At 57.8% G+C, this 57,671-nt stretch carries 52 protein-coding genes and 1 pseudogene (1 of these 53 running past the window's edge); 30 read left to right on the plus strand and 23 right to left on the minus strand.

Annotation, left to right across the window (positions count from 1 at the left end; all coding sequences use genetic code 11):
• Positions 1 to 45 precede the first annotated feature (45 nt).
• Positions 46 to 462, minus strand: coding sequence for a MerR family transcriptional regulator (locus ACN0TA_RS16180; protein WP_417584828.1), 417 nt, complete (start codon positions 460 to 462; stop codon positions 46 to 48).
• 44 nt (positions 463 to 506) lie between these two features.
• Between ACN0TA_RS16180 and ACN0TA_RS16185 the strand changes: the two genes are divergently transcribed.
• Positions 507 to 2,675, plus strand: a complete 2,169-nt coding sequence (locus ACN0TA_RS16185; RefSeq protein WP_417584830.1) for a heavy metal translocating P-type ATPase — start codon at positions 507 to 509, stop codon at positions 2,673 to 2,675.
• Positions 2,676 to 2,765: 90 nt separating this feature from the next.
• On the opposite strand, the gene ACN0TA_RS16190 is transcribed toward ACN0TA_RS16185, so the two are convergent.
• Together ACN0TA_RS16190 and ACN0TA_RS16195 are read right to left on the minus strand one after the other, a co-directional pair.
• Positions 2,766 to 3,020 carry a hypothetical protein gene (locus ACN0TA_RS16190; protein ID WP_417584832.1) on the minus strand — a complete coding sequence of 85 codons (255 nt, stop codon included), beginning with the start codon at positions 3,018 to 3,020 and terminating at the stop codon, positions 2,766 to 2,768.
• Entirely contained in the window at positions 3,020 to 3,760 is a 741-nt protein-coding gene (locus ACN0TA_RS16195) for an SOS response-associated peptidase (protein ID WP_417584834.1), read from the minus strand. Before ACN0TA_RS16195 ends, ACN0TA_RS16190 begins: the two co-directional genes overlap by 1 nt.
• A gap of 111 nt (positions 3,761 to 3,871) precedes the next feature.
• On the opposite strand from ACN0TA_RS16195, the gene ACN0TA_RS16200 reads away from it, so the two are divergent.
• The gene (locus ACN0TA_RS16200) at positions 3,872 to 4,363 is read left to right on the plus strand and encodes a hypothetical protein (protein ID WP_417584836.1); all 492 of its coding nucleotides are present in this window, start codon (positions 3,872 to 3,874) and stop codon (positions 4,361 to 4,363) included.
• Positions 4,364 to 5,067: 704 nt separating this feature from the next.
• Here ACN0TA_RS16200 and ACN0TA_RS16205 read toward each other — a convergent pair.
• Together ACN0TA_RS16205 and phnF are read right to left on the minus strand one after the other, a co-directional pair.
• Complete coding sequence (locus ACN0TA_RS16205) at positions 5,068 to 5,829, minus strand: class I SAM-dependent methyltransferase (protein WP_417584838.1); 762 nt, start codon at positions 5,827 to 5,829, stop codon at positions 5,068 to 5,070.
• A 118-nt stretch (positions 5,830 to 5,947) separates the two neighbouring features.
• Entirely contained in the window at positions 5,948 to 6,637 is a 690-nt protein-coding gene (gene phnF, locus ACN0TA_RS16210) for a phosphonate metabolism transcriptional regulator PhnF (RefSeq protein WP_417584964.1), read from the minus strand.
• Between phnF and ACN0TA_RS16215 the strand changes: the two genes are divergently transcribed.
• The 6 genes from ACN0TA_RS16215 to phnN all read left to right on the plus strand — a co-directional run bounded on the left by ACN0TA_RS16215 (position 6,584) and on the right by phnN (position 10,316).
• The gene (locus ACN0TA_RS16215) at positions 6,584 to 6,718 is read left to right on the plus strand and encodes a hypothetical protein (protein WP_417584840.1); all 135 of its coding nucleotides are present in this window, start codon (positions 6,584 to 6,586) and stop codon (positions 6,716 to 6,718) included. The two genes, phnF and ACN0TA_RS16215, sit on opposite strands and share 54 nt — an antisense overlap.
• Before the next feature lie 32 nt (positions 6,719 to 6,750).
• A complete protein-coding gene (locus tag ACN0TA_RS16220; RefSeq protein ID WP_417584966.1) occupies positions 6,751 to 7,041 on the plus strand; it encodes a hypothetical protein in 291 nt (96 codons plus the stop codon).
• A 63-nt stretch (positions 7,042 to 7,104) separates the two neighbouring features.
• Entirely contained in the window at positions 7,105 to 7,947 is an 843-nt protein-coding gene (gene phnE, locus ACN0TA_RS16225) for a phosphonate ABC transporter, permease protein PhnE (RefSeq protein WP_417584842.1), read from the plus strand.
• A complete protein-coding gene (locus tag ACN0TA_RS16230; protein WP_417584844.1) occupies positions 7,947 to 8,642 on the plus strand; it encodes a DUF1045 domain-containing protein in 696 nt (231 codons plus the stop codon). Before phnE ends, ACN0TA_RS16230 begins: the two co-directional genes overlap by 1 nt.
• Entirely contained in the window at positions 8,639 to 9,775 is a 1,137-nt protein-coding gene (locus ACN0TA_RS16235) for an alpha-D-ribose 1-methylphosphonate 5-triphosphate diphosphatase (protein ID WP_417584847.1), read from the plus strand. Before ACN0TA_RS16230 ends, ACN0TA_RS16235 begins: the two co-directional genes overlap by 4 nt.
• Entirely contained in the window at positions 9,765 to 10,316 is a 552-nt protein-coding gene (gene phnN, locus ACN0TA_RS16240) for a phosphonate metabolism protein/1,5-bisphosphokinase (PRPP-forming) PhnN (protein ID WP_417584849.1), read from the plus strand. The genes ACN0TA_RS16235 and phnN overlap by 11 nt, the downstream gene beginning before the upstream one ends.
• A 12-nt stretch (positions 10,317 to 10,328) precedes the next feature.
• Here the strand turns inward: phnN and ACN0TA_RS16245 are convergent, their stop codons facing one another.
• The 7 genes from ACN0TA_RS16245 to ACN0TA_RS16275 form a co-directional block, all read right to left on the minus strand.
• Complete coding sequence (locus tag ACN0TA_RS16245) at positions 10,329 to 11,093, minus strand: SDR family oxidoreductase (RefSeq protein WP_417584851.1); 765 nt, start codon at positions 11,091 to 11,093, stop codon at positions 10,329 to 10,331.
• Between the two features lie 109 nt (positions 11,094 to 11,202).
• Complete coding sequence (locus tag ACN0TA_RS16250) at positions 11,203 to 12,933, minus strand: IlvD/Edd family dehydratase (protein ID WP_417584968.1); 1,731 nt, start codon at positions 12,931 to 12,933, stop codon at positions 11,203 to 11,205.
• 47 nt (positions 12,934 to 12,980) lie between these two features.
• Positions 12,981 to 13,910, minus strand: a complete 930-nt coding sequence (locus tag ACN0TA_RS16255) for a DMT family transporter (protein ID WP_417584853.1) — start codon at positions 13,908 to 13,910, stop codon at positions 12,981 to 12,983.
• Positions 13,911 to 15,122 carry a mandelate racemase/muconate lactonizing enzyme family protein gene (locus ACN0TA_RS16260; protein ID WP_417584855.1) on the minus strand — a complete coding sequence of 404 codons (1,212 nt, stop codon included), beginning with the start codon at positions 15,120 to 15,122 and terminating at the stop codon, positions 13,911 to 13,913.
• A gap of 73 nt (positions 15,123 to 15,195) precedes the next feature.
• Complete coding sequence (locus ACN0TA_RS16265) at positions 15,196 to 16,203, minus strand: DctP family TRAP transporter solute-binding subunit (protein ID WP_417584857.1); 1,008 nt, start codon at positions 16,201 to 16,203, stop codon at positions 15,196 to 15,198.
• A 38-nt stretch (positions 16,204 to 16,241) separates the two neighbouring features.
• Complete coding sequence (locus ACN0TA_RS16270) at positions 16,242 to 17,519, minus strand: TRAP transporter large permease subunit (RefSeq protein WP_417584859.1); 1,278 nt, start codon at positions 17,517 to 17,519, stop codon at positions 16,242 to 16,244.
• Complete coding sequence (locus tag ACN0TA_RS16275) at positions 17,516 to 18,049, minus strand: TRAP transporter small permease (RefSeq protein ID WP_417584861.1); 534 nt, start codon at positions 18,047 to 18,049, stop codon at positions 17,516 to 17,518. Before ACN0TA_RS16275 ends, ACN0TA_RS16270 begins: the two co-directional genes overlap by 4 nt.
• A gap of 210 nt (positions 18,050 to 18,259) precedes the next feature.
• On the opposite strand from ACN0TA_RS16275, the gene ACN0TA_RS16280 reads away from it, so the two are divergent.
• From ACN0TA_RS16280 to ACN0TA_RS16330, 11 genes and pseudogenes are all read left to right on the plus strand, one after another.
• Positions 18,260 to 19,291, plus strand: coding sequence for a LacI family DNA-binding transcriptional regulator (locus tag ACN0TA_RS16280; protein ID WP_417584863.1), 1,032 nt, complete (start codon positions 18,260 to 18,262; stop codon positions 19,289 to 19,291).
• 25 nt (positions 19,292 to 19,316) lie between these two features.
• A complete protein-coding gene (gene denD / locus ACN0TA_RS16285) occupies positions 19,317 to 20,306 on the plus strand; it encodes a D-erythronate dehydrogenase (RefSeq protein ID WP_417584865.1) in 990 nt (329 codons plus the stop codon).
• Entirely contained in the window at positions 20,303 to 21,049 is a 747-nt protein-coding gene (locus tag ACN0TA_RS16290) for an SDR family oxidoreductase (protein ID WP_417584867.1), read from the plus strand. The genes denD and ACN0TA_RS16290 overlap by 4 nt, the downstream gene beginning before the upstream one ends.
• Before the next feature lie 65 nt (positions 21,050 to 21,114).
• Complete coding sequence (locus ACN0TA_RS16295) at positions 21,115 to 22,242, plus strand: fumarylacetoacetate hydrolase family protein (RefSeq protein ID WP_417584869.1); 1,128 nt, start codon at positions 21,115 to 21,117, stop codon at positions 22,240 to 22,242.
• 152 nt (positions 22,243 to 22,394) lie between these two features.
• A complete protein-coding gene (locus ACN0TA_RS16300) occupies positions 22,395 to 23,420 on the plus strand; it encodes a LacI family DNA-binding transcriptional regulator (RefSeq protein WP_417584871.1) in 1,026 nt (341 codons plus the stop codon).
• A gap of 178 nt (positions 23,421 to 23,598) precedes the next feature.
• A complete protein-coding gene (locus tag ACN0TA_RS16305; RefSeq protein ID WP_417584873.1) occupies positions 23,599 to 24,270 on the plus strand; it encodes an amino acid ABC transporter permease in 672 nt (223 codons plus the stop codon).
• A 9-nt stretch (positions 24,271 to 24,279) separates the two neighbouring features.
• Complete coding sequence (locus tag ACN0TA_RS16310; protein WP_417584875.1) at positions 24,280 to 24,936, plus strand: amino acid ABC transporter permease; 657 nt, start codon at positions 24,280 to 24,282, stop codon at positions 24,934 to 24,936.
• A 33-nt stretch (positions 24,937 to 24,969) separates the two neighbouring features.
• On the plus strand, positions 24,970 to 25,770 hold the full coding sequence (locus ACN0TA_RS16315) for a transporter substrate-binding domain-containing protein (RefSeq protein WP_417584877.1): 801 nt from the start codon (positions 24,970 to 24,972) through the stop codon (positions 25,768 to 25,770).
• 23 nt (positions 25,771 to 25,793) lie between these two features.
• Positions 25,794 to 26,555, plus strand: a complete 762-nt coding sequence (locus ACN0TA_RS16320; RefSeq protein WP_417584879.1) for an amino acid ABC transporter ATP-binding protein — start codon at positions 25,794 to 25,796, stop codon at positions 26,553 to 26,555.
• A 52-nt stretch (positions 26,556 to 26,607) separates the two neighbouring features.
• Positions 26,608 to 27,549 carry a 2-hydroxyacid dehydrogenase gene (locus ACN0TA_RS16325; protein WP_417584881.1) on the plus strand — a complete coding sequence of 314 codons (942 nt, stop codon included), beginning with the start codon at positions 26,608 to 26,610 and terminating at the stop codon, positions 27,547 to 27,549.
• A 163-nt stretch (positions 27,550 to 27,712) separates the two neighbouring features.
• A pseudogene (locus tag ACN0TA_RS16330) lies at positions 27,713 to 27,844 on the plus strand (SDR family oxidoreductase); the annotation flags it as partial.
• A 15-nt stretch (positions 27,845 to 27,859) separates the two neighbouring features.
• Here the strand turns inward: ACN0TA_RS16330 and glmS are convergent.
• The gene (gene glmS, locus ACN0TA_RS16335; protein WP_417584883.1) at positions 27,860 to 29,686 is read right to left on the minus strand and encodes a glutamine--fructose-6-phosphate transaminase (isomerizing); all 1,827 of its coding nucleotides are present in this window, start codon (positions 29,684 to 29,686) and stop codon (positions 27,860 to 27,862) included.
• Between the two features lie 66 nt (positions 29,687 to 29,752).
• Between glmS and ACN0TA_RS16340 the strand changes: the two genes are divergently transcribed.
• Together ACN0TA_RS16340 and ACN0TA_RS16345 are read left to right on the plus strand one after the other, a co-directional pair.
• On the plus strand, positions 29,753 to 31,546 hold the full coding sequence (locus tag ACN0TA_RS16340) for a type I secretion system permease/ATPase (protein ID WP_417584885.1): 1,794 nt from the start codon (positions 29,753 to 29,755) through the stop codon (positions 31,544 to 31,546).
• On the plus strand, positions 31,543 to 32,859 hold the full coding sequence (locus ACN0TA_RS16345; protein WP_417584887.1) for an HlyD family type I secretion periplasmic adaptor subunit: 1,317 nt from the start codon (positions 31,543 to 31,545) through the stop codon (positions 32,857 to 32,859). The genes ACN0TA_RS16340 and ACN0TA_RS16345 overlap by 4 nt, the downstream gene beginning before the upstream one ends.
• Before the next feature lie 99 nt (positions 32,860 to 32,958).
• On the opposite strand, the gene ACN0TA_RS16350 is transcribed toward ACN0TA_RS16345, so the two are convergent.
• From ACN0TA_RS16350 to ACN0TA_RS16360, 3 genes are read right to left on the minus strand one after another with little or no spacing between them, the layout of a single operon-like run.
• The gene (locus tag ACN0TA_RS16350) at positions 32,959 to 39,132 is read right to left on the minus strand and encodes a M10 family metallopeptidase C-terminal domain-containing protein (RefSeq protein ID WP_417584889.1); all 6,174 of its coding nucleotides are present in this window, start codon (positions 39,130 to 39,132) and stop codon (positions 32,959 to 32,961) included.
• Positions 39,129 to 39,806, minus strand: coding sequence for a hypothetical protein (locus ACN0TA_RS16355; protein WP_417584891.1), 678 nt, complete (start codon positions 39,804 to 39,806; stop codon positions 39,129 to 39,131). The genes ACN0TA_RS16350 and ACN0TA_RS16355 overlap by 4 nt, the downstream gene beginning before the upstream one ends.
• The gene (locus ACN0TA_RS16360; protein WP_417584893.1) at positions 39,790 to 40,701 is read right to left on the minus strand and encodes an MJ1477/TM1410 family putative glycoside hydrolase; all 912 of its coding nucleotides are present in this window, start codon (positions 40,699 to 40,701) and stop codon (positions 39,790 to 39,792) included. Before ACN0TA_RS16360 ends, ACN0TA_RS16355 begins: the two co-directional genes overlap by 17 nt.
• A 175-nt stretch (positions 40,702 to 40,876) precedes the next feature.
• Between ACN0TA_RS16360 and ACN0TA_RS16365 the strand changes: the two genes are divergently transcribed.
• The 5 genes from ACN0TA_RS16365 (at position 40,877) to ACN0TA_RS16385 (ending at position 45,843) form a co-directional block, all read left to right on the plus strand.
• Positions 40,877 to 41,578: a hypothetical protein gene (locus ACN0TA_RS16365; protein WP_417584895.1), complete on the plus strand. Its 702-nt coding sequence runs from the start codon at positions 40,877 to 40,879 to the stop codon at positions 41,576 to 41,578.
• A 12-nt stretch (positions 41,579 to 41,590) separates the two neighbouring features.
• A complete protein-coding gene (gene pelF / locus ACN0TA_RS16370) occupies positions 41,591 to 43,120 on the plus strand; it encodes a GT4 family glycosyltransferase PelF (protein WP_417584897.1) in 1,530 nt (509 codons plus the stop codon).
• 3 nt (positions 43,121 to 43,123) lie between these two features.
• Complete coding sequence (pelG, locus tag ACN0TA_RS16375) at positions 43,124 to 44,518, plus strand: exopolysaccharide Pel transporter PelG (protein WP_417584899.1); 1,395 nt, start codon at positions 43,124 to 43,126, stop codon at positions 44,516 to 44,518.
• 37 nt (positions 44,519 to 44,555) lie between these two features.
• Positions 44,556 to 45,092, plus strand: a complete 537-nt coding sequence (locus tag ACN0TA_RS16380) for a hypothetical protein (protein ID WP_417584901.1) — start codon at positions 44,556 to 44,558, stop codon at positions 45,090 to 45,092.
• Between the two features lie 103 nt (positions 45,093 to 45,195).
• On the plus strand, positions 45,196 to 45,843 hold the full coding sequence (locus ACN0TA_RS16385; protein ID WP_417584903.1) for a helix-turn-helix domain-containing protein: 648 nt from the start codon (positions 45,196 to 45,198) through the stop codon (positions 45,841 to 45,843).
• Between the two features lie 122 nt (positions 45,844 to 45,965).
• Here ACN0TA_RS16385 and fixJ read toward each other — a convergent pair whose 3' ends face one another.
• The 5 genes from fixJ to ACN0TA_RS16410 form a co-directional block, all read right to left on the minus strand.
• Positions 45,966 to 46,598 carry a response regulator FixJ gene (gene fixJ, locus ACN0TA_RS16390; RefSeq protein ID WP_417584905.1) on the minus strand — a complete coding sequence of 211 codons (633 nt, stop codon included), beginning with the start codon at positions 46,596 to 46,598 and terminating at the stop codon, positions 45,966 to 45,968.
• Entirely contained in the window at positions 46,582 to 48,039 is a 1,458-nt protein-coding gene (locus tag ACN0TA_RS16395; RefSeq protein ID WP_417584907.1) for an ATP-binding protein, read from the minus strand. The genes fixJ and ACN0TA_RS16395 overlap by 17 nt, the downstream gene beginning before the upstream one ends.
• Before the next feature lie 204 nt (positions 48,040 to 48,243).
• Positions 48,244 to 48,651 (minus strand): DUF2177 family protein, encoded by a 408-nt coding sequence (locus ACN0TA_RS16400; RefSeq protein ID WP_417584909.1) that lies wholly within the window; start codon positions 48,649 to 48,651, stop codon positions 48,244 to 48,246.
• A gap of 8 nt (positions 48,652 to 48,659) precedes the next feature.
• Entirely contained in the window at positions 48,660 to 49,316 is a 657-nt protein-coding gene (locus tag ACN0TA_RS16405; RefSeq protein ID WP_417584911.1) for a ChrR family anti-sigma-E factor, read from the minus strand.
• On the minus strand, positions 49,313 to 49,888 hold the full coding sequence (locus tag ACN0TA_RS16410) for a sigma-70 family RNA polymerase sigma factor (RefSeq protein WP_417584970.1): 576 nt from the start codon (positions 49,886 to 49,888) through the stop codon (positions 49,313 to 49,315). The genes ACN0TA_RS16405 and ACN0TA_RS16410 overlap by 4 nt, the downstream gene beginning before the upstream one ends.
• 240 nt (positions 49,889 to 50,128) lie before the next feature.
• Here ACN0TA_RS16410 and ACN0TA_RS16415 point away from each other — a divergent pair, with 240 nt between their 5' ends.
• From ACN0TA_RS16415 to ACN0TA_RS16425, 3 genes are all read left to right on the plus strand, one after another.
• Complete coding sequence (locus tag ACN0TA_RS16415; RefSeq protein WP_417584913.1) at positions 50,129 to 51,484, plus strand: NAD(P)/FAD-dependent oxidoreductase; 1,356 nt, start codon at positions 50,129 to 50,131, stop codon at positions 51,482 to 51,484.
• Complete coding sequence (locus ACN0TA_RS16420) at positions 51,481 to 52,263, plus strand: DUF1365 domain-containing protein (protein ID WP_417584915.1); 783 nt, start codon at positions 51,481 to 51,483, stop codon at positions 52,261 to 52,263. The genes ACN0TA_RS16415 and ACN0TA_RS16420 overlap by 4 nt, the downstream gene beginning before the upstream one ends.
• A gap of 120 nt (positions 52,264 to 52,383) precedes the next feature.
• Positions 52,384 to 53,877 (plus strand): aldehyde dehydrogenase family protein, encoded by a 1,494-nt coding sequence (locus ACN0TA_RS16425; RefSeq protein ID WP_417584917.1) that lies wholly within the window; start codon positions 52,384 to 52,386, stop codon positions 53,875 to 53,877.
• A gap of 80 nt (positions 53,878 to 53,957) precedes the next feature.
• On the opposite strand, the gene ACN0TA_RS16430 is transcribed toward ACN0TA_RS16425, so the two are convergent.
• Positions 53,958 to 54,365 (minus strand): MerR family transcriptional regulator, encoded by a 408-nt coding sequence (locus ACN0TA_RS16430; RefSeq protein WP_417584919.1) that lies wholly within the window; start codon positions 54,363 to 54,365, stop codon positions 53,958 to 53,960.
• Positions 54,366 to 54,369: 4 nt separating this feature from the next.
• Positions 54,370 to 56,082, minus strand: a complete 1,713-nt coding sequence (locus ACN0TA_RS16435) for a long-chain-fatty-acid--CoA ligase (protein WP_417584921.1) — start codon at positions 56,080 to 56,082, stop codon at positions 54,370 to 54,372.
• A 440-nt stretch (positions 56,083 to 56,522) separates the two neighbouring features.
• On the opposite strand from ACN0TA_RS16435, the gene ACN0TA_RS16440 reads away from it, so the two are divergent.
• Positions 56,523 to 57,671, plus strand: partial view of an acyl-CoA dehydrogenase gene (locus ACN0TA_RS16440; RefSeq protein WP_417584923.1) — the 5' end (the start) only. 1,335 nt of this gene lie beyond the right edge of the window; only the first 1,149 of its 2,484 coding nucleotides appear in the window; it begins with the start codon at positions 56,523 to 56,525; its stop codon lies beyond the right edge, outside the window.

Here is a 57,671-nt window from a genome sequence, read left to right on the forward strand (position 1 = left end):
CAAAGCGGCACCGGCATAGATCAGTAGTTAGGAAAATTGGCATGATCAGTGCTCGGCGCTGCAGTGGCTGTGATCGGCCAGTGCCTCGACGATCCGGCAGTCGCAAATCCTGCCATGGCCGCATTCATTGACCATCCGGGACAGCTCGCTCTTGAGCGCCTTCAGGCTTGCGATGCGTCGGTCGATTTCCAACAGGTGGCTGCGCGCGATGCTGTCGACCTGATGGCAGGACGCTTGGGGTTCGGCGGTCATGGCGAGGAGCGTCCGGATGTCCTCGACCTCGAACCCCAGTTCGCGGGAATGCCGGATGAAGTTCAGCCGATCGGCTTCGGCTTTTCCGTAACGGCGCTGATTGCTTTCAGTTCGTGACGGTTCCGGCATCAGACCAATCTGTTCATAGAACCTGATCGTCGGCACCTTGACGCCGGTTCGCTTCGACAATTCGCCGATTGGGAAATTCATTCAAAATACCTCTTGAGGCTCTAGCGGCTAGAGGGATTAGCATCATGCCGACTCATAAGAAAGGGCCTGTCATGACCGAAGCCATCGTCACGAAGTTCCGCGTCGGCGGAATGGACTGCGCCAACTGTGCCAGCAAGGTTGAGAATGCTGTCTCGCGTCTGCCCGGCGTGACCGAGGTTGGGGCGTCCTATACCGCGCGGTCGATGATGGTGACCCACACCGGTGTCCCGGTCGCCGCCATCCGCAAGGCGGTGAAAGCAGTGGGCTACGCGGCGGCGCCTGCCGATGACCCGATGCAAACCCGAGCCGACCAAGCCGATGATCATTTCGAACTCGAGGACGGGCCGTGGTGGCGGACGCGAAAGGCCATGCTGACCCTGAGCTGCGGGTCGGCGCTGGCGGTTGCGTATCTGGTCGGACAGGTGTTTCCCGAAATCGGACATTGGGCGTTTCTTATGGCGCTGCTGGTCGGCCTGGTGCCGATCGGTCGTAGTGCCGTTTCCGGTGCTATGCATGGGACGCCGTTCTCGATCGAGACCTTGATGAGCATCGCCGCCATCGGCGCCGTTTTCATCGGTGCGACGGAGGAAGCCGCTACCGTAGTCCTTCTGTTTCTGGTCGGTGAGCTCCTCGAGGGTCTCGCCGCCGGCCGTGCCCGGGCGAGCATTCGCGGCCTGACCAACTTGGTGCCCAAAACCGCGCTGGTGGAGAGGAATGGGGAGACCGAAGAGGTCCAGGCCGACGCTCTGCGCATCGGAGATACTTTGATAGTCCGGCCCGGCGATCGCATTGCAGCGGACGGCGACATCTTGGACGGCAGCAGTTCTATCGACGAGGCGTCGGTTACCGGCGAGAGCGTGCCAAATGCCAAGGGGGTCGGGGCGGCGGTGTTCGCCGGAACGATCAACATCGATGCCGTGCTGCGTGTGAACATCACTGCCGCTGCAGCGGACAACACCATTGCCCGCGTCGTCAAGCTCGTCGAGGAGGCGCAGGAAAGCAAGGCGCCGACAGAAAGATTCATCAATCGCTTCTCCAAGGTGTATACGCCCGGCGTCTTGATTGTTGGTGCATTGGTGGCCATCGCGCCTCCCGTATTTTTCGGCGGCAATTGGAGCGAATGGATATACAAGGGATTGGCCGTACTTCTGATTGGCTGCCCGTGCGCCCTGGTGATATCCACCCCCGCGGCCATTGCTGCAGGCCTCTCGGCGGGTGCCCGGCGTGGCCTGCTTCTCAAAGGCGGAGCCGTGCTGGAGGGACTGCGGAACATCACTGCCGTCGCCTTCGACAAGACCGGCACATTGACGGCCGGCAAGCCTGTGGTCACAGACATCGTCGCGATCGGTCGATCCCAGACCCAGTTGTTGTCCATGGCGGCAGCACTGGAGAGCGGATCGTCCCACCCGCTGGCACTGGCTATTCTCGCCAAGGCGAAGGAGGCCAAGGCACCGGTGCCACCCGCCTTCGGCGCCAAGGCGCTGGCCGGGAAGGGCGTGTCCGGCAATGTAGGCGGCGTCGAGGTGCTATTGGCATCCCCCTTGGCGATTGCCGAGACGGTCGCGATTGCCAATGACCTAGCCACCCGCATCGAAACCTTCAACGACGAAGGCAAGACGGTTTCCGTCCTGCTGGCAAATAACCAGGTCATCGGCCTGATCGCCATCCGGGACGAGGCGCGCCTTGATGCAGTCGCCGGCCTGAAGGCACTGCGCGATGCCGGCATCGCGACAGTGATGCTGACCGGAGACAACCAGCGCACGGCATCGGTCATCGGCGCTGGGTTGGGCATCGAGGTAAAGGCAGAGCTGATGCCACAGGATAAGCAGCGGATCGTCCGTGAGATGCGGTCAGCGGGTCAGGTCGTGGCCAAGGTCGGCGACGGGATCAATGACGCGCCCGCCCTGGCTGCTGCCGACATCGGGATTGCCATGGGCGGTGGCACCGACGTGGCTCTGGAAACCGCCGATGCTGCCGTCCTCCATGGCCGGGTGTCCGATATCCCCGCCATGATAGACCTCTCCAAGGCAACCATGGGCAACATCAGGCAGAACATTATAATCGCCCTTGGGCTCAAGGCGGTGTTTCTGGTGACGACCATCGTCGGGATCACCGGACTTTGGCCCGCCATCCTGGCAGACACTGGCGCTACCGTGCTGGTCACGGCCAACGCCATGCGGTTGCTCGGATGGAGACCGAAGCAGTTGGCATGACAATCCGCTTGCCGCCCCCTGTAAGCAAACGCGGACTGACAGGAACCCACCCTGAAGCCGCCGTTTAACGTTGGTGAAATCTGACGACGATCAGTCGTCGTCAGGCGTTTCGAGTTTTGCCAACTCTGGGTCGAAGATCCCTGTCCGCGCCAAGGGATCTACTAGCGGCGGCGCAGTGCCGTCCAGTTGTGCGATCATCGCCTGGCAGGTCGCTTCGCCCTCATCGGCACATTCCGCCTCGCGCCGGCCAGCCGGGATGCGTTGGTACTCGGCCAACTTTCGGCGGTAATAGGTCAGCAGTGTGTCACGCTCTTTGGCCTTGGGGCCTGTGACCGGAATACGCATCACGCGACCTCGTCCAGCTTGGGGCCGACCCGCACGATCCGCAGGACACCATCAGGGAGCGGGCGCTGGAGCGCCTTGGCCTCCTCCCATGGGGCGGTCAGCCAGGTCTCGGCCTCCTCGGGCGTGGTGAGTATGACCGGCATGGCCTTGCCATGGATCGGTTCGACAATGTCATTGGGTTCGGTGGTCAGGAACGCGAAAAGGTCCGTCGTCACCACGCCTTCCTTGACCTTGCGAACCGACGTCCATTGCGGCGCCCAGATGCAGGCGAAAAAGGCGAGCGGGCGGCTGTCATCGAACGCAAACCAGATGTTGCCTCCGGCATCCTTGTTGAACTCGGAAAACGAGGTGAAGGGCACGACACAGCGAAACTCCGGCGCAAGCCATCGCTGCCAGTGCTTGCTGCTAATGTTTCGCACGTTGGTGACGCCACGATCCGGCTCTATTTCGAGCAGTGTTTTGAACTCCTCCTCGGAAAGTTCGCGTCCTTCCTTCTTTTGAATTTTCTCGGCGCGGGCCTTCGCCGCTTTGAATTGGACAAAGGAGCTAGTGGGCATGCCCCAGCGCACCTTGGTCAGTTCGCGCTCACCCTGGAAATTGCGGACGATTGGCGCGAGATTGTCAGGGAAGATCGCAGGCGCGGGCGGGAAATTTCCGACGGCCGCCTCATTCACCTTGAAGCCTTTGACGAGGTCGCGGATCGCCTGGATGTTGGTGGTCACTGAATAGAGGTTGCACATTTGCCGTTCTCCCTTTTCCCCATACCAACCGAAAATGTGAACGGGTGCAATCTTGTTCTTGTTTCGTTCTAAGTCTATGACTCGGTTCCTTGAGAGTCCATCGGGTGCGGCATGTTCAAGGAAACCGACAAGATCACACAATTCGGGCCACCGGTCCTGGTCATCAAATGCGAGGACTGCAAGCGGCACGGCGAAATGAAAATTCACAACGCCGTCCGCCGTTATGGATCCGACATCACAGTTGCGGAGTGGACGAAGCGGGTTGCCGAGGAGGGCGGATGCAAGCGTGTGGTCGAAGGGTATTGCCGGGCCTTCGTGTTTCAGGAGTCCGTAACGTGGTGGGCCAGCCTTTCTGATGCCCAGCACAACGGGTGGCGACCGATCCTGCGCTGTCTGCGGCGCCATTACGCTCTCAAGCGCGTCAATGCCTGCCCGCCCATCGAACTGGACCTGCGCAGCCTTTTGGCAACCCATGGGAGGGAGTGTCCTCTGTCGAAACTGGAACGATGGGCACGCTGCCCGCAATGCGGCTCCAGTGGTGCCACCATCCAATGGGCTCTGTCTGACGATGAGGTGGCTGAGTTCCGGTTCGGCGGAGCGTAGGGTAATGGCTTCCGATTCAAGGCCCACCACCAAGATATGATGCGGGAAATGGTTGAGCAGGGTAACGAAGAGACGCTAGATTTGATCTGGGGCGCAGCGAACATCGCGAAGTTTCTGAACCTCAATTCGACAAGGCAGGCATTCTGGTTTCTCGAAAACGGAAATATCCCGGCGCGCAAGGTTGGCAACCGATGGGTTGCCAGCCATAGGGTGCTAAAGGCCCACTTTGAAGGAATGAGCGCGAAGTAGGCAACCCAGAGAAGATGGAGTTGTTTCTGGTGCGGCTCGGTACGCAACTGCCGTAGTGCGGCACTTAAGAGCGAAGGCCTCGATATAGACGGGGTTAAAAATGTTCGGCTCTCTTCGGGCAGACAGTGCTCCGTGGTTCACCTGAACCACTTTGAAGGAACATATCTGGTACAAATGCGGATATTTGGGGTCCGTTACCTTGAGTAACCGTAGAAAAACAGATACTTTGGCGACGGACCCCAGTTTTCACACGGCAGGGGTCACTGGTTCAATCCCAGTTACACCCACCATTTTTCCATTACAGTTTTGGTTCGTCGGCTGATTCTCGGGCCGCGATTTTCGGTTCGGTGTCGTGTCGCAACCTGTGCACAGTACCATGGCTGTGCCAGGGCTCTGGTTCGGTGCCCCAACTCATGGGGGGCACCGAACTGGATGAAGATATGGCTTGGGTGCGCTCAGGCGGAAGCGCGGCGGGCTTCAATCGTTATAATCTCGGTATCCCTGGTGGGCGCAATTGCGTGCTGGTAACCGCCCGATACCACGAGGTCTGAGAAGCCGGCAGACTGGAGGGCAAGCGAGATCTCGGTGACGCCCCACCAGCGGAGTTTGAACAGGTCGAGTTCGCTCGCCACCAAATTTCCCTCCTGCCAGTGCTCATAGCGAAGATGCGACAATGTCGTTTGAGCGATGTAGTCGGTTTCCACCAGCTTGTCGGTGAGGGTCAACAGATCGCCCTCGTCAGTCGTCCAGCTTCGGACGGAGGCTGGTCCAAAAAAGCCGCCGATGGGATCGACATCAAGGATCAAACGTCCGCCAGGCCTGAGCTGCCCGTGGAACCGCTTCAAGGCTGCAAGTGCAGCGTTTGTGTCGGTTATGAGCTGGAATGAGCCTGCGGGAATGATGATGGCCGAATAGGATTTGTCGCTTTCGAAGTCCCCAAATGTCGCGCGGGTGAGGGGGGCAGAAATGTCGCGTTGACGACACGCCTCAGCGCAATAGTCGAGCATTTGTTGAGAGGCATCGTAGCCCTCGATCTCAAATCCGGCCTCCAGCAGTGGGACCAGGACGCGGCCGTTGCCGACAGCAGGCTCGAGGATGGGGCCTTGATCGCAAAGCTCAAGGCGTGAGCGATAATACTCTAGGTCGCCAAATGACCGCCCGATCGGCTTGTCCAGATTGTAGACCCAAGAAGCGAGTTTTGCGTAACGATTTTGCATTTCAAACCTTGGAAATCGAAATGGTTTTGCGCTTGTTTCAGCGATTACACATCCGGTCGTATCATCGGTTTTATGGTCTTCCAAGGGAGATTAAATTGCGGTTCGCCCAACGCGCTAATCAGGGCTTTGAAGCGAGGCCAGCGTGATTTATGCGCAACTCCATACGATCGGCAATGAATCGGGTTCGGATGGCCTGAATGGGGTAACCGGCGGCATCGACATCGATCGCGTTGCTGATCAGCACTATCGCGTCCGCAGCGCATCTGAGCAGCTCGATATCGTGCTGAGTGACGCGCTCTGCGGTGATCGCGGTCTCCAGACGCCGATAGTCAACAACGCCTTCTCGGCGCAGGGCTTGGGTTATCGATCCTGTCTCGGCATAGCCCTCGACAACCGCGGGAAACCGTTCGGCTGAAAAATACGATGTGGACCGTGATATCGGCATGCTTTCGACGACCGACAATGTCTGAAGTTTGTGCAGTGGTGCCCCAACCCTGCACGACAATTTGTCAGCCATGATGGCATCGGCGCGCACGTTGTCGGCCCGGATCAGGCGGCCCGACGGCTCAAGCCCTTGGGCCAGCATGTTCTCTGAGAACCGGGTGCGGGTGCCGATGGCATAGGCGACGGGGTCCGGCTGGGCGTTGATGAATGTGCCGCGTCCGCGTTCCGGCCGCAAAAGTCCCTCATCGGCGAGTGCCGCAATGGCGCGCCGGACAGTCTGGCGATTGACGCCGAAACGGGCTGCCAGATCGTGTTCGGCTGGCAGTTTGTCGCTAAAGATGCCTTCGCCAACCTGTATGCGAATGGCATCGGCAAGGACAACATCACAGTTCTGGTGTCACTGCATCAGGTCGAGTACGCGCGCCGCTACTGTCAGCGCCACTGATCCCGTCAGATCCGCTCGTCTGGCGCTCGGATCTGTCCGATGAGACCAAGGATGCGATTTCGATGTTCTTTCTGACCTATGGCACCGAAGAATCCGACGGTGACGTTGAGGCCGAACGCGAAATTCTTGCCGGACTGCAGTGGGCACCCTTCCGTGCATCGAGCAACGCACAGTTGCTGCCGATCCGGATCATGGATTTGACCCGCTCCATTGCCGAGATCGAATCCGATGAGGGCCTGTCCGATGACGAGCGCACAGCTCGGATCGCAGAACTCAGCGCTCAGATCGATCAGTACGAAGCTGAAATGAGCGCCTCGAACTAATCAGATCGGTGGCGGACGCGCACCGTCGGCCACCTTTCCTCATCTCAAGTTTGGATGCCCGACATGATGGATGACACAGCAATCGCCTCCAACACCCGGAGCTCGGAGCAATCGGGCATCAATGCCCAGGCTGTCTTGGCCGCTGGCGGGCAGGGACGTTTGAAACGGTTTCTGTTCCTCATCGCAATCGCATTCATCCTGGCCTGGAGCTGGGATGCTGCCGGCATGGGGCGCTGGACGTTTCTGTTCAGCGGGTCTGGAAACATGGCCGAGTATGCTTCAGGATTCATGCGACCCGATTTCAGTGACTGGGCCTATTACCTTCAGCAGATGGTGGTGACGATCCAGATCGCCATCTGGGGCACCTTCCTTGCTGTTCTGTTTGCCATCCCGCTGGGCATCATGTCAGCGCATAACATGGTGCCCTGGTGGATTCTCCAGCCTGTCCGTCGCCTGATGGACCTGTTTCGCGCGATCCACGAAATCGTCTTTGCCGTGTTGTTCGTGGTTGCTGTCGGACTGGGGCCGTTTGCCGGGGTGATGGCCCTTTTCGTTCATACCACGGGTGTCCTCGCCAAACTGTTTTCCGAAGCCGTGGAGGCCAGCGATCCGCGACCCGTAGAAGCTATTCGTACGACTGGCGCTTCGCGCATCCAGCAGATCATTTTCGGTGTGATCCCGCAGGTGCTGCCGTTGTGGATTTCCTATGCGCTCTATCGGCTGGAATCCAATGTGAGGTCGGCCACCGTGCTTGGCATCATTGGCGCTGGCGGCATCGGTCAGGTGCTGTTTGAATCCGTACGCGGATTTTACTATCCGGAATCCGCCGCTATCCTGCTCATCGTCGTGCTGACTGTCACAATGATCGACTTCGTCTCGCAATTCCTTCGTAAGCTGGCGATCTGATGCGCGTCGCAATCTACTACACGCCAGCCAAGAACAATCCGCTAGCCCGCGCTGCCGCCCAATGGCTTGGCCGTAGCGCCTTTTCCGCTGATGACGTCGCCAAGCCCGACCCTGCGATTGCGCGATGGGTGACCGAACCGCAGCGATATGGCTTCCACGCTACGCTGCGTGCGCCGTTTCACCTGGCCGATGGTGTTTCTCTGGGTGATGTCGAACAGATGGTGATGTCGCTGGCCGCCCGGACCGAAAATGTTGCTCTTGGCCAACTTCAGTTGGGATCACTGAACGGCTTTCTGGCACTTACGGCCCCCCAGGTCGGGGCCGAACTGGTTGCCCTCGAAGCGCAAGTTCGTGAACGCTGCGAGCCGTTTCGCGCTCCGCTTAATGCAGACGAGATTGCGCGGCGCAAGCCTGAGCGCCTTTCAGCATCCCAGCGGCGCAATCTGGACGATTGGGGCTATCCAAATGTTGGAACCGATTTCCGATTTCACATGACCCTGACCAATAGCCTTGGCCCAGATGCGCCGACAGGGGAACTGGCCCGCCGAGCCGACGCGGTTTTTGCCCAGCATTTGTCCAGGACGCATTTTCTGGACGCTCTTGCGATCTTTGTCGAGGACGCGCCGGGCGCGCCGTTTCGCATACTTGAGCTCTATCCGCTTCAACGACCGATCAACATGGCCGCATACTTATGAACGAACTTACATTCACCAATGGCCGCATCGTGCTTTTCGATCGGGTTGTCCATGGCTCAATAAACATACGCGACGGCGTCATTGCCGATATTTCGGAAAGTCCTTCGAGATCGGGTCAAGATCTCGAGGGCGATACCGTTATTCCCGGGTGTGTCGAGCTTCATACCGATCACATAGAATCTCACCTTCAGCCGCGCCCTAAGGTGCGCTGGAACCTCCAGGCGGCACTACGCGCCCATGATGGACAGATTGCCACCTCAGGTATCACCACAGTCTTTGATGCATTGCGGGTCGGGATGGAGGGCGATACCGAGTTCGGTGCGCAGGACATGTGCGACATTGCCCAGATCATTGCAGAGTCCGCCGAGCAAGACAGCCTGAGAGCGGAGCACTTCATACATTTGCGGTGTGAGGTGTCGGTCGACGATGTGGTTGAGCATTTCGACGCGCTGAGCGGCAATCCGCGCGTCCGGCTCGCGTCATTGATGGATCACGCGCCCGGACAGCGACAGTTTGTCGATCCTGCAGCGTACCGGCTCTATTATCAGGGCAAGAAGAAGCTCTCGGACGCCGACTTCGAACGCTATTGCGCGCGACGCACTTCGGAATCTGAACGAAATTCGGATCGAAACCGAAAACTCATCGCGCAGCGCTGCCAGGCACAAGGGACAGCGATTGCATCTCATGACGATGCTCTGCCAGCACATGTCGAGGAAAGCATAGGGCTTGGGGTTGCGTTGGCCGAATTTCCCACGACCATCGAGGCAGCACGATTGTCGCATGAGGCCGGATTGCTTGTTCTCATGGGTGCTCCCAATGTGGTGAGGGGCGGCTCGCATTCGGGGAATGTATCGGCGCGCACTTTGCTAGAGCTGGGCTGCCTTGATATCCTGTCGTCCGATTATGTGCACTTCAGCTTGATCCAGGCCGCGTTTTTTCTCGCCGATGACGGCGCGACCGATCTTGCTCATGCCGTCAGGCTGATTTTGGCCAATCCAGCCGAGGCAGCAAGGCTTGACGATCGCGGACGTATCGAGACAGGTCGTCGCGCCGATCTCGTACGGGTAAGAACTGCTTCTGGCCAACCGCCACGGGTGCATTCGGTCTGGCGGGAGGGCAATCGTGTTGCCTAGAGGGCGGTTTGCAGCTGTTGTGGGGCAGAGCGGAGCGGGCAAGGACACCTTGCTGAAAGGCGCAGCGCAGGCTTTGGCAGATCGAACCGACATCTGCTTTGTGCGCCGCGTAATTACGCGTGCGCCGGACGGTGCAACTGAAGATCACGATACGCTTTCAACTCAAGCATTCGCGACCGCGCGAGCTGCGGGAAAGTTCTGCCTGACCTGGCAAGCGCACGGACTTTGCTATGGCCCGCCGGTTGAAATCATGGCGCGGGCTGACCGTGGCACGCTATTGATCGCAAATGTCTCCCGCGGCATTCTTGATGAGGCGTCGTCGCTTTTTCAAGAGATGACGGTTATCAATATCGAAGCCGATGAGGCGGTGCTTGCCCGGCGGATTGCGGCGCGCGGGCGCGAGAGCGCCGAGGCCGTTGCAATGCGGCTGGCGCGGCGGGTCCCGCTCAAAGTCGATGGCCGCAAGGTGCATACAATTGATAATTCGTTTGATGTAGCGTCTGGAACCAAGGCGCTTGTCACGGTGCTGAACTCGCTCTGACCCGGTGTGGAGCTAAAGCGAGATTGTCAGACCGCCATCGACATAGAGGGTGTGTCCGTTGACAAAGCTCGCGGCATCAGAGGCGAGAAAGATCGCCGCGCCTTTGAGCTCATCGAGATTGCCCCATCGTCCGGCGGGTGTGCGCGCTTCAAGCCAGGCGGTGAATTTTTCGTCGTCGATCAGCGCCTTGTTGAGCGGTGTCTTGAAATAGCCCGGTGCGATGGCGTTGACCTGTAGACCCTTGCCCGCCCAATCGGTGGCCATGCCTCGCGTCAGGTTGCGTACTGCGCCCTTTGCCGCTGTGTAAGGCGCTACCGATGCTCGGGCCAATTCGGACGTGGCTGACGCGATATTGACAATTCGTCCATGACCGCGGGGGATCATGAAACGTGCAACTGCCTGGGCGACGTAAAAAACCGAGGTAAGATTGGTCCGCATCAACGCATCCCATTTGTCATGGGGAAAGTCTTCGAGAGGTGCGCGGTGCTGCATGCCCGCATTGTTGATCAGGATGTCGATCGGTGCGATGCGGGCCTCAATGCTTTCAATTGCAGAACTGACGTTTTCGGGGTCTGTAACGTCGAAGGGTACAGCGTGCGCGTCGTGGCCGTCGGCTCTTAGTGCAGCGGTGGCTGCCTCAAGCTTGTCGGAGCTGCGTCCGTTCAGGATGACGCGAGCGCCGTGGGATGCCAGCCCTTCGGCGAGCGCATAACCGATCCCCTGGGAGGAGCCGGTGATGAGCGCAGTTTTTCCTGTGAGATCGAAGAAATTGGTCATAAGTGGGCTCCTGTGATTCTGGCGAAATGTGCGCAATCAAATCGAGATAGCGCTACCTTTCGCCCCAGCCCCCGCCCCAGCAGGGGAAGGGTGACCGCAGTGGAACGGATCAATGGTTATCGCGTGGCAGGCCTTTTGATTGCGCGATGCGTTGGTAGTTGACTGCTGGTTTGAGGACGGCGCCATCGCCGAGCTGGTCGACAATGCCACGCTGGATCTCCTGCCAGGGGGTCTGGTGGTCGGGGAACGGGTAGCCGCCATTGGCTTCAAGTTCGGCGCGGCGCCGGGTGATCTCCTCGTCACTGAGCAGCATGTTTGCAGTGCCGGTCTTGAGGTCGATCCTGACCTGGTCGCCGGTCTGGATGATGGCCAGACCGCCGCCCGCTGCAGCTTCGGGGGATGCGTTGAGGATCGAGGGTGAACCCGACGTGCCCGACTGGCGGCCATCACCGATGCAGGGCAGCGAGAGGATTCCGCGCTTGATCAGGTATGAGGGCGGACGCATGTTGACCACTTCGGCAGCGCCCGGATAGCCGATGGGGCCGGCACCGCGCATAAACAGCAGTGTAAACTCATCGATCTCAAGCGCCGGATCGTCGATCCGGTGATGGTAATCCTCCGGGCCGTCAAACACTACGGCCTTGCCCTCGAACGCTTCGGGGTCGTTCGGATTTGACAGATAGCGCTTGCGGAATTCCGGCGAGATCACCGAGGTCTTCATGATAGCGCTGTCGAACAGATTGCCCGAGAGTACGATAAAGCCGGCATCCTCGGTCAACGGGGTCTCGAACGGACGGATGACATCGGTGTCGAGAATGGGCGTTGAACGGCAGTTCTCGCCGATGGTCTTGCCGTTGACGGTGGGGGCATCCTCATAAATCAGCCCCTTTTTCATCAGCTCGTTGACCACTGCGGGAACGCCTCCGGCGCGGTGGTAGTCTTCGCCCAGATATTCGCCTGCGGGCTGGAGATTGACCAGCAACGGGATATGGTGGCCATGAGCCTGCCAGTCCGATATTTTGAGATCGACCCCGATGTGACGGGCAATGGCGTTGATATGGATCGGCGCGTTTGTCGAGCCGCCGATTGCGGAATTGACAGCGATGGCGTTGAAAAAGTTTTCGCGGGTGAGGATGTCGGAGGGTTTGAGATCTTTATGGACCATGTCCACAATGCGTTTGCCAGTGCGCCAGGCGGTCGCTGCGCGGTCCTTGTGGGGGGCGGGGATGGCTGCTGAACCGGGAAGCTGCATGCCCAGTGCTTCGGCCAGCGAATTCATCGTTGTGGCCGTGCCCATGGTGTTGCAATAGCCAACCGAAGGCGCCGATGAGGCGACGAGTTCGATGAACTCCTCATACCCGATTTCGCCAGCGGCCATCATTTCCCGAGCCTTCCAGACGATCGTGCCCGAGCCGGTGCGTTCGCCCTTGAACCAGCCATTGAGCATGGGGCCGACCGAGAGCGCGATGGCTGGAATATCAACTGTGGCTGCGGCCATGAGCATGGCCGGTGTGGTCTTGTCGCAACCGATGGTCAGAACCACGCCATCAAGCGGGTAGCCATAGAGAACCTCGACAAGTCCGAGATAGGCAAGGTTGCGATCAAGCCCGGCCGTCGGGCGCTTGCCGGTTTCCTGGATCGGATGAACTGGAAACTCGAAAGCGATACCGCCAGCCTCGCGGATGCCTTCGCGCACACGGTCAGCAAGCACAATATGGTGGCGATTGCAGGGGGACAAATCCGAGCCGGTCTGCGCGATGCCGATGATCGGTTTGCCCGACTGGAGCTCTTCGCGGGTGATGCCGTAGTTCATGTAGCGCTCGAGATAGAGCGCTGTCATGTCGGGGTTGTCAGGATTGTCGAACCAGGCGCGGGAGCGCAGCTTTTTCAAAGTGTTTCTCCAGTTCCGCTCGTGCTCGATTTGACCTTGGCGGCGCGCTTTGTGCGCTGTTCGCGAAGGTAGATGATGAAGCTCGAGGTGATGATGATGGCGGCCCCAACAAGGGTGAGGACGCGTGGAAGTTCGTCAAAGAACAGATAGCCGAAAATAATTGCCCAGGGCAGGAGCGTGTATTGCAGGGGCGCCACTGCAGCGGCGTCGGCCAGCTTGACCGCGCGGTTGACGCACATATGGGCCAGCATTGCGACGACGCCGAGCGTTCCGAGCAAGAGGAAGTCGGGCAGCGTTGGGGTGACCCAGCCAAAGGGCATCAGGATTATGCCCGCAATCAAAGCGCCTGCAATCTGGAAAAAGACGAGGGTCTTATCCGGGGTGCCGCGCAGGGTGCGCCCGGTGATGACCATAAGGGCGAAGGCGAGCGTGCCAACTACCGAAACGGCAATGGCGAGCGGATTGATTTCGCCCGACGGCGTCAAAGCGATGAGGACGCCGACAAACCCAAGGCCGATAGCTGCCCAGCGGATGGGACCGACCTTTTCCTTGAGAAGAAATGGCGACATGGCAGCAACATAGATGGGCGCGGCCAGCCAGTAGGTCATCACGTCGGCAAGCGGCAGGAAATAGACCGCCCAGTAGAAACAGAACACCTCCGCTGTCGAAAACACGACGCGGGCGAATTGGAGCATGGGCCGTTCGGCCGACAGGATGGGCCTTAGTCCCGATTTCCAGAGGAAGGGCAGGAGAATGACCAGGGCGACGGCAGAACGCAGCAAAAGAACCTGGCCGACCGAATAGGTTGAAACAAGCCATTTGCCCATGGCGTCATTGAGCGAAAACAGGAACATGGCCAGCAGCATGATGAGCACGCCCATGCGGGCTGGCGACATCGTCGTGGCTGTGGCCTTCACGGTGGTCATCTAGATTTCTCCATCGACGTTCGAGCGCCGATGAATGGCATCGGGACGATCAAAAAGGTGAGGCTGTAGCTGGACCCCAAGACCGGGGGTATCGGGAAGAGTAATCTGACCCTGCTTGACGATCGGCAAGGCGTCGACCACCTCGGTGTACCAGCCGGTGTAGAGCGCGCGCACGGATTCTTGGATAAGCGCATTCCGGGCGTGGAGTGAGAACTGGCAGGAAGCCATGAAAACGACGGGCCCGGTGCAATCATGGGGCGCGACAGGAATTTGTTGGGCCTCAGCGAGAGCGGCTATCTTGCGCGCTTCAGACAGACCGCCGCACCAGGAAAGATCGAGCATGGCCACGCCGGCAACCCCGGTCGCCAGATAGTCGCGGAAAGCGTGGGGGTAGGCCAGGGTTTCGGACGCGCATATCATCGCGTCGGTGTGCGGCGCATAGGCCTTGAGGGTATCAAGGCTGTCCATGCGGACCGGATCTTCGTGCCAATAGGTATCGTAGGGTTTGAGTGCACGCGCAATACGCTGCGCGGCAGGCAGGCGCCACAGGGAATGAAACTCAACCATGATATCCATCTTGTCGCCGACCGCCTTACGGATTTTTTCGAATGGCTCGAGGGCGGTCTTGAGTTCGGCGGCGGAGATGTCGAGGCCATTGGTGCGTTCGGCTGCGATGTCAAAGGGCCAGATTTTCATGCCAGTAATCCCTTCATCGAGAAGGGATAGTGCGAGCTCGTCGGCGCGATTGAGGAAAGCATCAAGGTCCTCATAAGGACCTGCAGAGGTTTGATCGAGGCCCCAGTTTTCGACTGATTGGGCGCGATTGTCGCGAATGTAGGCGTAGCCGGCGCAGGTATTGTAGGTGCGTATGGTGTCGCGAGATTTTCCGCCCAGCGCTATGGAAACAGGGACGCCCAGCGTCTTGCCGAAAATGTCCCAGAGCGCGATATCGACAGCTGAATTGCCGCGTGTTTCCACGCCCGCGCCGCGCCATCCGAGATAACCGATCAGATCGCGGTTGATCGCTTCGATCTGCAATGGATCGCGGCCAACGAGTTTCGGGGCAACGGTTTCATGGATATAGGCTTCGACGGCTGCGGCGCCGAGAAAGGTTTCGCCGAGCCCAGTGACGCCTTCGTCGGTTCGGATCAAAATCCAGACTACGTTTCCAAACTGGCCGAGCCGCAGGGTCTCGACGCCGGTGATCTTCATGGCGCTATCCGCAGGAAAGAGACGTTAAAAAGGGCGGAGCCCAGGCCCCGCCCGTACCAGATCGGTAACGAGATTACTGACCGCGGATGGCGGCGAGTTCGCTGTTGACCCGTTCGATTACATCGGCACCGATGGAGTCTGCGCTGCGCTCGTAAACGCCGGCGACGGCGTCTCGAATTTCAGCCATTGCATCCTCGGCGATGTCGTTGACCTCAAGGCCGGCGTCCTTGATACGCTGTAGTGATTCATCGGAGAGCGAACGGCTGGCTTCGCGCTGAACGGTCTGGCCCACTGCGGTGCACTCGTAGAGAATCTGCTGCTCTTCTTCGGAATAGGTGTCGAAGATCGGCTTGGAAAACAGGACCATGAACGGCGTATAGGCGTGACGGGTGTTGGAGACGTAATCCTGCACTTCATAGAAACGCGAGGTGTCGATGGTCACGTAAGGGTTTTCCTGTGCGTCGATGGCACCAGTTTCCAGCGCCGTGAACACTTCACCGAACGCCATTGGCGTGGCGTTGGTGCCAAGCGTCTGGAACGTGTCGAGGAAGATGTTGTTCTGCATAACGCGGACACGCATGCCATCGAAATCGGCAAGGCTTTCGACCGGGCGAACCGAGTTGGACAGGTTGCGGAATCCGTTTTCCCAGAACGAGAGATTGACCAGATTATGCTCGGGCATCATTTCGGCGATGTAATCACCGAAGGCGCCGTCAAGTAAAGCGTCGGCTTCCTGCTCGTTGGAGAGCAGGAATGGCAGGTCGAAAACACCGAGTGCCGGCTCGATAGCGACCAGCGGCGATGACGACGAAATGACCATTTCCAGCGTGCCCGAACGCAGCGACTGTGCAGATTGCAGATCGTCCCCAAGCGAGGACGACCAGAAGGCATTGATTGTCCATGCGCCGTCGGTCGCATCGGCGATGCACTGGGTCATAGCCGCAACGCCGTCACCAACCGGGTGATCTTCTGCAATGCCGTTGGCAATGCGGATCGTGCGGTCGGATATCTGAGCACTTGCCGGAAGCGCCACGCTCATGGCCAGCACAGCCGCCAGCGATGTTGTGATGATGGTTTTCATTTCGATTCCTCCATTGTCATTTTGATTGTGAAATCGGCTCAGCGCAGCCACGCAAGCGGCGTGAGCACGATTTCGGGGAACAAGACGAGCAGGGCCAGCACAATGATCTGGGACAGGATGAATGGCAGCACGCCATACACTACCTTGCCCATGGGCACGCGCGACACCCCGCTGACCACGTTGAGCACAACGCCAACCGGCGGCGTGATCAGCGAGATGCAGGTGGTCATCACAAAGATGATGCCGAAATAGATAGGATCAATATCGGCTGCCCGGATCATGGGCATAAGCACCGGGGCGAAGATCAGGATCGTTGGTGCGAGATCGAGCACCATGCCCACGACGAGCAGCAGCAGGACGATGAACAGCATCAACAGCTTCGGATTGTCGATGAAAGGCTGGACCAGTCCGACGAGCTGGTTTGGAATATTGGCTGAGGTGATCAGCCAGGATGTGACCAAAGCCGCTGCCACCAGGAACATGACGATCGATGTGGTCTTTGCGGCATTAACGAACACGCGGTAAAGGCTTGCCCAGGTCAATTCGCGGTAGACGACGCCACCGACAAAAAGTGCATAAACCGCTGCGATCACGGCGGCTTCGGTGGGGGTAAAAATACCAAAACGAATGCCGGCCAGGATAATGACCGGCATGAACAGCGCCCAGACAGCAGCGCCCGCTGCTTTGAAACGCTCCTTGCCCGAGCTCTTGGGCAGAGCCTCGACCTTTTCCTTGCGGGCAACAAAGCCCCACATGGCCGCCAGTGCCAACGCCATCATCAGGCCAGGCACGATGCCGCCAAGGAACAGGCCGGTAATCGACACGTTGGCTGCAACGCCGAAGATGATATATGCGAGCGAGGGCGGGATGACCGGTGCAACGATGCCCCCCGAGGCCATGAGCCCGGCGGCGCGCGGTACATTGTAGCCGGCGTCGCGCATCATGGGGACGAGAATGGCGGCCAGCGCAGCGGAGTCGGCAGCAGCCGAGCCTGACATCGAGGCCATGATGACGGCCGCCATAACGGCAACGAAGCCCAATCCGCCCCGGATATGGCCCACACAGGTGACAGCAAAATGGACGATGCGGCGCGAAAGGCCACCGGCATTCATCAGTTCGCCGGCCAGAAGGAAGAACGGGATCGCCAGAAGGGTGAAGGTATTGGCGCCGGTGATCATCTGCTGGGCAATGATCTGGGTATTGAAAATCCCCATGTAGGACATCAGCACGATGCCGGTAGTCAAAAGCGCAAACGCGACCGGCAGGCCGATGGCAAGGGTCCCGAACAGCGAGCCCAGAAAAACCAGAATGATCATATGGCGCGCTCCACCGTCTGGTTCTCTTCATACTCGCCAGCGAAGCGGGCGATATCGGCTTCGGTGACACGACCGGTCACGATTTCGAAAATTCGAAAAAGGGCAATCAGCCCAATGCCCAGCGATGTGAAATAGCCGATGCCGTAGACCCAGATCATCGACATGCCGACGACGGCAGCGGTCATCGATGCGTTGATGGGATGCTGCACCCAGGTGCCGTGAAAGAAGACGATGGCGGTTATCAAGATGATGATGTTGGTGATCAGCATGCAGGCGATGCGACCGCGACGGCCAAACAGCCGCACTATGGTCTCGACGCCGATATGGCCGTGATCCTTGAACGCTAGCACTGCGCCGATAAACGTGAGCCAAACGAAGAAGTAGCGGCTCATCTCTTCGGAAAAGTTCAGCCCACTATTGAAGCCGTAACGAAGTACGACATTGGTGGCGACCATGATGACCATGCCCAGCATTAACGCTGCCAGCACAAATTCGATCGCCTTTACAACGATGTTGATGGCTTTAGTCATGAACGGGGTGTCCCGCACACGCCCAAAATGGCGCATTGCGCATGTTCTGGTCTCCTCCCAAGGCGCCGATAACGCTACGGCGCTGCGACACGGCGGCTGGGTGGCAATTGTCAGATTCCATCCTCGAGCCGACTGGACAAATGCTTAAATGATAGCGTATGTCATTGTCAACGGTGTGCCGATGTGAAATGAGCGCGCTGGAGGGGGATATTGAGTAGAAAAGATAATACATACAAGGCAGTAACGCTTAAAGATGTTGCCGCAGCGGCGGATGTCAGCGTTATCACTGCGTCCCGCGCATTGCGTACGCCTGATATCGTGTCCGACAAGGTGCGCGAGCGGGTGCAGCAGGCCGTCGACGCGCTTGGATATGCTCCCAATCAAGCGGCGCGGGCCCTTGCATCGGCCACTACATCGATCATTGGCGTTTTGATTCCGTCGGTCACCAATTTAGTGTTTTCGGATGTTATGCGCGGGATTTATGATGCTGTGGAGGGAACGCCTTATCAGGTGCAGCTGGGCAATACGCGCTATACCAATCGCAAAGAAGAGGAACTGCTCAGGGTATTTGCTGCGCAGCGGCCTGCCGGACTTGTGGTTTCTGGTATAGATCAGTCTCAGGCGGCGCGGGCGTTGCTCGAGAGTTTTGGCTGTCCGGTCGTCCAGGTGATGGATATCGGGCCCGATCCGATCGACATGATGATCGGCTTTGATCACCGCGAGGGCGGTCGTGCGGCGGCGCGTCACCTTATCGAAAAGGGATATCGACGTATCGGCTTTATCGGCGCGCGCATGGATCCTCGCGCGCAAAGGCGGCTCGATGGGTACTGCGAGGTCATGCATGCCGAAGGGCTCTATGATGACCGTCTGATACTGACTTCGCCGCAGGCGTCGTCGGTGCCGCGCGGCAGCGAGATGTTCGTCGATTTTCTGGGGGTTGTGCCCGACGCCGACGCTGTGTTCTGCAACAATGACGACATGGCGCTGGGTGCTCTGTTCGAGTGTCAGCGGCGCCATATCAGGGTGCCGGCCCAATTCGGCATAATGGGCTATAACGATCTCGATTATTCGTCAGTGAGCAATCCCACGGTCTCATCGATCCGCACCCTTCGCTACGAAATGGGCTACCGCGCCATCGAGATGATCATTGCCGCCGCACAAGGCGAGCGCGCCGATCCCGCAGTTGTGGATGTTGGCTATGAACTCAAGGTTCGTCAGAGCACGGACCGTAAGCAAGATTGACCTCAAGGAGGGGCAAGATCACAACATGAATATTCTGATAATCGGAGCCGCCGGTATGGTCGGCCGAAAGCTGACTGCTGCATTGGTCGCGTCGGGCACATTGTCAGGCAAGCCCATTGAGGCCATTTCGCTGGTCGATGTGATCGAGCCGGACGTGCCTGAGGCAAACGGCATCAACATAACGACGCGTGCAGTCGATATAGCAGATCCCAGCGTCGCTCGAACGCTGATCGACAATCGGCCCGACATGATTTTTCATCTTGCGGCTATTGTTTCAGGCGAGGCCGAACTCGATTTCGACAAGGGCTATGCGATCAATCTCGATGGCACCCGGTACTTGTTCGAAGCTATCAGGCACGCGGGAATGGAAAAGCCCTACTGCCCGCGCTTTGTTTTCACTTCCTCTATTGCTGTGTTTGGTGCACCGTTTCCCGACAAGATTGGCGATGAGTTTTTCCAGACGCCGCGGACCAGCTATGGCACCCAGAAGGCCATCGGCGAATTGCTTCTCGCCGATTATTCCCGTCGGGGATTTCTTGACGGGGTGGGGATCAGGTTGCCCACTGTTTGTATTCGCCCAGGTAAACCCAACAAAGCGGCTTCAGGTTTCTTCTCGTCCATCCTGCGTGAGCCGCTTGTGGGGCAGGAAGCCGTGCTGCCTGTCCCTGAAGACTCGCGGCATTGGCACGCAAGTCCTCGCGCCGCTGTCGGTTTTTTGATCCATGCTGCGCAAATGGACACTGCAGGACTGGGGACGCGCCGCAGCCTGAACATGCCCGGGCTTTCGGCAACGGTTGGCGAGCAGATCGATGCGTTGAGGCGCGTGGCCGGTGAAGAAGCCGTTGCGCTGATCAAGCGCGAGCCGGACCCCATGGTTGCAGGAATGGTTGAAGGCTGGGCCAAGGATTTCGACGCTTCCCGAGCGGTTTCTCTGGGATTTAAGGCGGAAACCTCGTTCGATGAGATCATCGCTATCCACATCGAAGACGAATTGGGCGGCGAGGTGCCGAAATGAAAATTGCAATCGTGACCGGTGGTGGAACCGGGGTTGGCAAGGCGATCGCCAAATCGCTTTACGCTAACGGGTTCTCTGTCGCGCTATTTGGGCGGCGGTTGGACGTGCTTGAGGCAACGGCTGCGGAGATCGATGGCGCTGGCGAGCGCATGATGTCGGTTTCGGTCGACATAGGTGACCGAGAGGCTGTTGGTGCCGCGTTCGAGGCTGTTGTCGCGCGGTGGGGACGACTCGATTTGCTGGTCAATAATGCTGGCATGAACGCGCCTTCCGTGGCGCTTGAAGAGGTTTCTGCTTTGCAGTGGGACCAGGTCGTGGCGGCAAATCTGTCAGGTGCGTTCTTTTGCACCCAATTTGCATTCGCCCAGTTCAAGGCGCAAAGCCCCCAAGGTGGCCGAATTATCAATAATGGGTCGATTTCGGCAACAACGCCACGTCCGCAATCTGCGCCCTATGCTGCGACCAAACATGCGATATCGGGCTTAACCAAAGCGTCGGCCCTTGACGGGCGGCCATTTAATATTGCCGTCGGACAAATCGACATCGGTAATGCGTCCACTGACATGACAACGCGGATGTCTTCGGGGGTCTTGCAGGCCGATGGGTCAACGGCAGTCGAACCGACCATTGATGCGGGCCTTATCGCAGATGCTGTCAGCTATATGGCAGGATTGCCGCTGGAGGCCAACACGCTCACGATGACGGTCATGGCCACGCAGATGCCGTTTGTTGGGCGCGGATAAAGAGTTCGCAGCCTGGAGTCGGCAAACGCTTCTAAAGCGTAAATTATCAGGAACTGGATATTGAGATGAGCATATACGATCAGGGCGTGTTTGTTGGGCGCGTGATACTTGCCGAGGGCGGACACCCGCGCATTGTGACAGTGAGAGACGGCAAGGTTATCGATATAACGAGTAAAGCCGCTCCGACTGTTCGCGACATTTGCGAGATGGGTGACCCTGCGGGTTATGTAAAGAGCGCGCAGGGCCAGCCGGTCGCCTCACTCGATGCGGTGCTTGAGGGGGGCGCCGATGGCGTCACGCTTGTCTCTCCCGTCGATCTGCAGGCAGTCAAGGCGTCCGGGGTTACATTCGTTGTCAGTCTTCTTGAGCGGGTGATCGAAGAGCAGGCCAAAGGTGACGCGGGTCGTGCCGACGCGCTGCGTGGCGAAATTCTCGAATTGATCGGTGAGGATCTTTCAAAACTGGTGCCGGGTTCGGATGCGGCAATGGCCGTAAAGGCCAAGCTGATCGAAAAGGGCGTATGGAGCCAGTATCTCGAAGTCGGGATCGGGCCCGACGCTGAAATTTTCACCAAGTGCCAACCCATGGCCAGCGTGGGACACGGCGCCGATGTGGGATTGCATCCTATCTCGACGTGGAACAATCCCGAGCCGGAAGTCGCTTTGATCGTGTCTTCAAAAGGAGAGATTCTGGGGGCTACGCTAGGCAATGACGTCAATCTGCGTGACGTCGAGGGGCGTTCTGCTTTGCTGCTGGGCAAGGCCAAGGACAACAACGCATCGGCGGCTCTGGGGCCCTTTATCAGGCTGTTTGACGGCGACTTCACGCTCGATAGCGTAAAAGCGATGGAGGTGGGACTTGAGGTCAAGGGTGAGGACGGATTTGTGCTCACCGGCAATTCGTCAATGAGCCAGATCTCACGCACACCGGAATCGCTGGTGGCTGCGGCTATCGGAGATCATCACCAATACCCCGACGGGTTGGCGCTCTATCTGGGAACGATGTTTGCCCCTGTTCAGGATCGCGATGGCGCGGGGAAAGGATTTACCCACAAGTTGGGCGATGTGGTGACGATTTCGACGCCTGCGCTGGGAGCGCTTGTCAATACAGTCCGGCTATCGACCGAATGCGATCGGTGGCGCTACGGTTCGAGGGCATTGATGGGCGATCTCGCCAAGGCGGGCCTGCTTTAAACTGACCTGTTTGGAGGCCTCATGAGGGCGAGTGGAGGCAGGCACCCCTTGATTACCAAATACTCGTTTGCCCTTGCTGTGCCGGTTGTCTTTTGCTGTCGCACTTGTCATCTTTGCGTTAGATCGATCTAAGAGGGGGAGGTCGAGGGAGGATGATGGACGGGAAACCGACGCGCAAGACGCGCCCAACGCTTATGGACGTAGCCCAAAAAGCTGGCGTTTCGCGCGCCACGGCATCTCTTGTCGTGCGCAAAAGCCCACTCGTGGGCGCCGAAACGCGGGCCAGTGTCGAAGCGGCCATGGCCGAGATCGGCTATGTCTATAATCTTGGCGCTGCGGGCATGCGCGCGGCGCGCAGTCGCACGATCGGGGTTATCATCCCCAACCTCTCAAATCCGTTCTTCGGCGTGCTTCTCGCGGGGATCGACCAGGTGGTCGACGATGCGGGGTTGGCGACTTTTATTGCACATTCGGCAGAGTCGGCAGCCAAACAGGACGGCTTTGTAACCCGTATGCGAGAACATGGCGTGGACGGGCTTATCGTTTGTCCAGCAGCGGGTACACCGCCGCAATTTATTGAACGATTAAACGATTGGGGGATGCCCGTCGTGGAGGCGTTGCGTACGGTGGGGGGCGGCGCCGTCGATTACGTTGGGATGGATCAGCATAGCGGCATGGAAGCGGCCGTGGCGCGTCTCGCGGCACTGGGGCATTCCAGAATCGGGTTTGTCACTGCAAACCTCGACCATTCAGCCCATGACGAACGGTTGGCGGCATTCCGCGCTGCCGCGGGCCGTCACGGGATCGTGTTTGCCGAGGAAATCGAGATCGACCCAACGCACGCCGATGCGATGGCGTTGGCGCGGCAGATGGCAAAGCGCGTCGACGCCCCTACAGCATGGATCTGCCACAACGACGTCATCGGGTTGGGCATGCATCGCGGTTTTTGCGATAGCGATGTGACGCCGGGCCGGGATGTCTCGCTCATCGGGTTCGACAACGTGGCTGAAACCGATCTTGTCCGCCCAGGTCTGGCATCTGTCGCCACCGAGCCAGTCGAAATCGGATTGAAAGCAGCAAATTTGTTGTTGCGACGGATCGAAAACCCGCAAGCCGAGGCCGAGGCGCTGACGGTGCCGACCCATTTTGTCGAGCGGGGCTCGATCGGTCCGGTTTAACCGCAACTGACGGTGGGGTTGACTCCGGATCGGTTAGGCATTTAGATCGATCTAAATTGAGGAGTACGAGGCTTCTGAGAAACCGCGCAGTCGGATGAAGTTTCGAGAAAACGGCTGTTCGCTTTTAAACCCGCAAGGGGCCATTGCGGCAAAGCGGTTCAGCGGGAGGAGTGAGCGTTTGGGCTATCAGTTCAATTTCGCGCCTGTGATCAACAATTTCGATCAGTTGATCTATGGGGCGCTCATTACCGTGCAGCTCAGCTTTGGCGCCATCCTGATCGGGACGCTGATTGCCATTCCATGTGCCGCCGCCAAGACAGCAGGCATCAAGCCGTTGGCATGGCTGGTCAACGTCTATATCGAGGTGATCCGCAACACCCCGTTCCTCATCCAGATATTCTTTATCTATTTTTCTCTGCCGGCCCTGGGCATCCGGTTCGATCCCAATACTGCAGCGCTTGTGGCACTATCGGTTAATGTTGGTGCATACGCCACAGAGATCGTGCGGGCGGGGATTGAGTCGATTAATAGAGGGCAGGTCGAGGCCGGCAAGGCGCTGGGTTTGAAGGGCCACCAGATATTTCGCTATATTATTCTCAAGCCTGCGCTTCGGACGATCTATCCCGCTCTGACAAGTCAGTTCATCTATTTGATGTTGACCTCATCGGTGGTCTCGGCGATCTCGGCAACCGATCTCGCCGCAGCAGGTAACAACATTCAGGCAGCGACGTTCGCGGCGTTCGAAGTATATCTCGTGATCACGGTCATGTATTTCGTGCTTTCGCTGGGCTTTTCCGGGCTGTTCTCAGCCATCGGGCGGACAGCGTTCCGCTATCCTTTGGCACGATAGGGGTCGATCATGTTTCGCACATTCGGACCCAACGAGTTCTGGTACATCGTGATGGCGGCGCAGTGGACGCTGGCCTTATCGGCTGTGGCTTTTGCCGGTGGCGCAGTGGGTGGCGTCGCGATCGCGCTCGGGCGGGTCTCGGCAATCAAGCCTATCCGGCTCGGAGCGCTCGCCTTCATTCGTGTTTTTCAAGGCACGCCGCTGCTCATGCAACTCTTTCTGGTATTTTTCGGCCTGAATATTTTTGGCGTGGGCATCAATCCCTGGGTGGCTGCTGCCGTCGCGCTGACATTGCATGCCAGCGCCTATCTGGGTGAAATTTGGCGCGGCTGCATTGAGGCCGTGCCGCAGGGGCAAACCGAGGCCAGTTGGGCGCTCGGTCTGGGGTACCGCCACCGGATGAGCTATGTGGTTCTGCCCCAGGCCGCCAAGATTTCTGTGGCGCCGACGGTCGGGTTTCTTGTGCAGCTCATCAAAGGCACATCGCTGGCATCGATCATCGGGTTTGTGGAGCTCACGCGAGCGGGGCAAATCATCAACAACGCAACATTCCAGCCGCTGACCGTGTTTTCTCTGGTCGCAGCTCTCTATTTCATCCTGTGCTGGCCACTCTCGATGTGGGCGCGGCACTTGGAAGGCCGATTCGCTGTGGCAACGAGCCGCTAAAGACCAAAAAGTTCAACCCAAGGGAGAGAGTAAATGAAACTGAACAAGACGTTGATCGGGCTAGGCGCAGCAGCTGCGCTGGCCGCAGGACTAGTGGCTGGCCCCGCGTCGGCCCAAACGCCTGAAGAAATCCAGGCGCGCGGTACCGTTAATATCGGGCTGCTTGTCGACTTTCCGCCCTTCGGTATTCTCGATGAAGCGGGCAATCCAGACGGTTACGACGCCGATGTGGCACGTTTGCTGGCTGAAGATATGGGCGTTGAACTCAACCTTGTTCCCGTGACTGGCCCGAACCGCATCCCTTATCTGGTCTCAAACCAGGTCGACATTCTCGTCGCTTCTCTGGGCATTACACCCGAGCGGGCAGAGCAGGTCGATTTCTCCGATCCTTACGCGGGTATTGAAATTTTCGTTTTTGGTGACGCGAGCGTAGAGGTAAGCGGACCGGAGGGACTTTCGGGTCAAAATATCGCCGTGGCCCGAGCGTCGACCCAGGATACTTCGATCACCGAGATCGCACCGGCGGACGCCAATATCCAGCGCTTCGATGATGATGCGACCGCGGTTCAGGCTCTGCTTTCCGGCCAGACGCCACTGATGGGTGCATCGAACGTCGTGATCAGCCAGATCGAGGCGATGGCACCTGACCGGTTCGACACCAAGTTCTCGCTGCGTCAACAAAGCCAGGCGATTGCCGTGCGTCCGGGCAGCGAAGAAATGCTGTCCTATATCAACGATTTCCTTGCTCGCGTGAAAGAGGACGGAAGCATCAACGCCCTGCATGAAGAATGGGTCGGCGGTCCGCTGCCTGAATTCGTCATCTCCGGGCAATAACAGAACGCGCGAAAGGACACGCCATGGTCACGAACGCTAAAGGCAACGCTGGCAATGCCGCCGTCGAGATGGCTGGCGTCGAGAAATGGTATGGCTCCTTTCATGCGCTCAGATCCATTGATCTCACGGTCGCGCGCGGCGAAAAAATCGTCGTGTGCGGCCCGTCAGGGTCGGGGAAATCTACGCTGATCCGCTGCATAAACCAGCTAGAAAGCGTGCACGAAGGCAAGATTACAGTCGATGGAATCGAGCTGACCGCTGGACCAAAGAACGTTGAGACAGTGCGCCGCGACGTTGGAATGGTGTTCCAGCAGTTCAACCTCTTCCCGCATATGACAGTGCTGGAAAACTGCATGCTTGCACCCATGAAGGTGCGCGGCACGAGCAGAGCCGAAGCAGACGCTACGGCACGCAGATATCTCGAACGCGTTCGCATTCCCGAACAGGCGGACAAGTATCCTGCTCAGCTTTCGGGCGGTCAGCAGCAGCGTGTGGCCATCGCGCGCGCGCTGTGCATGAATCCCAAAATCATGCTCTTCGATGAGCCGACATCGGCGCTCGATCCCGAAATGGTCAATGAAGTTCTCGACACGATGATCGATTTGGCGCGGGAGGGCATGACAATGCTCGTCGTGACCCACGAGATGGGGTTCGCCCGTAAGGTTGCAGATCGCGTCATCTTCATGGACAAGGGTGAGATAGTGGAAATCGGAGAGCCCGAGAGCTTTTTTTCCAATCCGCAGAACGAGCGGACAAAGACATTTTTGGGGCAGATCGCTCATTAGAGTCGACCGGTTTTTGGATCGGGCACCCCGGACAACACGCAGAGAGACACTCATGGCCGAGCCCATCCTGACATTTGATACCCTACTTGAGCCGATCGGCTCCGAACTTGCAGCGCACTATGAGTTGATTTCCGCTGACGACCCTCGGGTACAGGACCGACTGGCCGATTTTCGCATCGCCATGACCAATGGTGGGCTGGGGATGGAAAGTGCGTGGATCGAGAAACTTCCGAATCTTGAATTGATAGCGGTCAACGGCGTGGGCACCGACAGGATCGACCTCGATCTGTGCGCCTCGCGGTCGATCCACGTGGCCACCACACTCGGCGTGCTGACTGACGATGTCGCCGACATGGCGATGGGACTGGTGATCGCTGCGTTGCGCGAACTCGGCCAAGGACAGGATTTCGTGCGATCGGGGCAATGGGCGCAAGGCAAGAAAATGAAGCTGGCGCGGAGTTTGAAAGGGCGAAAGTTCGGCATAGTTGGACTGGGCGCCATCGGGCAGGCGATCGGGCAACGCGCCGAAGCTTTCAAATTCGATATCGGTTTCTGGAACCGCTCGGAAAAGTCTGTTGCAGGGTGGACGGCGTTTGGTTCACCAGCGGCACTTGCCACGTGGGCAGACGTCATCGTTGTTGCGGTGGCAGCCACACCGCAGACGCAAGGGATTATCGACAGGGATGTCATTGCCGCATTGGGCAGCGATGGGTTTGTCGTCAACATCGCGCGCGGCAGTGTGATTGATGAAGCCGCTTTGCTCGACGCTCTTGAAGCAAAGGCGATTGCTGGGGCCGGGCTCGATGTTTTTCTCAATGAGCCTGTAATTGATAAGCGCTTCCTCAACCTCGACAACGTTTTTGTCGTCCCTCACCAGGGTAGCGCCACGATTGAGACCCGGACGCGTATGGCGCAAACGGTCAAGGACAATATCGACGCCTATTGCGCAGGCGAAGTGCCACCCACTTCCGTTACGGCAAAACACTTCAGCTAAGCGCCCATGAGCTTATTGGCCGTACAGTGAGGCTGTCCGGGTAGCTCGGCGGAGGCTGGGGATGAGCAATCACTTCGGATCGTTAGCGGGCAAACGCGTACTCTATACGGTCCCTGCCGGCGGCCTGGGGTTGCCGACGACGTTGGGGGCCCACGAACAACGCATCATGGGCAGTCAAGCGATCAAGCGCCGTGGCCGTCCGGGTGACATTGCCAATGCCATAATGTTTCTGGCATCGGATTCCGCCGAGTTCATTACCGGTCAGACCATCAATGTCGATGGTGGCTGGACAATGGAATTGGCAGCGAGGTCATTCCACAGTTACCGATTTTGCCAGGTTGCGGGGGCGATCGACGTCGAAATTTCGCGCCACAGCGGTGTGATAGGCCAGCAATTGCATGGGTATTGCCGAAACAATTGGTGCGATTGCGGGATCGACTTGGGGCAATACGATGAGATCGTCGACATCATTGCCTGCAGTGGCAGCGCCTTGTGGATCAGTGATCAGAATGACATGTGCTCCCCGCGCGGCAACTTCCTTGAGATTGGAGAGTGTCTTTTCAAACAACTCATCGGTTGGCGCGAGAACGATTATGGGCGTGCCCTTTTCAACAAGGGCGATAGGGCCGTGCTTTAGCTCACCCGCTGCATAGCCTTCGGCATGAATGTAAGAGATTTCCTTGAGCTTGAGCGCCCCTTCTAAAGCCAACGGATAAAACGTGCCGCGTCCGAGATAAAGAACGTCACGGGCACCGGCCAGTCGTTTAGCAATCTCGCTCAGGTGCGGTTCGATCTTTAAAGCTTCGAAAAGCGCCGTTGGAAGCATCATGAGCGCCGCGATGCGCTTGCGCAGAGTGTCAGGGTCGAGCGTACCCCGCAATTGGGCGGCCCTGAGCGCAAGGCACAAGAGGATAGCGAGTTGGGATGTGAAGGCCTTGGTGGAGGCAACGCCGATTTCGGCACCGCACAACAGCGGAAAAATAGCTCCGGATTCCCTTGCCATTGTCGACTCTTCGACATTGACGACCGAGACAATGTGCTGGCCGTTTTCTGCACAGTGTCGCAGCGCAGCAAGACTGTCGGCAGTCTCGCCCGATTGAGAAATCATTAGGGCAAGTCCGCCTTCTATCAAGCGAGGGTGGCGGTAGCGGAACTCGGAGGCGATGTCGATATCGAAGGGCAATGCCGCATAGTGCTCAAACCAGTATTTGGCTGTGGCGCCAGCATAATAGGCGGATCCGCAAGCCGCTGCAGTAATGCGCGGCAGGGCCGCGAAATCGAATTCGAGTGCAGGCAGGTCACGCAATGTGCCGGTGGTGGCGTCCACGAACTGGTTGATGGCGCGCGAAATCGTTTCGGGCTGTTCGTGTATTTCCTTGGCCATAAAATGAGGATAGGGAAATTTGTCGGCCAGCTCTGCATAGGCGCCGAGCGCGCGTGCGGGGCGCTCGACGCGCAGACCAAGATCGTTAAATATCTCGGCACCCTCAGGCGTGACAACTGCCCAATCGCCATCCTCAAAATAGGTGATGGTCCGCGATAATGGTGCAAGGGCCAGTGCGTCAGAGCCTATGTACATTTCATTGTCACCATACCCCATGGCCAATGGCGACCCGCGCCGCGCCGCGATCAGTTCGCGACCATTGCCCTTGAACAGAAACAACAATGCATATGAGCCGCGCAACTGGGCCAATGTCGTCTGCACAGCCTCGCGCCCGGTGGCACCATTGTCCATTTCCCGTGTCGCCAAAAGTGCGACAACCTCGGTGTCCGTCTCGGTTACTGTGCGATAGCCTGCCGCTGCCAGATCGGCGCGCAACTGCATGTAGTTTTCAATGATGCCGTTGTGAACCACGGCAACGTGCTGTGTGCTGTGAGGATGGGCATTGTCCTCTGTCGCTGCGCCGTGCGTGGCCCATCGTGTGTGCCCGATGCCAATCTTTCCCTCCTGGGGCGTCAGATCGAGCTTGGCTGCCAGATTTTCGAGCTTGCCTTGAGCGCGACACCTTACGATCGAACCGGCAACCTGTGTTGCGATACCGGCACTGTCATAGCCGCGATATTCAAGTCGTGTCAGTGCGCTCACCAGTCGATCCGCTACTGGCCGATTGCCTGCTATCCCGACGATTCCGCACATGATCAGCTCCGAGGTGAGGATTGATGGGTTCAATTGCCTTGGTAAGCGAGGCAGGCTGGCCAATTATTGACAATCGTCAAGGTCACAGCAGCGCTGTGTGGGAAAACCGATTTCACGCGCGTGTTTTCTGGAACCAAGATCATGGCATCAAACGATAATCACGGACGCAAACTCCGCAAACCTTCCGGGCGCGGTTCTATCCTGGGACTCGGACTTTTAAGCATTATCTCGAACCTGCTGTTGTTGACCGGACCGCTGTTCATGCTGCAGGTCTACGACAGGGTGCTCGCCAGCAAGTCAGTGCCCACATTGGCAGCGCTGACGGGGCTGGTGGTGGGGCTTTATGGCTTTTACAGCGTCGTCGAAATTGTTCGAAGTCGCATGGCCACACGCTATTCGGTGCTTGCAGCTGCGCGTCTGACTCGCCCGGTCTTTGCAAAAGTTGTTGCCACAAGCGCGTCGTCGCGAAGGGCGATCGATGGAGATCCGATCCGCGACGTGGAGACGCTTCGTCAGTTCCTGGCGGGGGCCGGACCGATTGCCTTACTCGATTTGCCCTGGGTGCCGGTTTATCTTGCCATCATCTTTGCATTCCATCCCATGCTTGGGTGGCTGGCGGTGGCTGGGGCAGGGGTCGTCACCATTCTCATGGTCCTCAATGAATGGTCCTCGCGGGCACCCTCGCGCGATGCCAACGCTGCAGCAAATGCGCGCCAGAGCCAGCAGGCCGATATCGCTGCCAATGCCGAAGCGGTGCTGGCCATGGGAATGCGCGAAACCCTCGCCAAACGCTGGGAGGCGGCCAACACAAAGATGCTGATGACGCAGGCTCATGCCGCCGATCGCGCAACGGCTTTTTCAGCACTCACCAAAGGTTTTCGGCTGTTGTTACAATCGGCTGTACTAGCCCTGGGCGCTTATCTCGCCATTGGTGGAGACATCTCTGCCGGGCTGATGATCGCTGCCTCGATCGTCACGGCGCGGGCGCTCTCTCCGGTCGAGCAGGCGGTTTCGAACTGGCGCGGCTTTATTGCTGCGCGGCAGGCAAAGGCCAGGCTCAGGTCTATACTTGCCGATGACAAAGGCAGCATCGATCGGGTTGCCTTGCCTTTGCCTCAGACAAGTCTTGCAGTGTCCGAGCTTGCCATATCGCCAATGCCGGATGGGCCTCCGCTGGTCACAGGGATCAGCTTTGGGCTTAAACCCGGCGAGGCTCTTGGAATTCTGGGCACCTCGGGGTGCGGAAAGTCGTCTTTGATCCGTACATTGATGGGAATCTGGCCGGCCCGCGCCGGTGTCGTTCGGCTGGACGGGTCCGAGCTTGACCATTTCGATCCAGACCGGCTGGGCATGGCAATCGGCTATTTGCCACAGACTGTCGAATTGTTTGCTGGCACCGTTGCGCAGAACATTGCCCGATTTCGCCTTGAGGCGGAGTTTGACGATGTGCTGAAAGCAGCTCAGGCTGCCGGTGCCCACGACCTTATTGCGTCGCTGCCGCACGGTTACGACACTCCCATCGGTGTCCAGGGCGCCCTGCTTTCAGCGGGGCAGCGCCAACGCATCGGTCTGGCGCGTGCGCTTTTTGGCGACCCATTTCTTATCGTGCTCGATGAACCCAATTCAAATCTCGATGCAGCTGGCGACGCTGCGTGCAACGCGGCGATAGCCGACGCCAAGGCGCGAGGCGCTATCGTCATTGTCGTTGCTCACCGCCCGACCGCCATCGCTGCTGTCGATACCATCCTGTTTCTTCAAGATGGCCGGCAGGCGGCCTTCGGCCCCAAGGATGCTGTCCTTGCCTCGATAACGGCGCAGCCGGCTTCACTTGAAATTGCCAGGAAAGCGAGGGTGAAATGAGCGCCATCGACATTGAATATGTAGCTGCACGGAGCCTTGGTCGGCACGCATTGCTCGGCTCGGTTGCCATGATCTCGCTGGTCGGGCGCCTTACGTTCTGGGCGGCGGTCACTCCAATCGCGGGCGCCGTTGTTGCTGGCGGCAGCGTCGTGGTCGATGGCGGCGTGAGGCGTGTGCAGCATCAAGAAGGCGGCATCGTCAAGGAAATCCTTGTGCACAATGATGCCGAAGTCTTGGCCGGCGAAACGCTCGTCGTGCTCGATGGTACACCGGTTGTGGCCAATATGGCTGTGATCGAGGCCCAATTGGGCGAGGCCTATATCCGGCAGGCTCGGCTCATGGCAGAGGCCGCGGACTCGACAATCATGGCATGGCCGACCCAACTCGACACCATGCCCGAAATCGAGCGAAACCGTTTGCTGTTTGCTGCCGAAGATCGCTTAAGAGCCTCGCGGGCAGCAGCGCTTTCGACCCAGGTTGCTCAATTGGGGGAACAGATCGTCCAGCTCGAGAACCAGGTTGCCGGCTTGGACGCTCAACGCAGCGCGGTGATTGCCCAGACCGAAATCTTGGACGAGCAGCTTGAACGGCTCTCTGCACTTCTGGCTCAAGGGTTGATCGAGGCGAGCAGGGTCAGCGATTTGCGGCGACAAGTCGCGCAGCTTGACGGAGAAGGCGCCCGTATCACAACCGAGATCGCGCGCGGAAACGCAGCAACGGCTGAGCGCCGGCTGCAGATATCCCAGGTGCAAGAATCCTATCAAAGTGAAGTACTTGGGCAGTTGCAAGAAACCGGACAGCAGATTTCCGAGCTGGAGCAGCAAAGGGTAGCAGCTCAGGACCGGCTCGACAGGCTGATCATACGCGCGCCGATCTCAGGCGTCGTGCATCAGATGCAGGTGGCAACGCTCGGCGGTATCGCGGGTGCGGGCGAAACGCTGATGCAGATCGTGCCGCTCGACGATGAAATCATGGTCGATGTGCGTATCAATCCACTCGACATCGACAAACTCGCCACAGAACAGACGGTGACTTTGCGGCTCTCAAGCTTCAATTCCCGCTCGACGCCGGAACTTGACGGGTTGGTGGACAGGATATCGCCCGACCTCACCCGCGACTCAGCTTCCGGCACGCAGTTTTACGTTGTCCGGGTCCGCCTGCCCGCAGAGGAACTGGACAAACTGCCGGAGACGGCGCGGCTCATCCCCGGTATGCCAGTCGAAGCGTTTTTCGCAACCGGCGAGAAGACAGTGCTAAGTTATCTCGCCAGTCCCGTAGTGGACCAGCTGGCGTTGGCGTTCCGAGAGGATTGACCTCGCCGTCGAGAGGCGACCTCTCAAGAGAAAAGGGGCCTTTGTGGCCCCTTTTCTATGTTTGGCGTTATGTATTTGCGCCCCCGAAGGGGCGACTGTCTAAAGGATGAAGTCGACTGCGGTCAGATCGATCAGGCCGGACAGCTCGATGCTGAAGTCTGCGATCTGGTCGCCATTGACGTCGGCGGTGACGATCGTCTTGTCACCTTCAGTGCCATCAATATCTTCAAACATGAAGCTCAGTTGTCCACGGACGCCGGTAAATGCAGCTCCAGCTCCTGCCAGGAATATGAAGGCCTGATTGCCTCCCACACCAGCGGCGGCATCGATTATCGAGAGGTCGATAACGTCTTCGCCCTGGGTAAAGTCTGTGATCACGTCGCGACCCAGACTGTCTGGTCTTGAATGGGCGATATTGCGAAACACAAAGACATCGGAGCCTTCCCCGCCGACCAAGACGTCCTTGCCGCCTCTGCCGTCAAGGACATCATTGCCCCTGCCGCCTGAAATCATGTTTGCTGCCCCTGAACCAATGATTGTGTCGTTGCCAGAGCCACCGATGATGTTTTCGATCGATCTCAGGCTATCGGTTCCAGTCTGTGTGCTGGTGGCCGAGTTTGCATTGACTGTAACATCGGCCGAGATGCGTGAGAGATCCAGCACGTCGCTGCCGCTTCCACCGATATAGGTGTCATTGCCGTCATCGAGTGTCGCCACGAATATATCGTCGCCGGCATTGCCATAGACCGTGTCATCGCCAGCGTCGCCAAACATGATGTCGTCTCCGCCGCCGCCCTGGATCGTGTCGTTTCCTGCACCCCCGTGATAGAGATCGGAGGACGAGCCTTTGGGTAGTGTGTCGGCTGAATCGGAACCCACAACATCATTCATGCCCACAAGATCGAGCGTCGCGCTGGCGAGATCGGTCCTGTCCGCTGTTGCAATCGAATAGGTGAACGTGACATCGGTATCGTCATTGAGAGCTGGAATGAACAGCCACGTTCCATCGCCATTGTCGGTCAGTTTGCCCGATGAAGCGACAAGACCAACCACGGCAAAGGCCATGCCGGTGTAGGCCGTGCCGGCCAGGTCACGTGAAGTGATGGTGCGCGTCATGTCTTCGTTGAGCGGTGTCAGCGCTACCGGCGGCAAGACATCGGTCACTGCTGCCGTTGCCGATGAGGCTACGCTCTCCAGCGTACCTCCGACATCGGTGTAGCTCACGATAACCCGGACGAGGGCAAGTGCGTCTTCGTCTGTCAATTTATAGGTGGCGTCGGTGGCGCCGTTGATGTTGACGAACCCTGTACCGGTGTCTCGCTGCCATTGATAATTGAGTGTTCCCAAGCCATCGGGATCGGCCAGAGAAGCTACATTGGCACTCAGGGTCTGGTTTTCGACGGCATTGCCTACGATAGTCACGTCGCCAGTTGGTGCATCGTTACTGTTTGACACGACCACAGAGATTTCCTTGGCAAACACCAGTTCTCCATCGGTTGCGGTGATCGTCAAAGCGACCGATGGTTCGGTCTCGAAATCGAACGCGACGCCGGCCTTGCGGTAAAGTGCGCCATCATTGGGATCGATTTCAAACCTGTCGTCGGAGACCGTGAGAATGTTCTGGCGCTGGCTGTCGTCGAAATTTGGATCAATGACAAGAAGATCAGCCACTTTAACCCTGTCGAGCAACAGTTCGGGCACAGCGGCCAAATTGGAGAGCACGATATCGGTCGGTGCAAGGTTTTGGGCCTCCATCCGCACTAGGCTCACACTGTGATCGCCCAGCCCGACAAGCCGGAGCGTCATGATGCCATCGACAAGGCTGACGATTTCGGCGCCCGAGACGAGGAACTGACTATTGGCCATATCGGCCAGATCGATCGACACCAGGCCCTCGCCGTTCATCGTGAAAGCAAGGTTGACGCCGTCACCTTCCAGCGTGATCAGCTGCATGCGGGCGCCGATCGAGGTGATGTGGGTGACGTCGGCCTGGGCGAGACCAAGCTTAATCTCGTAGGTGCCACCATTTGCATCAAGAAAGACTGAATTGCCATCATAGGCATACCAATTGGTAACTGCCGAAATGGTCTGCGATCCCAAGGAGTCGAGATTGACGGCAAACGTGCCCAGCGTGCCCGACTGCGGCGTTGCGGTGACGGTAATCGTGTCGCCGTTGACCGCGTAGGTTAGTTCCGTCTTCTCGAAAGTCGCTATCCGGGCGGCGAGGTCTGCGAGCGTTACAAACTCGGAGCCTGCGGCATGGGCTGCACCGAGCAATTCGGTGAACATGGCGAGGGTATAGGGCGATGAGCCCGTGCCCTCTATATCCCAGGATGTGACACCGTAATCATGCCAAGGCCAGACCACGATCGGCAGGTCGGAATTGATCGTCAGGTCGTTGAATTCGGCAATCCATTTCGCGGCCGCTTGTTCAGCGGTCAGCCCCAACCAACCAAGAAGCGTGAAATCGAAGCTCATATTGGGCGCTATGTAGACTTTATCGGTATCGGTGGGCGAGAGGTAGCCCAGAGCACCGGGATAACCCGCGCCGACCATGGACGCGCCGCCGGTCAGATAATCGTAATACTGAATAATCTGGCGCGCCGTCTCCAGCGATTCGGGCATGCCGGGCACCGCCGCGCCGCCCACCACAATCCCAAGATTATCTTCTATGACGTGACGCGACGTCTCGAACTGGAACTTGAACGATGCCTCCAGAATGGCCTTCGATACGGGATCGAGAGCCATCGGGTCGGGCGCTAACAGGGCCGATTGCAGTGTCGCGTTGATCTGGGCGACGCTCATCTGGGCCAGCGCGTCGATGACCGACTGATCGGCGTCGTCGCGCATGCAGTACGGACAGAAACATGCCGAGGGATTATCGAGCATAGCCGCATAGCCCGCGATGCGCTGATCGAGGATATCCTGGGTCACTTCGTCGGGCAGCAATAAGTTGGTATCGAACGGGTGCGAATAGGAGTGCGACCCGATTTCGTTGCCCATTGCCAGAAGCTGTTGGTAATAGGAGGACGAAATGAACCAGTTTGTATCCTGATCGGGGCTATAGAGCCCGACATTGACGTAGTAGGAGCCGACAAAATTGTAGTCGGTTTTCCACTGATCGAGAATTGGCATCATGGCGTCGTAGATACCGTTATCGACGTCGTACGTCTCCTGGGACTGGTCCATATCGTTGCGCGAGGCAACAATAGCGTTATCTCTGCTCATGGACAGCGAGACCTTCGGCCCGTCAATTGACTGGGTGACCCAGTCGATCGACTGCCCGAGCAGATTGTTATCGGCCAGCATGCCCTCGGTGGCGAAATGAACGTTGCGTCCGCCGGTAGTGGTCGAGATTACAGCGTCGTGGCTCGTGCCGTTGACGACCTGCTGAGCGATGACAGTGCCGGTGCCCGCAGCGACAGTCGAGAAGTACGAAGTCGCAGCGCCTGTATAGGTATGAATCGCGCCTCCGCCGTATCCGGCGGTGATCTCGTGGTTACCTGTCGCGACAAGATTGACGTCGACACCGTTTTCTCCGCCCGTGCGCGTCAAACCCAGGAGAGTCTGCATGCGTTCATAGGGGTTCGCCGACAACGCATCGCCATCGGCAGCATTGGTCATGAAATCGCCAGCCGTGATTATCGGCACGTCGTAGTCATAAACAAGTTGGTTGAGCGTAGCGGCGATATCGGCGTAATTTTCCGGGGCGTTTCTGAAAGAAGGGAACACGAGGGCCTTGTACTGCGCCATGAGCTCAAGATCGGTAAGATCGGCTTCCCCGATCAAATCGAAGGGAATACCCGCGCTCATTGCCTGGCTTTGTGCAGCCATGACCAGCTGTGAATAGGCCATCTCCGAGAAATAGGCGCTGGCGGTTGTTTGCGAATAGACGATGGCGATCTTGTAGTTTGCCGACGCCAGTGGCGGCAGGCTGGCGGGGTCCGTAATGGTGTATGCCGGCTGGGTATAGTCGGCTGGCAGATGCACGACGTCATTGACGTCCGCCATAAGCCCGATCTTGTTGAGCTCGGTCCCAAGCAGCGATTTGGGAATGGCAAGCTCGATCGACTTGCCGTCGGGCCCAAGTGCAAAGTCGATTTCGGCCACCAGCGTTTCCCCGGCGTTTCCGGTATAGAGGCGTGCGCGGCCGTCATTGTCGATATTGACGTTGAATTCCGCACCAACGGCCCATCCCCAGACCAGATGGCCAGTTGACGTATTGCCGTCAGTGTTGATCCAGAATGTCGTGTTCGGACCGATCTCGACTGCGCTTTTAAGAGCGACGACAAACGCGTCATTGGCGACCGTACCGAACAGCTCATAACCCTCAATAAGCGTGGTTGGCGTTTCAATGCGCTGGCTTTGCGTCCATTCGCTTAGGATGCCATCAAATGCGCTTACCGGCGGCAGGCCAATGGTGTAACCTCCATAGCCGTAGTTGTTGGGGAGGAAAACCGTGTCGTTGACATCGCTAAGTACCGCAATTTCTTCGATGCCCGTGCCCAGAAGGTCTTTTGGAAGCGCGAATTCGAGCGTGGTCCCGTCAGCGCCAAAAGCATGGTCCAGATCGGCTACAAATATTTCCCCAGCAGCGCCTGAATAGAGCCGGGCTATGCCATCCGCGCCGATGTTAACGTTGAATTCTGCACCACCTGCCCAGCCCCAAATCTGATGACCCGTGCCCGAGCTGCCATCAGTGTTGATCCAGAATGTTGTGTTCGGGCCAATTGGTTGGGCGCTCTTGAGTGCAACGACGAATTGTTCGGAATCGACGCGGCCGTAAAGCTCATAGCCCGCGATGCCGGTGCCTTCCCCTTCGAGCCGCTGGTCGGGCGTCCATTCGGTCAGCAGGCCGTCAAAGCTCGAACTGGGCGTTTCAATCAACAGGTAACCACCGGTGCCGTAGTTGGCGGGGAGGAATACTGAATCGTTGATATCGGCCAAAATCTGTACTGATTGCTCGAAGCCGAGAGTCTGCTTGGGAACTGAAAACTCGATGCTCAATCCATCAGCTGAGATTGCAAAATCAATGTCGGAGACGAAGGTTTCGCCAGCGGCACCGGAGTAAAGCCGGGCAATGCCGTTGCTGTCGATATTGACGTTGAACTCGGCTCCGGCTGCCCAGCCGAACACCTGATGTCCCGTTGCGGTATTGCCGTCGGTATTGAGCCAGAACGTGGAACCCGGTCCTATCGGCTGGGCACTGGAAAGTGCAAAAACGACCTGGTCTGGGTCGACACGGCCATACATAGCGTAGCCATCGACACCGCCCAATTGGGTGTCGAGCCTTTCGTCTTCGGTCCATTCCGACAGCACGCCGTCAAAAGAGGAAGCCGGTTCTTCGACCAACGTGTAACCGCCGGTGCCGTAGTTGGCGGGGAGGAATACTGAATCGTTGATATCGGCGAGAATTTGGACTGATTGATCGAATCCAAGCGTTTGTTTGGACACTGAAAACTCGATGCTCATTCCGTTTGGAGCAAGCGCGAAGTCGACGTCGGAAACAAAAATTTCACCGGCGGCACCAGAATAGAGGCGGGCGATCCCGTCGCCGTCGATGTTGACGTTGAATTCGGCACCCGCTGCCCATCCGAATATCTGGTGTCCGGTTGCGGTATTGCCGTCGGTGTTGAGCCAGAACGTCGAACCTGGCCCGATTGGCTGGGCGCTCGACAATGCGAAAACGACCTCGTCGGATTCGACGCGCCCGTACATTGCATAGCCATCGACGACGCCCAACTGGGTGTCGAGCCGCTGTTCTTCAGTCCACTCGGCCAACAGACCGTCAAATGAGCTGGATGAAGGCTGGGTGACGAGGTAGCCACCTTCCGCGTAAGACGAGGGCAGAAATACCGAATTGTTGATATCGGCATAGACCGTGAGTGAGGTTACGGCCAAGCCGACCAGAGCCTGCGGCAATTTCATTTCCAGGATCGTCCCCCCGGCGCCGAGCAGGTACTCGATTTCCGCGACAAGGGTCGCACCTTCCGAACCGGAATAGAGTCTGGCGATCCCATCGGTGCCGAAATTGATGTTAAACTCCGCGCCAACGGCCCAATCCCAGACTTTGTGCCCAGTTTCGCTATCGGCATCGGTGTTGAGCCAGAACGTCGTGTTGGGACCAATGGGCTCGGCACTTTCCAGTGCGATCAGGTAAGCCCCATCCTCGTACCGGCCGAACAGCGCATAGCCGTCGACGAGGGTTTCGGGCCGCTCGAGACGATCGTCCGGGGACCAGTCAGTGAGAGTTCCGTCAAGGATGATGGTCATAGGAGTGTCTCCTGTGCAAAGGGGGCCGGGGCCCTTTCAGATGACCGCCACTCAGCGGTTTCATCCATTGCTATTGGTGATTTTAGGCGATTGAGGCGTTCCAAATCGTGTTGACTGGCCAGCCCGTATGCTCTGCCCAACTCGATAGTGGCGCGCTCACCGGTGCGGTCGCCCTCAAGTCGATACAGTCCGATCAAACGGCGGTAGGCTGGAATGGAGGGTTCCCTTGCAAAGATCTGGGCAAGGATGCGAGCTTCGTTGCCATAAGCGTTATCGCCCCGGTAGAGATCAACAAGCATGGGCCGCGCCCAGTCGCTTTGAGGGCGAGTTGCGATCTCGTCTTCAAGCAGGCGAGTAAGAAGGCTTGTCTCTGCCTGGGTCTGATAGAGCCCGGCGAGAGAATATGCTTCGAAGGGGTTGAGGCGTGTCGTTTCGCGCTTTGTCTCATAGAGTTGTACAGCTTCGCCGATCCGACCCTGTGAAAGCAGAACCTGAGCCTTCTCTTCGGTGTTGGGCAGCATTGCGAAGGCAGCAATGGTGGTCATTGCCACAATGATCGCAACGAAGATTTGCGTGCGGTCGGGGGAGTCTATGCGCGACATGAAGCCCAAAGGCGCGAAGCCGGTACGTTGGAACGGCCGGTATGTGGACTTGTGGTCAACGAGAGTGTGCATTGTCGAGCTCCCTATCGCCGATGAATAGCAATACTCCCAGGGTTGCCGCGTCTTCGCGGGCCTGGGCGACATCTGAGGATGCGCTTAGATATTCGGAGACAAATACAGGCTTGCCCTCGGCTGTCAGACGACTGAGAAGCTCCAGGGAAGCGCGTACTGTGCCCAGTCTGTTTCGCTGATTGTCATGTTCGGCGCCAAACAGAAGATCTTCCTTGGCCAGTCCGTCGATTGTTCGGCGATATGAGGGGGTTGCCAGCAGCTCTTCGCCGTTCTGTGGCATTATGATGAAGTCGGGATCCTTGGCGCGTGCGTAGATGGCGAGGGCGGTGACGAAATTCACCATCTCGCTTTCGCGTTGCGCCCTTTTGAGTTGGGGGTCGGGGCGTTCGAACGCGTCGACGCGATCGAGATATACTCCGTCGAAGCCTGCTGCCATGATCTGGTCGAGATAACTGGTGGGCTCGCCAAAGATGATTGCCTGCCAATCGGGATCCCAAAAGCGGACGTCATAATTGCCTTCCCATTCGGGGTTGGCTGCGAACAGCCATGTCGGCCTGTCTTGCGCCCAATCGTCTTGCCAATAGAAGCGGTAGTCTTCCGCTTCGCCGATCGAAAGATAGGATAGGACGATCCGTCGCGACCCGTCAGGCTTTGTCCTAAGGTTGGCGATCTCGGTGGCTGAAAAGGTCTGGGCCGCAGTTCCGTTGCGTGAATAGTCGATCACCACCAGGTCATAGTTGCTGGCGGCAAGGACATGCAGATCAATGCCCTGAAGTTGGTAGGTCCATGATCCAACTCCAGCCAGTGCCGAAACTGCCGCGTTACTCGCCTGTGGCGAGAGCATAAGCGGAAATGCTGCCAGGACGGCAGCCAGTCCAGCAATGCGTATACCCATGTCGCAACTCTCCCATTCGCCCGGTCAATCGCTCGGGCCGTATCGAACACTATGGGCGGCATGCGCGCACAATATTGACATTCATCAACTCGGAGACTTCTGGGACCCGACATTATTGGCGCCGGTTCACAAAAAACGTTCGGGAAGCCGAACTCAGAACAACAGGGTGACTAAGATGGTACTGTCCCTCAATTCCTCGCTCGGGGCGCAACCTGCCCCTTTTACCGCCAAGCCGGCCATCAAGGCGCTGTTTGCCGGTCTGAAAACCGTGGTGTTTGCCACCGAGGCTGTCGGCATCGTCTTTTTGGCGCTCGGCCATATCGACCTGGCGATGGCCATGTTCTTGCATCTTGGTCTTTGTCTCGTGATGCTTGGCGTTATCCTTTTTGTCGAACGCAAGAATATCTATTCGGGCGACCTGCAAGCATTTGCCCTGCAGGTGATGGTTGCCGGCCCGTTCGGCGCGGCTTCCGCGATGATCGATGAACAGCTTTCGTCCCGCGTGCGCGCCGAACGCCTTGAGCGTTGGTACAACACGATCGCGCCGGTGCCAGTGCCCGCCGTGACCCTCGCCGACCGCATTCTTGACGATCAGGTGGTCCGGCCAGCGGCACGGCTACCAAAATCTGTCGACCGGCTGATCATGTCAGGGTCCATGCGGGAGAAGCAGGCGCTTTTTGCTTCGATCGTTGCCGACGGGCCGGTAGACGGCGGTAATCTCATCGAAAAAGCACTGCGCAGCCGCGATCAGCGGGTCCGGGTGCAAGCGGCGGCCGTTTCAGCGCTGTTCCGCTCCAAGGTGCGCACCAGCGCCGGACACCGTCATCAGGCGAGCATCGTGGTGCCCGCCAACGATGCAACAACACCTGCAGCATAGGGGCTCACGACGATGGAAGTGCCCAATTGGTTTGCGCCCGCGGGACGCCGTTTCGAGCCTGAAGCCGATGTGTGTCTGATCGCTGAAGGGTGCTACCCCTATGTTTCAGGTGGCGTATCCAACTGGATCGACTGGCTGATCAGGACGCATCCTGAACTGACGTTCTCTGTGCTGGCGATTCTGCCCAGCGCTCCTCAGACCGAGCCGCGCTATGAACGGCCCGACAACCTCAAGGCAATTCATCACCTGTTGCTCGACGACAAGGGAAAGGGACAGCGTCGGGCCTGGCCGGCGATGACGCCGCAATGGTACGCCGATACGCTGACTGCCATCCTCGACCGCGGTGATGCGCAAGGCTTTCAGGCGCTTCTTGAAAAGCTTGGCCCGGAAAGCAGGCGGCCTTCGGTTTCGACATTGCTCGATTCCCGCCAAGCCTGGCAGGCCCTGTCTTCCGGTTATGCCCGCATGCCGCAAACAGCTTTCATCTCATATTTCTGGGCTTGGCGGGCACTGGCTGGCGGACTGCTGCGCACTCTGGTCAGCCCACTTCCCAGCGCGCGGCTCTATCATTCGGTTTCCACCGGCTATGCGGGCCTGGTTGCTGCGCGGGCGGCACATGATACCGGCCGACCCGTCATGATCACCGAGCATGGTATTTATTCCAATGAACGGCGTGTCGAGATCCTGATGGCCGACTGGATCAAAAACAGCATCGATACCGGGCTCGATTTTGCCGATGAGCGTCACGATGTGCGCGACTTCTGGGCCGACGCTTTCGAGAGTTTTGCGCGGATCGCTTATAGCGCCGCAGATGATGTGATCGCGCTTTACGGCGATAACAACGCATTTCAGCAAGCGTTGGGCGCCGACAGCCGAAAGCTCACCGTTGTGCCCAATGGCGTTGACGTCGACAGGTTCGAGACGTTGCCCATGCGCCAGTCGACGCGGCCCACTCTGGCATTTATCGGGCGCGTTACGCCCATCAAGGACGTTCAGACGTTCATCGATGTGGCCGAACGGGCAGCATCAAAAGTTCCCGGTCTGCGGGCGCTTATCATCGGGCCCATGGATGAAGATCCGGATTACGCACAGAGCTGCGTCGACGCCGTCAAAGAGCGTGGGCTTGGAGATATCATCACGTTTACCGGTCCCGTCGATGTCCGCGACTATATGGCTGAAATCGATGTTCTCATGCTGACTTCGATTTCCGAGGCCCTGCCGTTGGTCATACTGGAGGCTGGCGCTTCGGGCGTGCCGTGTATTGCAACCGATGTTGGCGCGTGTCGCGAAATCCTCGGTTGTCCTGGCAGCCCTGGGCAAGCGGCGGTGGCTGGTGTTGGCGGCATTGTCGCTCCGGTGGGTGATGTCGGTTCTCTGGTTTCCGCCGCCGTGCATATTCTCACCAACCCCATGGCGCGGGAACGGATGGGATCATCGCTGCGCGAAAAGGTGCGGACCCAATACCGGTCTGACACCATAGCATCGGCCTATACGAGACTTTACGGTCGTCATCTTTCCCAAATTGCCAAGAGTGAGGTCTAAAAAATGGCCGGCATCGGATTTGCTCTCACCAAACTGCGCAGCCAGAACAATCTGGCCGGACATTCCATGGCAACTGGCCATGCCATCATGGTCACTGCGGGACCGTGGATCGTGATAATGATCGGGCTGGCACTGATCTCCTGGCTTGGCGCTCCATTGGTCGGGCTCGAGATGACCACGACGTTCAGGGTGCTGGTGATCTATTGTTTTGCCCTTTCCCTTGTCGTTACAGCGCCGATTGCGCTCGAGCTTAATCTGCGGGTTTCTGCTGAACTTTATGAGCGCCATTTCGACCGTGTTCATGGGATCTATATGGGCGCGCTCGGCGTAGCTGCCCTGATTACCGTCTTTCTTGCCTGGCTTCTGTTTTCCGTGATCATCGGGCTTGATATGCAAACGGCGACTGCCGCAACGTTCTGCGTATTGCAGGTTTCCTTGCTGTGGCTGACCATGTCGATGGTCGCTGCGATCCGGCAATATACGATCGTCACAACCGGCTTTACCATGGGGTTGAGCGTTTCGGTGGTGCTGGGACTATCTTTGGCCAGCCTTGGATATGGCGTTGCGGGTTTGCTGGCCGGATTTGGCGCAGGCCTGTTTCTGGCCTTCGCCATTTTGCATGGATTGATCGTGCAGACCTTTCCGGGACGGATCAAACCGCTGACCGAAAGCATTCGCGGGCTGATCGCGCACCCGATGCGTTCACGCACTTTCGTGATTGCCGGCCTGACCAGTGCGCTCGCCGTATGGATCGACAAGCTGGTGGTCTGGCAGTCATATGAAGGCACCGCCATTGCGCACGGCCTTATCCACGCGCCGCGATACGACGTTCCAATGTTTATCGCCTATCTTTCGATAGTGCCCCTGATGAGCATCGTTTCGATCTGGCTGGAAACTGACTTTTTCACTGCCTATCGGAAGTATCGCGACATCGTTCATTCGGGCGGAACGCTGCGCCACATCGATGCCCAGCGCACTGCAATCACCTGGCAAACGACCAATACGATATTTTCGGCATTTGTCATCCAGATCACAATCAGCCTTGTGCTCGCCCTCGCCGGACCGTGGATTGTGAGCCTGCTTGGGCTGGGCCTGGAAACCTTGCAGGTCTTGCGGCTCGCTTTGATCGGAGCCGCGTTTCACTTTCTCTTTCTCGCCTGTATCGGCGTCATCTTGTTCATGCAGTACGGCCGCGCCTACTTCCTGCTCCAGATCGTGTTTCTCGTCCTCAATGGCGGGCTGACCTATCTGCTGCTTTCCAACCCGGACGCCTTGGGGTTGGGCTACGTGATCGCGACCGGGGCAGCCGCCATCCTCGCTTACGGGGTGATGGTCAATACGCTCAAGGTGATGAACCGCCTCACATTTGTCGACAACAATCCGGCGGTTGCAGGCTAACCCCCCGCAGCCGTCACCATAACTGAGGAAAATTGCAGTGAACGTACATGCTCAAAATACCGCCAGTCCAAGAATGCTGCTGGGGGAAACCGGCAGCGGTCCTTCCAATCACTGGGTCGGCGTGGTTGAAGGCGCGGTTATGATTGGGGGTTTGTTTGCAGTTGAACGCTTGGGGTTGCTCGACCTCCAGATGCTGCCCATCCACCCATTGGTCCTTGCCGTTGCTCTTATCGCTGCCCAGTACGGAGCATCAGGCGGCATCATGGCTGCAGCGATGGCCACGGCTCTTGCTCTATTGGGTGGCACCTTGCCTCAAAGAGTGATTGGCGAGGGATATTTCGAATATCTCGCTGCTGTCTGGACCACGCCATTGGCCTGGTTGGTCATTGCGGTAACGGTGGGAATAATTTCGGACGGGCACAGGCGCTTGCTGCAGCGGTCCGAGCTGGCTCTGTTTGAAGTCAAGAAAGAGCGCGATCTGATTGCGGCGCAATACGAGGCTTTGGCCGCCCGTGCCAAGCGGCTTGAACGCCGTGTGGCGGGGATTGAAGGCCCGGCTTCTGCACTCAAGTGAAAACGGCGCAGCGTCAATATCGTAGAATCACTAGTGGAAGAACCGGAATTTATTAACAAATGTTTAACGCCCATACTCCTGGCAACAGGGAAGGGACAAGCAAATGTTGATGCATAAGGAGTTCTCCAATCCTACGACCATTGTCGGAGCCGCCGGGTATCTGGGCCTTATTGGCAGTACCAAACTCGGCGGTACGACCCGGCATCGGGAAAAGGAACTGATCTATGCACAGGGGGATGAAGCCGGAGACATCTATATCGTCGAATATGGCTGTGTGCGCGTTTCGCGGATAACGCCAGAGGGGCGGCGCCTCGTGACCGGCTTTTACTTCGCCGGTCAAGTTTTCGGTTTCGAGACGGGTGGCGAGCGGCAATGCTATGCGGAAACGCTTGAATATTCCGGCACGCGCAGATTGCAACTGGATGACAGGGATCTGGCCAACCCCCTGATTGCCGAAATGCTGTTTGGCTATCTCGAGAGCATACACCAGCATCTTCTGGTTCTCGGTACACAGAATTCAATTGAACGGGTCGCTGCGTTTCTTGTGGGGATCGCCGACAGGCGCGAAGATGGTAGCAACAAGGCTCGATTGCCGATGTCGCGCTGCGATATCGCAGATCATCTTGGACTGACACTGGAAACAGTGTCGCGGGCAATTCACCGCCTACAGGTCCTCAAGCTGATAACGCTCGTCGGCGCACGTGAAGTCATATTGCTCGATAGAACCGCCCTGATTGAACTGGGCGCATAAGCTGGCTCGGGCTTGGTGTCGCCCGGGTAGCGTGCTGAGATAAATCGACCTCTGCCTATCTCAGCACGCCCTGCCTCTGTTGGCTGTTTGATTAAATCAACATCGTCACATCTTTGCGCATTTCAATCTCCGCCCTGATACTGGTCGGAACCTTGAACCGCAGTCCTGACCAGCTCGGCAAGACTGTGGGCGTGCATCTTGGTCATGATCGTTGCGCGATAAACTTCGACTGTGCGTGGGCTAAGACCCAGATCTCTGGCGATTTCCTTGTTCGCCAACCCGTCAACTACGCCGTCAAGAACCTGTCGTTCGCGCGCGCTGAGGGAGTCCAGTTTCGCCCGCGCTGCCTGCCGAAGGCTGCGAACGTGGTTTTCTTCCTGTGCTGCAGCGCATACCCGGGCGAGTGTGGCGAGTATCGTTGCTTCGCTGAACGGCTTTTCGATGAAATCGCTTGCCCCCGCCTTCATCGCATCGACGGCTGCAAGCACATCGCCATGACCAGTGACCACGACAACCGGCAGCGCGTGTCCTTCGGCCCGCAGGTGATGCAGCAGCTCTATCCCACTCATTCCGGGCATGCGCAGGTCGGTAATCAAGCAAGCATCATCGAGATTGTCCACGGCGTCGAGAAACTCGCCGGCTGAAGCATATTTGCGCGAGCGCCAGCCAGAGGCCGCGAGCATGAACGAAAGCGACTGACGCACCGGTTCTTCATCGTCGACGATGTGGATCAGGAAGTCACTGGGCATGGGCATCAATCTCTCGGTCAACCAAGGGAAGGGTGAATGTAAAAACTGTTTCCTTGCCCGTTATCGAGCGGGCCTCTATCGCACCTCCATGTGCTTCGATAATGCGTTTTGAAATCGAGAGGCCAACCCCCATGCCTCTTCGTTTCGTCGATACGAATGCCTTGAATATTTCCTCGCCGAATTCTGGTGGAATGCCATGCCCGGTGTCGCTGAGTTCGATGCGGGCAAACCTGTCGTTCTGGCGCGTCCGTATAGTGATGATCTTGCGTTCGCTGGCCTGCACCGCATCGGCAGCATTGCGCAAGAGATTGACGATTACCTGCTGGATCTGGGTGGGGTTACCTAAAGCCTCTAATGGCCCGGGCGAGAGGTTCAGCTCGATGAGGATGCCATCTTCTCTGGTGCCGGCCAGCGCCAGCGCCATTGCACCTTCGATCAGTGTGTTGACGTCGACGATCTCTTTGTCGATTTCGCCCTGTGCCATGAAAATTCGCAGGTGATGGATAATGTCGCCCGCACGCAGGGCCTGGGTTGCGGCAGCGGCAAGAGATTCGCGTAGCGCTGGAAGCATGGCGGGGTCAAAGAGCTCAAGCATGCGCTTGGCGCCTTGTACATAATTGCTGATCGCCGAAAGCGGTTGGTTGATTTCATGGGCAAGCGCTGAAGCCATTTCGCCCATTTCGCTCATTCTGGAGAGCCGAGCCAGTTCTGCCTCGGTCTGCTCGAGCCGCGTTGCTGCCCGTTCTCGCTCAGTCATGTCGCGCGCAAAAGCAATGAAAAGAAGGCCCTCACCGGTGGTGATCCTGACGACGTCGATGCTCATGGGAAACGTGGTGCCATCGCTACGCTTGCCGCGCAGCAGGCGGTTGCGTCCGATGAAGCGGGCAAAGCCCGTTGATGGGTATTCGGCCGTGCTGTTGCGGTCAGGCAAATGAGGCGATGCCATAAGGATATGCACGTTGCGAGTCATGACGACTTTCTCGCGATACCCAAACAGCCGTTCTGCAGCGGCGTTGAAAGACACGATCTCGCCGCTCGGCTTGCTCGCTATCGTTGCATCAGAAATGGTGTCCAGGATGGCCTGCAGATAGCTTTCTCGTCGTAGTAGCAGCCGGGTGGCCATTAGCGCCTTTATGCGCTCTTCCCGCAGCACGCCTCCCAGCCAGGCAATCCCAAAACCCACACCGGCAAAAAGGACAAGGTCAGGTCCCTGGGACGTACTCTCATCTACTGTGAAGAAATAGACCAGCGGCAGAGCGAGGACCATCGTGAACACGCCGGGCGCCATTCCGCCCATGCCGGCAGCAAGCAATATTGCCAGAGCGAAGAACAGTCCGCTAAACGAGGATGTGAAAACCGGGGTAATAGCAAGCTTTATGGTACTAACAAGGATTAGTCCTGCCAGCCCGACCAAGTATGCGAATATAATGTCCTTCGGCAGCCCCATAACCACAGCAGCATCCGGTTTCGAGATGCAAATTAAAATTTTGTCAGAAAGGCAGCAAGTAAAATTAAAATGAGAGGAGTGATCTCGAACCAGCAGCGAGAACTATCAAATGGCCGGCTGAGCGTCGAACCTGCGAGACAGCCAGACGCGGGCCCCAGTTTTGAACTCTAGGTGGGGCAGTGCGTACGCCTGGCTCGAGCCGATCTAGTTGCTGCCGCTAAACAGGCGAGTGGCAAAATAGCCTGCAGTTGCTGCGGTGCCGGTCAGGGCGGCACCCCAGATGATATCGATGATTGTGACGCTGACAGACCAGTTCTTTATCGTTGCTAGGTTTGTCATATCATAGGTGCCATAGGCGACAAGGCCGAGGATGGCGCCGGCGAGCAGCGCCTGGGTCCAGTTGCCCGACTGCATGGCTGGCGCAACGGCGAAATAGACAATCCCGCCGATATAGAAGAGGTAGAACGCTCCGGCTGCCGCAAGGTTGGGCTGGTCGAGCAGGACATGGCCGATCTGCTCACGATAAAAGCCAAAGGCGACGCGCGAGAGCCAAATATAGTCAATTGCGAAAAAGACAATGGCTGTGCCGATATAGGCGACAACGTAAGGCATGTGATCCCTCATATCCCCAGCACAGGCTGGAACAAGCGTACGATCCAACTCTTGAACTTGAGCGGTGCTTCGGTGACGGCAAGGCAGATGCAATCGGCATCCGTGGTGGCTATCGGCTGATGGGTAAGATCGCCGCCGGCAATTTCGATGTCGCCACGTGTGAAGGTTCCGTCCGCGTCGCTGAAGGCGCCGGAGAGAACCAGCGTCATCTCCATGCCGCTATGGGTATGCTCGGGAACTGGCTGACCGGCAGGAATGCGCAACAGGCGCGCTACAGAACGGCCATCGCGTGTAGGAATAACAAACTGAGCAGCGCCCGGCATTGCTTTCCACCGAATGACGTCGACATCCGAACCTACGTATGAGCGTAACGGCTCGGGCAGGATCGGAGCTGAACCCGGTTTGCCCCGACGTACCGGCTTTGCCTTGGGCAATGGAGCGCTAGCAATGCGCGTGCTGAGCGCCTGCCAACTGGCGTCCACATCTGGAGAGGGCTCAATAGTATCGAGCAGTGCGCCCCCGGCGCCTTCCATCATGGCATAACGCTCACGGCAGTCCGGGCAGACTGCAAGATGGGTGGCGACGGCCAGCGAAAAACCTTCCGATAGGGTGCCGGCGGCATGCGCGAGCAGAATATCGTCGTCAAGATGGTGGACGATGCTCATGAGCGGTCCTCCAGCGCCGTACGCAGTTTGGAAAAAGCAAGCCTGATGCGAGATTTAACCGTGCCGAGCGGGAGGCCCAGCTTTTCCGAAATGGATCCGTGCGATGCCTCCTCAAAGAACGAGAGCTTTAAAAGCTCAAGTTGTTCGGGGGGAAGTTTTTCCATCGCTCGGTGCAGCCTGTCGGCGTCTTCGTTCATGTCAAAGGCAGCGTCAGCCGGTTTGATCTCTGTCGGTATGAAAGCGGGATCGTTGGGATCAAAATCTGGACGATTTGACTTGCGCCAATGGTCGATGCGCTGGTTGCGCGCGATGGTAAAAATCCACGTGGAGACATTGCCCTTGTCCGGGCTGTATTGCGCGGCCTTGTTCCAGACCGCCACCATGGTTTCCTGCATCAATTCCTCGGCAAGCTGCCCGTCGCGCGAGAGTTTGGCCATGTAGGCGCGTACCCGCGGGCCATAATAGCGGAACAGCTCTTCAAATGCGGCCACATCACGGGAGGTGGCGACGGCGAAAAGCTTCTGGCGCATCAAGATGTTGAGCGCCTTTTTGTCATTGGGATCGACGGCCATCTTGTCGGTACGCGCAACTCCTCTGGGGGCCGGGCGCACAGCAATATTGTGCTGCGCCGCCAAGGGCCCGCGAGTTTGGCACGGGGCCGCATCGATGGAAAGGACTGTCGTCATGCCTCGATCTACGGCGGCTCGAACCGGGCAGATCACCTAGCAGAAAAGAAAAATCTCGTTTTGAGTGCATCCGATTGGGAGTCTGGCACGTACCTTACTGGAACTCAAACAAGGACAAGCCGACCCATGTATCTCGACGCAGGCCCCAAGGGTCCGAAAGGCTCACGGCGCATCGCCGTTATCGGAAGCGGAATTTCAGGGCTTTCTGCTGCCTGGCTGATGAGCCAGAGCCATGATGTGACGCTATACGAGGTCGAATCCCGGATCGGTGGCCACTCCAATACAGTCGATGTCGATTACAATGGCAAAACAATCGCAGTCGATACCGGCTTCATCGTCTATAACGAGGCCAATTATCCCAATCTCGTGGCAATGTTCGAGCATCTGGGTGTGCCGACGGATCTATCATGGATGTCGTTCGGCGCGTCTATCGATGGCGGAGCGTTTGAATATTGCTCGGACCCGCTGGGGCTTATCGGGCAAAAGTCAAATGTTGTGCGTCCACGGTTCTGGCGCATGCTATCGGATGTTGTGAAATTTTCACGGTCTCATCGCGAAATCCTCGCGGACGGTAGTCTTGCCCATGTGGGACTAGCCGATTACCTGGCCCAGAACGGGTATTCGGAGAGCTACATTCAAGACCATATCCTGCCCATGGCTGCAGCAATATGGTCATCTTCCGCCAACGATATCCGCAATTATCCGGTGCAGGCGTTTGTGCGGTTTTTTCTCAATCATGGCTTGCTCGATCTCTACAACAGGCCGATGTGGCGGACGGTCAAAGGCGGCAGCCGGGAGTATGTTTCCCGATTGGTAGCCGGGTTCAAGGGAACAGTGCGACTTTCGACCGGCGTGAGTGCGATCGAACGGCATTCGGGCGTTGTGACGGTGACGGATGTGCGCGGTCACAAGGACGTCTTTACGGATGTTTTGATTGCCACTCACGCTGATCAGGCCTTGGAGATGCTTAGCGATGCCGATGCTGAAGAACAGAGGCTTTTGGGAGCGTTTTCCTATACGCACAACAGGGCCGTGCTGCATACAGACCGGCGACTGATGCCTAAACGCAAATCGGTATGGTCGAGCTGGAACTACATCGGGGAACGTGAGTGGGATGGCGACAGTCCGCTTTGCGTGACCTACTGGATGAACAAGCTCCAGAATATCGACAAGAAATACCCGTTGTTCGTAACACTCAATCCCAGCCGGGAGATCGATCCAGCAACTGTCTTTGAAACTTTCGATTACACCCACCCGCTTTTTGACCAGATGGCGATGGCAGCACAGAAAGACCTCTGGCGGCTGCAAGGACGCGGTGGCGTCTGGTTTGCAGGGGCGCATTTCGGGTCAGGTTTTCACGAGGATGGTTTACAGTCCGGACTTGCGGCGGCGGAAGACATGGCCGGGGTGCAGCGGCCCTGGGCAGTGGAAAATCCCTCGGGCCGTATCCATATTGATGCCGAAAGGGTGGCCGCTGAATGAAAGATGGCGCGATATATGGCGGAGAAGTCGTGCATGTGCGGCACAGGCCGCGCGCGCACACGCTGCGCTATCGCGTCTTTTCACTACTGCTTGATCTCGATCGGCTCGAAGCTCTGGATACGAGGCTCAAGCTCTTTTCCTACAATCGTTTTGGTGTGTTCAGCTTTCGCGAGACCGACCATGGGGACGGCGTGAGTGGCGGGCTTCGCGCTTGGGCGGAACGGCTGTTGGGCGAAGCTGGGATCGAGGGCAGGGACCTCAAGATTGAAATGCTCTGCTACCCGCGCATGTTCGGGTATGTGTTTAACCCTATCACTGTCTATTTTTGCTCGGACCCGCAGGGCATCCGGGCTGTCCTTTATGAAGTTTGCAATACTTTTTATGAGCGACACACCTATGTGATGCCGATGGCCGGACACACGGAGGGCCCGTTCCGTCAGTCATGTAACAAGGAACTTTACGTTTCCCCGTTCGTGCCCATGCAGGCGCTCTACGATTTCAAGATTACCCCACCAAGTGACAAAGTTCAGATCGCCATCAATGAAAGCGACCCGGATGGGGCGTTGCTCTATGCTGCGTTCACCGGCACCCGCCAGGAATTGAGCGACAAGAACCTTGCACGGGCGCTGGTGCGCTACCCGCTGATGACGTTGAAAATTATGGGTAGCATTCACTGGGAAGCGCTCAAGCTATGGCTCAAGGGCAACCCCGTGTTCATGCACAAAAAGGCGGAAGCCAAGATCTCCCATTCGGTGATCGCGGCAGTTCCGGCCGAATAGGCATAAGCGCCGGTCATCGATCCATCACCAATCGGCGTTTTGCGCCGCGGCCAGCTTCCTTTAGGGTTCAGTGTAATTGGCCCACGAAGGTCAAAGTCACAACATCAAGAGGAAACATTCATGTCCCATGCCGACATTCTTTCAGCCGCAAAGCTGGCGGCCGCCGATCTGACAGGCGGTGCGCTGGAAGTGCATTCTCCTATCGATGGCGCACTGATCGGAGAGGTCGCTACTCACTCGGGCGGAGATGTCGAAAAGATGATTGCTGCCGCCAAAGCGGCATTCTCTGAATGGAAGTTGGTTCCAGCGCCGCGAAGGGGGGAGCTCATCCGACTGTTTGGCGAAGAACTGCGCGACGCAAAAAATGAACTGGGCGCGCTCGTGGCACTGGAGGCGGGCAAGATCTTTCAGGAGGGACTCGGCGAAGTCCAGGAGATGATCGATATCTGCGATCTGGCGGTGGGGCAGTCGCGGCAGTTGTTTGGACTGACCATTGCTTCGGAGCGTCAGGGCCATGCAATGCGCGAGACATGGCACCCACTCGGCGTGGTGGGGGTGATCTCGGCCTTCAATTTCCCTGTAGCTGTTTTTGCCTGGAACTTCGCTTTGGCGGCAGTGGCCGGCAATTCGACAGTCTGGAAGCCATCTGAAAAGACGCCATTGACTGCGCTTGCAGTGCAAAAGATTTTCAAAAAGGCTGCCGAGCGTTTCGGTGAGGCGCCCGAGGGCTTGTTGCATGTGGCAATTGGTGGCGCGGATGTTGGTGAAGCGCTCACCACCTCCAAAGACGTTCCGTTGGTTTCCGCGACTGGTTCAACGCGCATGGGGCGGATTGTCGGGCCCAAGGTTGCCGAGCGCTTTGGCAAGACAATTCTGGAATTGGGCGGCAACAATGCGATGATTGTTGCGCCATCGGCCGATATGGACAATGCGGTCCGGGCCATAGTCTTTTCGGCGGTCGGCACGTGCGGACAACGGTGCACAAGTTTGCGGCGGTTGATTGTCCATGAAGACGTGCGCGATGAGCTCGTGGAAAAGCTCAAGAGTGTTTATGGCAATTTGCCGATCGGTAGCCCCTTGGAGGACGGCGTTCTCGTCGGCCCATTGATCGACAAACAAGCCTTTGACGCAATGCAGGCGGCGCTGGAGAAGGCCAAGTCCGAAGGTGGCAAGGTCACTGGCGGCGAGCGGGTCGAAGCTGTCGATGGCGGCCATTACGTCCGCCCGGCGATCGTCGAGATGGTCGAGCAGAGCGAAATCGTCAAGCATGAGACGTTTGCGCCAATCCTGTATGTACTGACCTACAAGACGCTCGATGAGGCGATTGCTTTGCAGAACGACGTGCCGCAGGGACTGTCGAGCTGCATTTTCTCGACGGATCTGCGTGAAGCCGAAACTTTTCTCTCTGCTGCCGGGTCCGATTGCGGCATTGCTAACGTCAATATAGGACCATCGGGGGCTGAGATCGGCGGGGCGTTCGGCGGTGAAAAGGAAACGGGCGGGGGGCGCGAAAGCGGCTCAGATGCATGGAAGGCTTACATGCGGCGTCAGACCAATACCGTCAATTATTCCCGTGAGCTGCCGCTGGCGCAGGGCATCAAGTTCGACATTTAGACTTTGTCGATTGTTTAGGTAAAAAGTTGGACCCGATCAGAGGTCGGGCCCAACTTTTGACTGCCGTATTTCAGCCCGTCCTAGCCTTCGGATGATGCGTTATGCAGCCGATCGTCGGCCAATTGGCGAATTTCCGTCAATTCGGTTATCGTGGTTTCGAGATCTGCCAATTGCGCGTGCAGCAGTTCGAGCCGTTCATCTACCTTGCCGATCAACAGTTTGACCTGCGCTGTGCGCGTGTTGTCGGCATCGTAAAGGCTCAGATATTCCGAGATATCGCGCAATGTGAAGCCGAGCCTTTTGCCGCGCAGGATCAGGATGAGCCGTGCCCGGTCCCGCCTCCTGAACACTCGCGTTGAGCCCAGGCGGTCGGGTTTCAGCAAGCCCTTGGTCTCGTAGAACCGTATGGCGCGCGTTGAAATGCCGAACTCGTTCGCCAAGTCGGTGATGGCGAACAGATCGCGCTTGTCGGCATCGTGCTTATTCAAGATGCTATCCTCTGGATTTGGCGTTCTTTTCATAGTCATCGCGCAGATCATTTTTGGACAGCTTGCCAATCATGGTTTTTGGCAGCTCATCGCGAAAGATGATCTCGCGGGGCATTTCGAGTTTGTTGAGGCGATCCTTGATGAAGGATTTGAGTTCGCTCTCACTGATGGATTGTCCATCCTTGAGTTTGACATAGGCGATCGGGGCTTCGCCGCGATACTCGTCTTTGACCCCGATCACGTTCGTCTCGTCGACGGATGGGTGCTGGTAGATCGCATCCTCTATGGCGCGTGGATAGACATTGAAGCCTGAGCAGATAATGAGATCCTTGATGCGATCGACAAGGAACACGTAGCCGTCCTCGTCAAAATAACCCACGTCCGCAGTGCGGAGGTAGCCGTTTGACGTGAAGACGTCCCGGGTAGCCTGATCATCTTTGAAATAACCCAGCATTACCTGCGGTCCTTTGAGAACAAGTTCGCCGCGTTCACCGGGTGCGACTTCTTTTTCGGGATCCTCAAGATCGACGAAGCGGACATCGGTGGCGGGAATGGGCAACCCGATCGATCCAGGTTTGGATGGTACGCGCAGCGCGGCGCAGGTCACCACGGGCGATGCTTCAGTCAGCCCATATCCTTCTGCGAGAATAGCGTCTGATTTTTTGGCGAACGCTTCGCGCGTTTCGCCGGGGAGGCCGGCGCCACCCGAGATCGCCACTTCGATCGGGGCAAGGATTTCAGCTGTTGCAGTGTCCTTGGTGGCAAGCGCATGGAGCAGCGTGGGCACAGCAGGAAGAACGTTGGGTTTAGTGCGCTTCATAAGCGCAAGAAAATCCTTGAGCTCGAAGCGGGGAAGCATGATGACCTGGGCGCCTGAGCAGAGTGGTACGTTCATGCATACCGTCATCGCAAAGATATGAAAGAAAGGCAGAACTGCGACGACCTTGGAGGGGGCATAGAACAATCCGCACCCCCATTTGTCGATCTGGCTCATATTTGCAGCGATGTTGGCATGGCTGAGCATCGCACCCTTGGGGGTGCCTGTCGTGCCGCCCGTATACTGCTGGACGGCGACATCCGTTTGCCGATCGATCTGTACTGACGTTGGCGTCTTGCCCTTCGTGAGAAGGGATTCGAACGTCACTATGGAACGAGCGGCAGGGGAGTCGGCCGTTTTGACGATGTCCTTGACCTTGAACAGCGAGAACAGGATTTTTTTCAAACCAGGCAACGCGTTGGGGAAATGGGCAACGACGAGTTTTTTGACATGTCCTTGCCCGACCAGTTTCTCCGCCTTGGGAAATGTGGCCTTGAGATCGAGCGTAATGAGAACATTGGCGCCCGAATTGGAAACGATGTGGCTGAGCTCATGGAGCGAATAGAGCGGATTGCAATTTACCACTGTGGCACCGATGCGCAGCACGGCGAAATAGGAAATCACGTAAAAGGGAGTGTTTGGCATCAAAAGCGCGACGCGATCCCCCTTCTTTATCCCCAGTTCGGACTGCAGCGCGCCAGCCAGGGCGTTGACCTGTTCGCCAAGCCGACGAAAGGATGTGGTCGCGCCGAGGAAGTCGAGCGCTGTCGCGTCACCCATCTTGGCACAGGATGCCAAGAGCTGTTCATGGACAGGCGTGGTGTCGATGGGGCTATCCCATTCGATGCCCTCCGGATAGGCGGTGATCCAGGGATGGGGGGCGCTGACTGGCTTGTTCACTGTTCTCTCCTCCAGCGGATCTTGTGTCCGAGCTTGGTGGCAAAAATTATGTCACGGCATGACGTTAGCGTCAAACGATGCACGCCAGGCTAAGTTCCTTACCTGCTCTGGGCGAAAGCTATGCGATTTCAAGGGGCTGCGCGTTAGAATTGCCCGAGTATCAGGTGGGTTGAAACGAATCTGCAGTAAATACGTTTTATTTCTCATGCGTGTCGTGGGGCGAGAATGTCGAGTTTCCAGAGTGAATATATGCCCTAATAGGCATTTGGTTGACGTTTACGTCCACAGGTGTATGCTTTGCTTAATTTGACGCGCGCTGCAACTCTGCGCGCGGCCGAGGCTCGGGGCTGGACGAGGACTCCGGACTTTGAGGTTTCGGCATCGATATTCCGAAGCGCATGGCTGTGGATTATGCGCTCCAGGTCAGGGGAGGCCGGCTTATGGTTTTGGCACTTATCGTCCTTTGCATCGTAGCATTTTTGGTTCTGGCGATCCGTCAGTCGCCTCTATGGCAATGGGCTGTCGCCGCGGCCGCTATCGGCATTCTTGCGATGGTCAGGCCCGATGACGGTCTCGCATTGTCGACAAGCCTGCTCGGTTGGATATTTGCGCTGTTGCCGGCCATTATCCTTGGGTTGCTCTCCATACCGGCCGTGCGTCAGATGGTTCTCACGGGGCCGGCCTATGCAATGGTTAAATCCATCCTGCCGCGCATTTCGCGCACCGAGCAGGAAGCGCTCGACGCAGGCACGGTGGGCTGGGATGCGGAAATTTTTTCCGGTCGCCCCGACTGGGATAAGCTTTTCGACATACGCAAACCTGACCTGACCGATGAAGAGCAAGCGTTCCTGGATGGGCCGTGCGAGCAAGTGTGCGCAATGATTGACGATTGGGACACACGCAACAACCGCATGGATATGCCGCCGGCAGTTTGGCAGTTCCTGAAAGACAAGGGCTTCCTGGGCATGCTCATTGGCAAGGAGCATGGCGGCCTGGGGTTTTCGGCGCAGGCGCAGAGCCAGGTGGTTTCAAAGATCGCTTCTCGCTCGGTGGCTGCCGGAATTACCGTGATGGTCCCCAACTCGCTGGGGCCGGGTGAACTGCTGGAAAAGTATGGGACCCCGGAACAACAGGGTAAATATCTGCAACGCCTGGCCAGCGGCCAGGAAGTGCCCTGCTTTGCATTGACCGGTGCCCACGCGGGTTCGGATGCGGCAGGGATGCGCGACGTCGGTGTGGTGACCTATGGCGACTATGAAGGCAAGCAAGTGCTCGGGGTGCGTCTATCCTGGGACAAGCGCTACATAACACTCGCCCCCGTCGCCACGCTGCTTGGTGTTGCGTTCAATCTTTATGATCCCGATAACCACCTGGGCAAAGGTGAAGATGTCGGCATAACGCTCGCATTGGTTCCAGCCGACTATCCGGGCGTTATCATCGGTCGCCGGCATCTGCCGGCGCGCTCGGCGTTTATGAACGGGCCGACCTCGGGCAAGGATGTTTTCGTGCCCATGGAATTTCTGATCGGTGGCACAGAATACGCCGGGCAGGGATGGCGTATGCTCATGGAATGCCTTGCGACGGGGCGT

This window comes from Pelagibacterium sp. (assembly GCF_048264985.1).
Lineage (GTDB): Bacteria > Pseudomonadota > Alphaproteobacteria > Rhizobiales > Devosiaceae > Pelagibacterium.

Bases quoted from the DNA above. Each gene is read 5' to 3' on its own strand.
- ACN0TA_RS16275 (WP_417584861.1), bottom strand. From the start codon at position 18,049: ATGACTAAAGCCATCAACATCGTTGTAAAGGCGATCGAATTTGTGCTG.
- denD (WP_417584865.1), top strand. From the start codon at position 19,317: ATGAATATTCTGATAATCGGAGCCGCCGGTATGGTCGGCCGAAAGCTG.
- ACN0TA_RS16315 (WP_417584877.1), top strand. From the start codon at position 24,970: ATGAAACTGAACAAGACGTTGATCGGGCTAGGCGCAGCAGCTGCGCTG.
- ACN0TA_RS16235 (WP_417584847.1), top strand. From the start codon at position 8,639: ATGAACGAACTTACATTCACCAATGGCCGCATCGTGCTTTTCGATCGG.
- ACN0TA_RS16310 (WP_417584875.1), top strand. From the start codon at position 24,280: ATGTTTCGCACATTCGGACCCAACGAGTTCTGGTACATCGTGATGGCG.
- ACN0TA_RS16180 (WP_417584828.1), bottom strand. From the start codon at position 462: ATGAATTTCCCAATCGGCGAATTGTCGAAGCGAACCGGCGTCAAGGTG.
- ACN0TA_RS16255 (WP_417584853.1), bottom strand. From the start codon at position 13,910: ATGACCACCGTGAAGGCCACAGCCACGACGATGTCGCCAGCCCGCATG.
- ACN0TA_RS16405 (WP_417584911.1), bottom strand. From the start codon at position 49,316: ATGAGCATCGTCCACCATCTTGACGACGATATTCTGCTCGCGCATGCC.
- ACN0TA_RS16185 (WP_417584830.1), top strand. From the start codon at position 507: ATGCCGACTCATAAGAAAGGGCCTGTCATGACCGAAGCCATCGTCACG.
- ACN0TA_RS16295 (WP_417584869.1), top strand. From the start codon at position 21,115: ATGAGCATATACGATCAGGGCGTGTTTGTTGGGCGCGTGATACTTGCC.
- ACN0TA_RS16290 (WP_417584867.1), top strand. From the start codon at position 20,303: ATGAAAATTGCAATCGTGACCGGTGGTGGAACCGGGGTTGGCAAGGCG.
- glmS (WP_417584883.1), bottom strand. From the start codon at position 29,686: ATGTGCGGAATCGTCGGGATAGCAGGCAATCGGCCAGTAGCGGATCGA.
- pelG (WP_417584899.1), top strand. From the start codon at position 43,124: ATGGCCGGCATCGGATTTGCTCTCACCAAACTGCGCAGCCAGAACAAT.
- fixJ (WP_417584905.1), bottom strand. From the start codon at position 46,598: ATGCCCATGCCCAGTGACTTCCTGATCCACATCGTCGACGATGAAGAA.
- pelF (WP_417584897.1), top strand. From the start codon at position 41,591: ATGGAAGTGCCCAATTGGTTTGCGCCCGCGGGACGCCGTTTCGAGCCT.
- ACN0TA_RS16230 (WP_417584844.1), top strand. From the start codon at position 7,947: ATGCGCGTCGCAATCTACTACACGCCAGCCAAGAACAATCCGCTAGCC.
- ACN0TA_RS16205 (WP_417584838.1), bottom strand. From the start codon at position 5,829: ATGCAAAATCGTTACGCAAAACTCGCTTCTTGGGTCTACAATCTGGAC.
- ACN0TA_RS16250 (WP_417584968.1), bottom strand. From the start codon at position 12,933: ATGACAGCGCTCTATCTCGAGCGCTACATGAACTACGGCATCACCCGC.
- ACN0TA_RS16410 (WP_417584970.1), bottom strand. From the start codon at position 49,888: ATGGCCGTCGATCCCAATGACAAAAAGGCGCTCAACATCTTGATGCGC.
- ACN0TA_RS16365 (WP_417584895.1), top strand. From the start codon at position 40,877: ATGGTACTGTCCCTCAATTCCTCGCTCGGGGCGCAACCTGCCCCTTTT.
- ACN0TA_RS16395 (WP_417584907.1), bottom strand. From the start codon at position 48,039: ATGGGGCTGCCGAAGGACATTATATTCGCATACTTGGTCGGGCTGGCA.
- ACN0TA_RS16425 (WP_417584917.1), top strand. From the start codon at position 52,384: ATGTCCCATGCCGACATTCTTTCAGCCGCAAAGCTGGCGGCCGCCGAT.
- ACN0TA_RS16195 (WP_417584834.1), bottom strand. From the start codon at position 3,760: ATGTGCAACCTCTATTCAGTGACCACCAACATCCAGGCGATCCGCGAC.
- ACN0TA_RS16420 (WP_417584915.1), top strand. From the start codon at position 51,481: ATGAAAGATGGCGCGATATATGGCGGAGAAGTCGTGCATGTGCGGCAC.
- ACN0TA_RS16345 (WP_417584887.1), top strand. From the start codon at position 31,543: ATGAGCGCCATCGACATTGAATATGTAGCTGCACGGAGCCTTGGTCGG.
- ACN0TA_RS16270 (WP_417584859.1), bottom strand. From the start codon at position 17,519: ATGATCATTCTGGTTTTTCTGGGCTCGCTGTTCGGGACCCTTGCCATC.
- ACN0TA_RS16400 (WP_417584909.1), bottom strand. From the start codon at position 48,651: ATGCCTTACGTTGTCGCCTATATCGGCACAGCCATTGTCTTTTTCGCA.
- ACN0TA_RS16245 (WP_417584851.1), bottom strand. From the start codon at position 11,093: ATGACCAATTTCTTCGATCTCACAGGAAAAACTGCGCTCATCACCGGC.
- ACN0TA_RS16355 (WP_417584891.1), bottom strand. From the start codon at position 39,806: ATGCACACTCTCGTTGACCACAAGTCCACATACCGGCCGTTCCAACGT.
- phnE (WP_417584842.1), top strand. From the start codon at position 7,105: ATGATGGATGACACAGCAATCGCCTCCAACACCCGGAGCTCGGAGCAA.
- ACN0TA_RS16300 (WP_417584871.1), top strand. From the start codon at position 22,395: ATGATGGACGGGAAACCGACGCGCAAGACGCGCCCAACGCTTATGGAC.
- ACN0TA_RS16320 (WP_417584879.1), top strand. From the start codon at position 25,794: ATGGTCACGAACGCTAAAGGCAACGCTGGCAATGCCGCCGTCGAGATG.
- ACN0TA_RS16350 (WP_417584889.1), bottom strand. From the start codon at position 39,132: ATGACCATCATCCTTGACGGAACTCTCACTGACTGGTCCCCGGACGAT.
- ACN0TA_RS16415 (WP_417584913.1), top strand. From the start codon at position 50,129: ATGTATCTCGACGCAGGCCCCAAGGGTCCGAAAGGCTCACGGCGCATC.
- ACN0TA_RS16265 (WP_417584857.1), bottom strand. From the start codon at position 16,203: ATGAAAACCATCATCACAACATCGCTGGCGGCTGTGCTGGCCATGAGC.
- ACN0TA_RS16200 (WP_417584836.1), top strand. From the start codon at position 3,872: ATGTTCAAGGAAACCGACAAGATCACACAATTCGGGCCACCGGTCCTG.
- ACN0TA_RS16260 (WP_417584855.1), bottom strand. From the start codon at position 15,122: ATGAAGATCACCGGCGTCGAGACCCTGCGGCTCGGCCAGTTTGGAAAC.
- ACN0TA_RS16190 (WP_417584832.1), bottom strand. From the start codon at position 3,020: ATGCGTATTCCGGTCACAGGCCCCAAGGCCAAAGAGCGTGACACACTG.
- ACN0TA_RS16325 (WP_417584881.1), top strand. From the start codon at position 26,608: ATGGCCGAGCCCATCCTGACATTTGATACCCTACTTGAGCCGATCGGC.
- ACN0TA_RS16385 (WP_417584903.1), top strand. From the start codon at position 45,196: ATGTTGATGCATAAGGAGTTCTCCAATCCTACGACCATTGTCGGAGCC.
- ACN0TA_RS16360 (WP_417584893.1), bottom strand. From the start codon at position 40,701: ATGGGTATACGCATTGCTGGACTGGCTGCCGTCCTGGCAGCATTTCCG.